This is a genomic window from Myroides gitamensis, assembly GCF_029894455.1.
GTDB lineage: Bacteria > Bacteroidota > Bacteroidia > Flavobacteriales > Flavobacteriaceae > Flavobacterium > Flavobacterium odoratum.
On sequence record NZ_JARYHN010000001.1, the window covers coordinates 2,536,757 to 2,594,427 of the forward strand.

At 35.8% G+C, this 57,671-nt stretch carries 54 protein-coding genes and 2 pseudogenes (2 of these 56 running past the window's edge); 19 read left to right on the forward strand and 37 right to left on the reverse strand.

Features of this window, described 5'->3' with window-relative positions:
• The 3 genes from M2306_RS11220 to M2306_RS11230 form a co-directional block, all read left to right on the forward strand.
• Positions 1-312 carry the final stretch of a YncE family protein gene (locus M2306_RS11220; RefSeq protein WP_236594065.1) on the forward strand. 717 nt of this gene lie to the left of the window's left edge, so only the last 312 of its 1,029 coding nucleotides appear in the window; its start codon lies off the left edge, out of view; it ends in the stop codon at positions 310-312.
• A 349-nt stretch (positions 313-661) separates the two neighbouring features.
• Complete coding sequence (locus tag M2306_RS11225) at positions 662-1,186, forward strand: GFO_1090 family protein (protein ID WP_259187822.1); 525 nt, start codon at positions 662-664, stop codon at positions 1,184-1,186.
• Between the two features lie 127 nt (positions 1,187-1,313).
• Complete coding sequence (locus M2306_RS11230) at positions 1,314-1,472, forward strand: hypothetical protein (protein WP_002990180.1); 159 nt, start codon at positions 1,314-1,316, stop codon at positions 1,470-1,472.
• Between the two features lie 104 nt (positions 1,473-1,576).
• Here the strand turns inward: M2306_RS11230 and M2306_RS11235 are convergent, their stop codons facing one another.
• The gene (locus M2306_RS11235) at positions 1,577-1,963 is read right to left on the reverse strand and encodes a VOC family protein (protein ID WP_259187821.1); all 387 of its coding nucleotides are present in this window, start codon (positions 1,961-1,963) and stop codon (positions 1,577-1,579) included.
• 164 nt (positions 1,964-2,127) lie between these two features.
• On the opposite strand from M2306_RS11235, the gene M2306_RS11240 reads away from it, so the two are divergent.
• From M2306_RS11240 to M2306_RS11255, 4 genes are all read left to right on the forward strand, one after another.
• The gene (locus M2306_RS11240) at positions 2,128-2,805 is read left to right on the forward strand and encodes a response regulator transcription factor (protein ID WP_002990177.1); all 678 of its coding nucleotides are present in this window, start codon (positions 2,128-2,130) and stop codon (positions 2,803-2,805) included.
• The gene (locus M2306_RS11245) at positions 2,802-4,172 is read left to right on the forward strand and encodes a sensor histidine kinase (protein WP_115092559.1); all 1,371 of its coding nucleotides are present in this window, start codon (positions 2,802-2,804) and stop codon (positions 4,170-4,172) included. The genes M2306_RS11240 and M2306_RS11245 overlap by 4 nt, the downstream gene beginning before the upstream one ends.
• Before the next feature lie 98 nt (positions 4,173-4,270).
• Positions 4,271-7,312: a SusC/RagA family TonB-linked outer membrane protein gene (locus tag M2306_RS11250; protein ID WP_259187820.1), complete on the forward strand. Its 3,042-nt coding sequence runs from the start codon at positions 4,271-4,273 to the stop codon at positions 7,310-7,312.
• A 12-nt stretch (positions 7,313-7,324) separates the two neighbouring features.
• Positions 7,325-8,695 carry a RagB/SusD family nutrient uptake outer membrane protein gene (locus M2306_RS11255; protein WP_259187819.1) on the forward strand — a complete coding sequence of 457 codons (1,371 nt, stop codon included), beginning with the start codon at positions 7,325-7,327 and terminating at the stop codon, positions 8,693-8,695.
• Positions 8,696-8,978: 283 nt separating this feature from the next.
• Here the strand turns inward: M2306_RS11255 and M2306_RS11260 are convergent, their stop codons facing one another.
• From M2306_RS11260 to M2306_RS11285, 6 genes and pseudogenes are all read right to left on the reverse strand, one after another.
• A complete protein-coding gene (locus M2306_RS11260; protein WP_115092556.1) occupies positions 8,979-9,518 on the reverse strand; it encodes a hypothetical protein in 540 nt (179 codons plus the stop codon).
• Between the two features lie 141 nt (positions 9,519-9,659).
• Complete coding sequence (locus M2306_RS11265) at positions 9,660-10,070, reverse strand: cytochrome c (protein WP_115092555.1); 411 nt, start codon at positions 10,068-10,070, stop codon at positions 9,660-9,662.
• A 44-nt stretch (positions 10,071-10,114) separates the two neighbouring features.
• Positions 10,115-10,951, reverse strand: a complete 837-nt coding sequence (locus tag M2306_RS11270; RefSeq protein WP_259187817.1) for a tetratricopeptide repeat protein — start codon at positions 10,949-10,951, stop codon at positions 10,115-10,117.
• 57 nt (positions 10,952-11,008) lie between these two features.
• Entirely contained in the window at positions 11,009-13,393 is a 2,385-nt protein-coding gene (locus M2306_RS11275) for a DUF3427 domain-containing protein (protein WP_498882860.1), read from the reverse strand.
• A gap of 42 nt (positions 13,394-13,435) precedes the next feature.
• Positions 13,436-13,801 (reverse strand): annotated as a pseudogene (locus M2306_RS11280) (phospholipase D-like domain-containing protein); the annotation flags it as partial.
• 95 nt (positions 13,802-13,896) lie between these two features.
• Entirely contained in the window at positions 13,897-14,292 is a 396-nt protein-coding gene (locus M2306_RS11285) for a (deoxy)nucleoside triphosphate pyrophosphohydrolase (protein WP_115092552.1), read from the reverse strand.
• 568 nt (positions 14,293-14,860) lie between these two features.
• Between M2306_RS11285 and M2306_RS11290 the strand changes: the two genes are divergently transcribed.
• Both M2306_RS11290 and M2306_RS11295 read left to right on the forward strand, forming a co-directional pair.
• Positions 14,861-15,301 (forward strand): DUF6266 family protein, encoded by a 441-nt coding sequence (locus M2306_RS11290; protein WP_498882861.1) that lies wholly within the window; start codon positions 14,861-14,863, stop codon positions 15,299-15,301.
• Positions 15,282-15,512, forward strand: a complete 231-nt coding sequence (locus M2306_RS11295; RefSeq protein WP_498882862.1) for a hypothetical protein — start codon at positions 15,282-15,284, stop codon at positions 15,510-15,512. The genes M2306_RS11290 and M2306_RS11295 overlap by 20 nt, the downstream gene beginning before the upstream one ends.
• A gap of 10 nt (positions 15,513-15,522) precedes the next feature.
• Here M2306_RS11295 and M2306_RS11300 read toward each other — a convergent pair whose 3' ends face one another.
• Entirely contained in the window at positions 15,523-15,990 is a 468-nt protein-coding gene (locus M2306_RS11300) for a hypothetical protein (protein WP_236594066.1), read from the reverse strand.
• A gap of 32 nt (positions 15,991-16,022) precedes the next feature.
• Between M2306_RS11300 and M2306_RS11305 the strand changes: the two genes are divergently transcribed.
• The 3 genes from M2306_RS11305 to M2306_RS11315 all read left to right on the forward strand — a co-directional run bounded on the left by M2306_RS11305 (position 16,023) and on the right by M2306_RS11315 (position 18,539).
• Positions 16,023-16,739, forward strand: coding sequence for a DUF1963 domain-containing protein (locus M2306_RS11305; protein ID WP_115092550.1), 717 nt, complete (start codon positions 16,023-16,025; stop codon positions 16,737-16,739).
• Positions 16,740-16,961: 222 nt separating this feature from the next.
• On the forward strand, positions 16,962-17,843 hold the full coding sequence (locus M2306_RS11310) for an alpha/beta fold hydrolase (protein WP_115092549.1): 882 nt from the start codon (positions 16,962-16,964) through the stop codon (positions 17,841-17,843).
• 48 nt (positions 17,844-17,891) lie between these two features.
• Entirely contained in the window at positions 17,892-18,539 is a 648-nt protein-coding gene (locus tag M2306_RS11315) for a DUF4272 domain-containing protein (protein WP_115092548.1), read from the forward strand.
• Between the two features lie 62 nt (positions 18,540-18,601).
• Here the strand turns inward: M2306_RS11315 and M2306_RS11320 are convergent, their stop codons facing one another.
• The 4 genes and pseudogenes from M2306_RS11320 to M2306_RS11335 form a co-directional block, all read right to left on the reverse strand.
• The gene (locus M2306_RS11320) at positions 18,602-20,032 is read right to left on the reverse strand and encodes an RtcB family protein (protein WP_115092547.1); all 1,431 of its coding nucleotides are present in this window, start codon (positions 20,030-20,032) and stop codon (positions 18,602-18,604) included.
• Between the two features lie 129 nt (positions 20,033-20,161).
• Positions 20,162-21,221, reverse strand: a pseudogene (locus M2306_RS11325) (nucleotidyltransferase domain-containing protein).
• On the reverse strand, positions 21,218-21,970 hold the full coding sequence (locus tag M2306_RS11330) for a nucleotidyltransferase domain-containing protein (protein ID WP_115092545.1): 753 nt from the start codon (positions 21,968-21,970) through the stop codon (positions 21,218-21,220). The pseudogene M2306_RS11325 and the gene M2306_RS11330 overlap by 4 nt, the downstream one beginning before the upstream one ends.
• Positions 21,971-22,093: 123 nt before the next feature.
• Positions 22,094-23,188, reverse strand: coding sequence for a slipin family protein (locus M2306_RS11335; RefSeq protein WP_115092544.1), 1,095 nt, complete (start codon positions 23,186-23,188; stop codon positions 22,094-22,096).
• Between the two features lie 735 nt (positions 23,189-23,923).
• On the opposite strand from M2306_RS11335, the gene M2306_RS11340 reads away from it, so the two are divergent.
• Positions 23,924-24,943, forward strand: coding sequence for a helix-turn-helix transcriptional regulator (locus tag M2306_RS11340; protein WP_259187814.1), 1,020 nt, complete (start codon positions 23,924-23,926; stop codon positions 24,941-24,943).
• A 52-nt stretch (positions 24,944-24,995) separates the two neighbouring features.
• Here M2306_RS11340 and M2306_RS11345 read toward each other — a convergent pair whose 3' ends face one another.
• From M2306_RS11345 to M2306_RS11390, 10 genes are all read right to left on the reverse strand, one after another.
• Positions 24,996-25,553: a hypothetical protein gene (locus tag M2306_RS11345; protein WP_259187813.1), complete on the reverse strand. Its 558-nt coding sequence runs from the start codon at positions 25,551-25,553 to the stop codon at positions 24,996-24,998.
• 18 nt (positions 25,554-25,571) lie between these two features.
• Positions 25,572-25,871, reverse strand: coding sequence for a hypothetical protein (locus tag M2306_RS11350; protein WP_236594067.1), 300 nt, complete (start codon positions 25,869-25,871; stop codon positions 25,572-25,574).
• Positions 25,872-26,144: 273 nt separating this feature from the next.
• Positions 26,145-27,449 (reverse strand): dihydrolipoamide acetyltransferase family protein, encoded by a 1,305-nt coding sequence (locus tag M2306_RS11355; protein ID WP_002990119.1) that lies wholly within the window; start codon positions 27,447-27,449, stop codon positions 26,145-26,147.
• A gap of 83 nt (positions 27,450-27,532) precedes the next feature.
• Complete coding sequence (locus M2306_RS11360) at positions 27,533-28,702, reverse strand: glycosyltransferase family 2 protein (RefSeq protein WP_259187812.1); 1,170 nt, start codon at positions 28,700-28,702, stop codon at positions 27,533-27,535.
• 102 nt (positions 28,703-28,804) lie between these two features.
• Positions 28,805-30,487 (reverse strand): tetratricopeptide repeat protein, encoded by a 1,683-nt coding sequence (locus tag M2306_RS11365; RefSeq protein ID WP_115092538.1) that lies wholly within the window; start codon positions 30,485-30,487, stop codon positions 28,805-28,807.
• Between the two features lie 36 nt (positions 30,488-30,523).
• Complete coding sequence (locus M2306_RS11370; protein WP_259187811.1) at positions 30,524-31,477, reverse strand: PstS family phosphate ABC transporter substrate-binding protein; 954 nt, start codon at positions 31,475-31,477, stop codon at positions 30,524-30,526.
• 371 nt (positions 31,478-31,848) lie between these two features.
• A complete protein-coding gene (locus tag M2306_RS11375) occupies positions 31,849-32,700 on the reverse strand; it encodes an energy transducer TonB (protein WP_115092536.1) in 852 nt (283 codons plus the stop codon).
• A gap of 26 nt (positions 32,701-32,726) precedes the next feature.
• Positions 32,727-33,275: an ExbD/TolR family protein gene (locus M2306_RS11380; protein WP_115092535.1), complete on the reverse strand. Its 549-nt coding sequence runs from the start codon at positions 33,273-33,275 to the stop codon at positions 32,727-32,729.
• Between the two features lie 22 nt (positions 33,276-33,297).
• Positions 33,298-33,927 carry a biopolymer transporter ExbD gene (locus M2306_RS11385; protein ID WP_115092534.1) on the reverse strand — a complete coding sequence of 210 codons (630 nt, stop codon included), beginning with the start codon at positions 33,925-33,927 and terminating at the stop codon, positions 33,298-33,300.
• Positions 33,928-33,987: 60 nt separating this feature from the next.
• Positions 33,988-34,824, reverse strand: coding sequence for a MotA/TolQ/ExbB proton channel family protein (locus M2306_RS11390; RefSeq protein WP_002990105.1), 837 nt, complete (start codon positions 34,822-34,824; stop codon positions 33,988-33,990).
• 336 nt (positions 34,825-35,160) lie between these two features.
• Between M2306_RS11390 and M2306_RS11395 the strand changes: the two genes are divergently transcribed.
• On the forward strand, positions 35,161-36,720 hold the full coding sequence (locus tag M2306_RS11395) for a helicase HerA-like domain-containing protein (protein WP_259187810.1): 1,560 nt from the start codon (positions 35,161-35,163) through the stop codon (positions 36,718-36,720).
• Positions 36,721-36,724: 4 nt separating this feature from the next.
• Here the strand turns inward: M2306_RS11395 and M2306_RS11400 are convergent, their stop codons facing one another.
• Entirely contained in the window at positions 36,725-38,071 is a 1,347-nt protein-coding gene (locus M2306_RS11400; protein WP_259187809.1) for an FAD-dependent oxidoreductase, read from the reverse strand.
• A 108-nt stretch (positions 38,072-38,179) separates the two neighbouring features.
• On the opposite strand from M2306_RS11400, the gene M2306_RS11405 reads away from it, so the two are divergent.
• Entirely contained in the window at positions 38,180-38,341 is a 162-nt protein-coding gene (locus M2306_RS11405; protein WP_002990098.1) for a hypothetical protein, read from the forward strand.
• Between the two features lie 23 nt (positions 38,342-38,364).
• Here the strand turns inward: M2306_RS11405 and M2306_RS11410 are convergent, their stop codons facing one another.
• The 8 genes from M2306_RS11410 to M2306_RS11445 all read right to left on the reverse strand — a co-directional run bounded on the left by M2306_RS11410 (position 38,365) and on the right by M2306_RS11445 (position 46,378).
• Positions 38,365-39,447 carry an agmatinase family protein gene (locus tag M2306_RS11410; protein ID WP_259187808.1) on the reverse strand — a complete coding sequence of 361 codons (1,083 nt, stop codon included), beginning with the start codon at positions 39,445-39,447 and terminating at the stop codon, positions 38,365-38,367.
• Positions 39,448-39,508: 61 nt separating this feature from the next.
• Complete coding sequence (gene kynU, locus M2306_RS11415; RefSeq protein WP_498882917.1) at positions 39,509-40,783, reverse strand: kynureninase; 1,275 nt, start codon at positions 40,781-40,783, stop codon at positions 39,509-39,511.
• A 132-nt stretch (positions 40,784-40,915) separates the two neighbouring features.
• Positions 40,916-41,965, reverse strand: a complete 1,050-nt coding sequence (queA, locus tag M2306_RS11420; protein WP_002990093.1) for a tRNA preQ1(34) S-adenosylmethionine ribosyltransferase-isomerase QueA — start codon at positions 41,963-41,965, stop codon at positions 40,916-40,918.
• A 110-nt stretch (positions 41,966-42,075) separates the two neighbouring features.
• A complete protein-coding gene (locus tag M2306_RS11425) occupies positions 42,076-43,308 on the reverse strand; it encodes a 3-phosphoshikimate 1-carboxyvinyltransferase (RefSeq protein ID WP_259187804.1) in 1,233 nt (410 codons plus the stop codon).
• 12 nt (positions 43,309-43,320) lie between these two features.
• Positions 43,321-43,647 carry a nucleotide pyrophosphohydrolase gene (locus tag M2306_RS11430; protein WP_002990089.1) on the reverse strand — a complete coding sequence of 109 codons (327 nt, stop codon included), beginning with the start codon at positions 43,645-43,647 and terminating at the stop codon, positions 43,321-43,323.
• An 85-nt stretch (positions 43,648-43,732) separates the two neighbouring features.
• Positions 43,733-43,936 (reverse strand): hypothetical protein, encoded by a 204-nt coding sequence (locus tag M2306_RS11435; protein ID WP_115092528.1) that lies wholly within the window; start codon positions 43,934-43,936, stop codon positions 43,733-43,735.
• Positions 43,936-44,388, reverse strand: coding sequence for a D-aminoacyl-tRNA deacylase (dtd, locus tag M2306_RS11440; RefSeq protein ID WP_259187801.1), 453 nt, complete (start codon positions 44,386-44,388; stop codon positions 43,936-43,938). Before dtd ends, M2306_RS11435 begins: the two co-directional genes overlap by 1 nt.
• A 4-nt stretch (positions 44,389-44,392) precedes the next feature.
• Complete coding sequence (locus tag M2306_RS11445) at positions 44,393-46,378, reverse strand: DUF3858 domain-containing protein (RefSeq protein WP_259187800.1); 1,986 nt, start codon at positions 46,376-46,378, stop codon at positions 44,393-44,395.
• A 585-nt stretch (positions 46,379-46,963) separates the two neighbouring features.
• On the opposite strand from M2306_RS11445, the gene M2306_RS11450 reads away from it, so the two are divergent.
• Complete coding sequence (locus tag M2306_RS11450) at positions 46,964-47,848, forward strand: hypothetical protein (protein WP_259187799.1); 885 nt, start codon at positions 46,964-46,966, stop codon at positions 47,846-47,848.
• An 86-nt stretch (positions 47,849-47,934) separates the two neighbouring features.
• Here the strand turns inward: M2306_RS11450 and M2306_RS11455 are convergent, their stop codons facing one another.
• The 4 genes from M2306_RS11455 to M2306_RS11470 all read right to left on the reverse strand — a co-directional run bounded on the left by M2306_RS11455 (position 47,935) and on the right by M2306_RS11470 (position 54,112).
• Positions 47,935-49,911, reverse strand: coding sequence for a DUF3857 domain-containing protein (locus M2306_RS11455; protein WP_259187798.1), 1,977 nt, complete (start codon positions 49,909-49,911; stop codon positions 47,935-47,937).
• Between the two features lie 3 nt (positions 49,912-49,914).
• Positions 49,915-51,807 carry a transglutaminase family protein gene (locus M2306_RS11460; RefSeq protein WP_259187797.1) on the reverse strand — a complete coding sequence of 631 codons (1,893 nt, stop codon included), beginning with the start codon at positions 51,805-51,807 and terminating at the stop codon, positions 49,915-49,917.
• Positions 51,808-51,982: 175 nt separating this feature from the next.
• Positions 51,983-52,948, reverse strand: a complete 966-nt coding sequence (rsgA, locus tag M2306_RS11465) for a ribosome small subunit-dependent GTPase A (protein WP_115092522.1) — start codon at positions 52,946-52,948, stop codon at positions 51,983-51,985.
• 90 nt (positions 52,949-53,038) lie between these two features.
• The gene (locus tag M2306_RS11470; RefSeq protein ID WP_259187796.1) at positions 53,039-54,112 is read right to left on the reverse strand and encodes a chorismate mutase; all 1,074 of its coding nucleotides are present in this window, start codon (positions 54,110-54,112) and stop codon (positions 53,039-53,041) included.
• A 157-nt stretch (positions 54,113-54,269) separates the two neighbouring features.
• Here M2306_RS11470 and M2306_RS11475 point away from each other — a divergent pair, with 157 nt between their 5' ends.
• Genes M2306_RS11475 through gldA form a run of 3 tightly spaced genes read left to right on the forward strand, consistent with a single transcriptional unit; the run spans position 54,270 to position 56,452 of the window.
• Positions 54,270-55,112, forward strand: coding sequence for a sulfite exporter TauE/SafE family protein (locus tag M2306_RS11475; RefSeq protein WP_259187795.1), 843 nt, complete (start codon positions 54,270-54,272; stop codon positions 55,110-55,112).
• A 10-nt stretch (positions 55,113-55,122) separates the two neighbouring features.
• Positions 55,123-55,512: a DUF1634 domain-containing protein gene (locus M2306_RS11480; RefSeq protein WP_115092519.1), complete on the forward strand. Its 390-nt coding sequence runs from the start codon at positions 55,123-55,125 to the stop codon at positions 55,510-55,512.
• 37 nt (positions 55,513-55,549) lie between these two features.
• The gene (gldA, locus tag M2306_RS11485) at positions 55,550-56,452 is read left to right on the forward strand and encodes a gliding motility-associated ABC transporter ATP-binding subunit GldA (RefSeq protein WP_002990066.1); all 903 of its coding nucleotides are present in this window, start codon (positions 55,550-55,552) and stop codon (positions 56,450-56,452) included.
• Positions 56,453-56,496: 44 nt separating this feature from the next.
• On the opposite strand, the gene M2306_RS11490 is transcribed toward gldA, so the two are convergent.
• Both M2306_RS11490 and M2306_RS11495 read right to left on the reverse strand, forming a co-directional pair.
• Positions 56,497-57,111, reverse strand: coding sequence for a deoxynucleoside kinase (locus tag M2306_RS11490; RefSeq protein ID WP_002990065.1), 615 nt, complete (start codon positions 57,109-57,111; stop codon positions 56,497-56,499).
• Positions 57,111-57,671, reverse strand: the 3' portion of a protein-coding gene (locus M2306_RS11495) for a hypothetical protein (protein ID WP_259187794.1). Its footprint extends 234 nt past the window's final position; the window shows 561 of its 795 coding nt (coding positions 235-795); the start codon falls outside the window, past its right edge; it ends in the stop codon at positions 57,111-57,113. Before M2306_RS11495 ends, M2306_RS11490 begins: the two co-directional genes overlap by 1 nt.

Consider the following 57,671-nt stretch of genomic DNA (forward strand, 5'->3'; position numbering starts at 1 on the left):
ACGAGAAATTCAGCAGCAAAGAACTTGCGTTTAGACAATAATGATTTGTACTACACTAGTAATAACTCCGTTTACAAATGGAATCCACATGATACAAATGTACAAGTTGCGGCTGTCTTAACCATTCCGGAAAAAGATTATAATGCGGCTTCTACCTTCTATGGTTTCAACGTAATTAAAAATACGATTTACATTGGCGATGCTGGAGATATGATGGATCCAAGTAAAGTTTCCATCTACCAAAATGGTAAAATGGTACAAAGTTTTACAGCGGGAATCTTAACAAGTAATTTCTACGCCAACTACAAATAATAGCAAAGAGTCCTTCGGGACTCTTTTTTATTTCCCCCTATTTCCATTATATTTCAAAAAAGCTATAATTGTTCCATTATATTTTCTATTTTTACTATAATATTAATTTAGTTCGCAAGAAATAATGAAGAACAAAAAAAATTTCACTTACTTCATTGGCGGTATATTGATTGTTAGCTTACTTGTATTGGTCATACAATCCCAGTATCTCAAAACAACACAAGCACCACCTTCAGAAACCAATCTCGGCACTTTTTCTAATCCAGAAGTTGCTTACCAGGAATGTAAAACTATTTTATCTGAAGTTTCGAGAGCCTTAAATACTAGCGATACAACTAATTAGAATACCATGAAACGAATCGTACCTTATTTGATCTGTTGTTTGATGTTGTTTTCAGCACAACTAACATTAGGTCAGGACAGCTTTTCAAAGTTTGAAAAAAACAAAAACATCAACAATGTTGTAGTCAATAAGAAGATGTTTGAAATGATGGCTAACGTAAAAGTAGAAGCAACGAACACCGAAGAAAAGCTCTATTTTGATTTAATCAAGAAACTAACCAGCTTACGCGTTTTTAATACCAAGACGCAAGAAGTAAAAAAAGAGATGACGTCAACTATTAATGAGTATGTGAAAGACAAAAATCTCAAAGAATTAGTAAACAAAAAAGACAGTGATTCTAAAATTATCATTTACATTGACCAAACAGGGACGAACCAAAATATTTCAGAACTGGTGATGTACAATGACAGTGTGGATCCAACTAAAGAAACCGTTTTAGTTCTCATCACAGGAAATTTCAGCTTAAAAGAACTTTCCTCCTTAACGAAGAAAATGAATTTACCACTAGGAAATACCCTAGACAAGCTATAAAAACAGACGCTCCTTTTAAACAAAGGGGCGTTTTTTTATTATTTACAACAAACAACTGATATTTATCAGACTATATTAATATTATTTTTCATAAATTAGTACAGAATAACATAAATAAACACGTATTATGAACTTAATGAATTTACCTCTGTACAATTTTGCTAATGGCACATTTATGATCATTATCTTTGGATTAGTATGTGTGGGACTTGTCGTAGCAATCTTCATGTTTATGGGAGGAAGCCCAAAAAAGGAAGATGAAGAAGAAGAAAACAAACTAGACTAAGAAAAAGACGATATACCATTCACGTGAAAAAAAAATTGTGATGTGCGACCATCACAATTTCTTTTTCAGCACATAGCAAGCTAAATTGCTTTGTCTTTTTATGTTTACATTGCGGTACACAGTTCGATTAAGAAACCGTTGCAATCTGTGAAATAGGCCACTGTTTGCCCCCATGGTTTCACCTTTACTGGCTCATATAATGAAGCTCCAGCTGCTACTGCTCGCTGTACTGCTTGCTCAACATCTTCTACTACAAACCCCAACTCGATTCCCATTACACGGTCTTTACTCACAGCTGTAAATCCTTTGGATAAATTAGTCTGTGCCAATTCCACTGCTGCAAAGGCCAAAGTGGTATCTCCTGAAATTAATTCGGCATAATCTCCTTCTGGGGTAATGAACTTGCGTTCAAATCCAAAAGCACTTTCGTAAAATGCAACGGTTACTTCAACCTGTTTTACATACATAATGGTATAGCTGTACTTGATCATTTTTGGTCTTTTTCTACTCAAAGATACAACTAGATTCTAGCATTAAAATCACAAAAAAGCCGATTTTTTCTCATTCTTATCGTTTTCTAACCTAGCATTAAATTTCTTTAATGTTAATTTTCAAACACTTATAAGTTTTACTTTTGTTGTAAAATGCACAAGTTATGAACATATTATTGGTTGAAGATGAGGCAAATGTGTCTAATTTTATTCGCAAAGGATTAGAAGAAAGTCAACATAAAGTAACCTTGGCTTATGAGGGTTTCATGGGGTTAAAATTAGCGATGGAACACGAATTTGACCTCATTATTTTAGATGTGATTCTCCCAAACATCAATGGGTTTGATCTCTGTCAGGAAATCAAAAAACACAAATCAGATACACCTGTATTAATGCTGACAGCCCTTTCTACTCTACATGATAAAATCAAGGGTTTCAATATGGGAGCGGATGATTACTTGACAAAACCTTTTCATTATGAAGAGCTTTTACTGCGTATCAATGCCTTGACTCGTCGCATGAAGATGGCTGTTCCCAGTTTAGAATATACCGTTGATAATTTAGTTATGAATTGCTTTCAGAAAAAAGTGTACCGCGATCAGGTTGAGATCAACTTAACCCAAAAAGAATATCATTTATTGGAATACTTTCTCCTCAACAAAAACCGCGTCTTGAGTCGCGCGCAAATTGCAGAGGCTGTATGGGGTATTGATTTTGACCGAGGAACCAACCTCATCGATGTATACATCAATTACCTGAGAAGAAAGCTAAACAAAAACCAAGAGACGACGCTGATTCAAACCGTCATTGGTATGGGGTACATTTTAAAAGACGAACAATGAAAATAAGAACCCGACTTTCCTTACAATTTATCGGTTTATTTGCCATCTTACTTTTAGGGGTACTGACCTCTATTTATTTTGTTGTTGCCACCCAATGGAAAAAGAATTTCTTTCGCCAATTAGAAGATCGCGCTATTACTGTAGGGCATAATTATTTAGCGGAAGACAATTTCACTAAGGCTGAATACGATGAAGTACTACGCAAATTTCCACGTACCTTACCCAAAGAGCAAATTCGCATTTATACCTCTTCTTTTGAACCCACCTATATTGCTGAACAAGAATTGCGCTGGGACAAAGTGCTCCTGCAACAAATTTACACCCATAAAAAAGTACAATTTCAACAAGAGGGTGATTTCATTGTAGGGATTTTCTATGAGGATAATTCTGGAAATTATATTATTGTGGCCAAAGCAACCAATGACAATGGAGAAAAAGCGCTACAACAATTGCGCAGTATCATGCTTTTTAGTCTTTTGATTGCTTTAATCATTACGTTTATATTGTCGCGCATTTTCTCGAATTCCCTATTAAACCCCATCAAGAGCATCATCAATCACGTTCAGGATAAAGACGTAGAAAATTTAGTTCAACCCATTCCCGTTGACCATATGTCCAAGGATGAAATTAAAACCTTAAGCGATACCATCAATATGTTGTTTTTGCGTTTGCATACTTCTTTTGACAACCAGCAATCTTTTGTTTCTCATGCCTCTCATGAGCTCAAAACGCCAATTGCTTCTATGATGGGCAATGCGGAAATTGCGTTGCGCAGTCCGCGTACAGACGTCGAATACCAAGAAGTATTGGCAGGTATAGTTAAAGATGCCAGTCACATCAATCGCATCATCAATAATTTATTGACCTTATCCCAATTAAACAACGCGCGTTATTCGCTGCAAGAAACGTCTTTTGAAACTTTTTGGTGGACCTTAATCGATCATTTGGTTGCTACCCAAAAAGATGTAAACCTCAACCTAGCCATAGAAACACAAGAAGAATTATATGCACTGTATTTTAATGGAAATTCTCATTTGCTTGAGCTCGCACTTTCCAATATCATCCTCAATGCCCATAAATTTTCTCATCAAGCTCCCATCCAATTGACCTTGCGCACAACAGCAAACGATATTCTGATCCTTATTGAAGATCAAGGAATTGGCATCATCAAAGAGGATCTGGATAAGTTATTCCTTCCTTTTTTCCGTTCTCCTAATGCTTTGGGGATTAAAGGAACTGGATTAGGGTTGTCTTTGGCTTATAAAATTATTGAATTACACCAGGGGAGTTTAACGGTTCACTCGATTCTTCATCAAGGAACAACCGTGACCATCCGCCTGCCCAAACGAATGAAAACAGCAGATTAATTTTTTTTAATCTCATTTTAATCTCTCCTTTATCTCGGTTTAAAGTCCTTTTAATCTCGTCCTACTAGGTTTGTCTTCTAATTTAATTGCAAACCACAATGCGTAAAACAAAAAGACTCTTAGCCACCTTACTCTTTTGTTTCAGCTTATTGAGTGCACAAGCACATGATAAAAAAACGCCGATTTTAGTGCGAGATGCTGAAACATTACTCCCTTTACCTGGAGTGACGATTGAGAATATGAGCAAAAAAGAATATAGTTTCACTTTAGAGGATGGTTCCTTTGACCTACAAGTAGAAGAAAAAGAAACCATCCAATTGCGATTGTCTTACTTAGGATATCAAGAGCAATTCATCACCATTGACGGTACTAGCCTACCGGAAACTATTGATTTACTTATTGAAGAAAACGTCTTAGACGGCATTATCATAACGGGATATACCAAACAATCAAAAGGAAGAACAACAGGTGCTGTAGGAAAAATTGAAGCAAAAGCACTCAATCAATTACAGGTTAGCTCAATGGATCAAGCCCTACAGGGACAAGTTCCAGGTTTGTATGTTGCTTCACCATCTGGACAACCAGGCACACCAGGCCGTGTTACCATCCGCGGAATTGGTTCCTTACAAGATGAAAATACCAATCCGCTTTACATCTTAAATGGCATGCCTATTTCGCCAGAGACCTTTACCTCTCTTCCTCCCGAAGACTTTGAGGATATTACGGTTTTAAAGGATGCAGCTGCGACTGCTCAATACGGTTCTAGAGGAGCCAATGGTGTTATTGTGATTACTTCGAAAAAAGGGATGGCCAATACCCCTTTACAAGTAACTTATCAAACCCAATATGGTTTTGCACAAGCCAACAACAGCAAATGGGATATGATGAATACCAACCAACGCTTGGAATTTGAAGAATTATTACAAGATCCTGATTTACCAGGATGGGCGTATTCTCAAAAAAATCCATACAAAATAGTGAATGGCACAACCGTTGCCAAAACGGATGAAGATTATATAAATGATGTACAACGGTTGAATCAAATCAGACAAACCAATATCGATTGGCGTAAAAAGATTTTGCGCAAAGGGATTATTCAATCCCACGCCTTGAGTTTAACCAGTGGAAATGAAAAAACACAACACTATACTGCTTTCAATTATTACAAGCAAGAAGGTGTTTTGTATAATTCAGGCTTAGAACGATTTAATATTAACTCCAATATTCACCACCAAAGTAAACGATTTAAAGCTGATTTTTTCATCAACTTGGCACAAAGCAACAGTAAAGAGTCGGAATCAGATTTTGACGTCAGCGAAACCAACCCTGTAGCCTCTCTTTACTTTGCTTTGCCTTATGAAAATCCCTATGATGAAAATGGGCAATTGCAACCAGGTGCTAATCGCTTCGGAACAAATGCATTGGCCATGTATCAAGATGTGAATCGAAAAACGATTGGTTTAAAAGGAGTGCTCTCTGGGAATTTCTCTTATGCCTTAACGGATGAATTGAAATTAACCTCAACGCTTGGGGTGGATTATAGTAAATACTCCAATACCCACATCATCAAACCCGATACCTATTTTGGTGAATTAGTTGAAGAAGGTGGACAAGGGATGTACAGCCAAGGCGATCAAAATAAAATCAGTACGATGAGTAATTTTGGTTTCAACTATAGAACCCAATGGGACAACCATGAAGTAGAAGCCATTGGATTAGTAGAAATGAATCGCTATAAATACGATTACCACGGATTTACTGGATTTGGACTAATTAACGGATTGGATCAAACGCCTTCAGGTATCACACCTGGAACACCAGAAAACGATTTTATTCCCAAAGTAGAAGGTGGTGCATCAGAAAACCTATTGGTTTCTCAAATCGCCTTATTGCGTTATTCGTATGAAAATAAATACACCCTGAGTGGTAGTGTAAGACGCGATGGTTCTTCTCGTGTTCCTTCAGCGAATCGCTACAAGTATTTCTATGCATTAGGCGGAAACTGGAACATGAAATACGAAGATTTCCTTATTGACAACGAAGTAATCTCTACTGCAAGAATGCGTATTAGTTACGGATTAACTGGAAATGCCAATGGGTTCGCTAGTGATTTTGGTTACCGTCGTTTATATGGCCCTGGACAATACAATGGGCAAACGGGATTGGTGCCAACAACACCAGGGAATGCCAACTACAACTGGGAGATGAATCGAATTTTCGATCTGGGTCTTGAAGTGGGATTCTTTAAAAATCGCCTCGTTGCAGAAATTGATTTCTACAACCGAATTACGAGTGATTTATTTATTGACCGCACCTTATCTATGACTTCTGGCTTTGAATCCCTTCCTTCTAATCTAGGAAAAATTCGCAACCGAGGCATAGAGTTCAAAATCGCTGGAGATATTATTAGACAGGGAGATTTCACTTGGAATATGGGGCTTAACCTGGCTTTCAACAAGAATAAAATCCTCAGCTTAGGAGAGGAAGACGATATCGTCACTGAAGATTACTCCATCCATCAGGTAGGAAAATCATTGGGACACTTTTATATGGTGCGTTGGGCAGGCGTGAACTCCCAAACAGGAGCACCTCAATATTTAGACAAAGAAGGCAATATTACGGATGTTTATGATCCAGAAAATGCCGTTTTAGTGAAAGGGAGCTTTGATCCCTCTTGGAAAGGTGGAATCACGACGAGTTTCCGATACAAGAACGTAGAAGTAAGTGCGTTATTTTCGTTCATCAAAGGAATGTATCGTTTGAATACGGGAGAGTTCTATCGTACCTCAGCGGATCCGAATTACCGCATTTACAACCAATCGACTAGCATGTTAGATTTCTGGCAAAAACCAGGAGATGAAAGCAGTAATCCACATCCAAGCCACACCAGATACTTAACTGATCGTGAGCTACAACGTGCAGATTATCTGAAACTGAGAAATTTAAACGTCAACTACAAATTCACTGATTTGGGTAGAGCAGGTAAATTCATCAAAGAAGTAAATGTCTTTGCACAAGGGTCGAATTTAATTACCTGGACCAAATGGAAAGGACAAGATCCTGAAGATGACAACAATTGGTACCAATATGAATACCCTCTTCCTCGCACTATCACAGCAGGTTTAAAAGTAATTTTCTAAAAGATAATACAGATGCATACAACAACATATACCCTAAGAAACAGCTTCCTTCTTCTACTCACTCTTGTCTTTTTGGCGAGTTGTGATCGCATGTTAGATCTTGATCCGAAGGAAAATGTGGATTCCGATCAGATTTACAAATCCGTACGCTACTTTGAATATGGTGTAGTCGGAGTTTACAACAACTTACACTTGGAAAACTCTACCTTATTGGGATCCATTATGGCGGATGAATGTAAATTGAGTAGTGAGAATACAGGAGTAGACGGTTATGCCGTTCACCTGAACCGATGGACCTATAGCTCAGATGATGAAATCCTTCATGAAACGTGGAAAGATTACTATCATGCCCTTTATAAAATCAATACACTATTGGAAAATAAAGATCGCGTACCACAAGAATCTGCGGAAGATAAGGAAGCTATGGCGATATTGGAAGGAGAATTAAAAGGATTGCGTGCTATGGTTCACTTTGAACTGCATCGCATCTTTGGTGATTCTGATGCAAAAAAGGGACACACTTTGACTATTCCTTATGTTACGAGTACCGATTTATTTCAAAAACCAGGAAAAACGCCCCTAGCTGACTTTTATACTCTTGTATGGAAAGACTTGCAAGCTGCAGAAGAACACTTGACGAATACGCATGCGCCGACTCGATTTTCACTAGATGCTACTTATGCTTTAGCTGCACGAGTAGCCCTTTACCAAAAAGAGTATCCTCGAGCCATTACCTATGCAACAAAAGTCATGACGCAATATGCCTTAGCTACAAAGGAGCAATACACTGCCTTATGGAGAGCCAATCAAACGGCAGAAGTGATTTTCAAATTGGCAAGAAACAATGAAGATGACCTACGTCCCAATACCCTATGGTACAACTTCAATACGGGAAAGAGTTTGTTTTATGGTTCAACGAAACTAATCCAATCCTATGAGGAAGAAGACGTGCGTTTCTCGCTTTTCTTTGGAGAAGAGCAGGCGAATCAAATTGCCAAATACTCCGGAGAAGGAAATGAGAATCGCATCAGTGATTTACCCGTATTTCGCCTAGCAGAAGTATATTTGATTCGCGCAGAAGCCTATTTCCGAACAGGTGCTACTGCGTTGGGAATACGCGATATGCAAGCGCTAATAGAGGCACGAATGGGAGAAGAAATCACGATAACGGAATTGGATGAATCTGTTATTTTAACAGAGCGATTCAAGGAATTAGCCTTCGAAGGACATCGTTACTTTGACTTAAAGCGATTAGGGCAACCCCTGGAACGAAATACAGAAGATTTAGCCGCCGCTACGGATAGTAAACAACTGCTTTTTGGTAGCCCATTATATCAATTGCCTATTCCGTTGAAAGAAGTACAGAGTAATCCTAATTTGTGAGGTTTGTTTTTCGTGAGGTTTGTTTTTTGTGAGATCGTGAAATCGTAAGATTTATCGATTAAAGAAGTAACGCTGTTTTAATCGAAAATTTACTTCTCTCGCTTTCCTACTTTCTCCTCTCCAATTGATTTGGGAGGGTTATGGTTATGGTTATGAGTGATGGGTTATGGGTTAAGAGCATTCTTTCTTTAATCGACAATTCTTCAAAAAAGCAAAAAAACAAAAAAGCAAAATATAAAAAGCCCTTAGTGTTTACTAAGGGCTTTTTATATTTTATAATTCTTTATCCTTCAAAATCTCCACAATCGTGTACTTCAAATGTTTCTAACAAACTGCGCAACGTATAAAAAGAAGCTTCTCTAAACATCGATTCATCAATTTCTTCACCAATGACCTTCAAACTATATACTGGATATTCATCTACTTGTTCAAATACAAAGGTATGAGATTGGGTGCGAATGCTAATTTGCTTGCCTTTTTCTTCCACTGATTCTATGGTATATGAAACCTGACTGTGTAAATCACATGCATTCATCAAATTAATCATCTCTCCATCAATTAAGATGTTCACCACATCACATGCATAACAGTTTCCTCCAAATTCTAATCCGTATTTGGTTGTTACGTCTTTAGAAGCGGGTTCAACAATCTCCATGGGAACAAGCAATTCACTGCTTATCTTTTTCAATGCAGCCGTACTTTCAAAAGCTTTAGCAACTTCTTCTTTGGTTGTTGCTTGATGGGCAGGTGCTTCTTGTTGTGTATTTTGTTTACACGCTAGGGTAAACAGGCATACGATGGCTAATGTCAATAGTTTTTTCATGTGAGTCGGTTTACTACAAAGGTAGTATTTCTGGCGTGAAAGTTAATACAGTTCTTGTAATTTACGTGCTGTTTTGGCAACTAATCGAAATCACGTTTATCAATAGTTTCCTTTTCTTCAGAGTCCCTCTTTTTCATCTTATTAGTTTGTCTGATTCAAATAGGAACTAATCGCTAAACTTTCTGCTTCTGATATTTGGTCTTTAAATGTTTGAACATGAAACATCCATCCATATTCTACTTGATCCTTTTTATTTGGTTCACCGAACAACCACGTATGTACAACCAAATGGTCTGTATTTTTTAGTGCAGGTCCAAGTACATTAATCTCTAGTTTATGACACGCAAAGCAATTTTGATCAAATAATTCTTTTCCTCTTTGCATGTCTTCAGGTAGATTAGGGACTCCGCAAAAGCCACTTTCATTTATCACTACAGGTGTTCTCTGCTGTTCCCCAAAATAAAAAAGTCCGCCAAATAAAATCAAAGCCATAATCAGGATGCCAGAAACACCCCAAACAAATTGTACAATATACTTCCGATTCGTCTTCATATACAGCTATTGCGTCCCACTAAGATACGTTAAACTTTTTGTTTTTAATCCGAAATAGGTTGTTGTTTAGGTATCTGATACGGATATCGTTCATAAATAGCATTGGCTTCATTAATTGAAAAACCCTGTTGGTTATAGGTAAAAAACAAATCTGAAGTTGCTTTGATTTTTTCCTCTGATTCTTTCATTTTCCATTGACTCAATCCCTTATAATAATAAGCATCTGAAAATTCTTTGTAGTTAACTACAGCTTGTTCAAAATAAGCGATAGCTTCTGTAAAGCGCTCTTGTTCATAACAAACAATACCCAAATAGAAGAGTTCCAAGTGATGTACATCAGGGAATACTTCTTTCTGCTTGGCTACCGCTCGTTTAAAATAGGTCTCGGCTTTATCAAATTCATTCAGTTGTAAATACGATAAGCCAATGTAAAAGGTATAGGTGTGATCCATTTCATAGCGATCGCCCCAATTGGCCATACAAGTTTCGAAATCAGCAATGGCATCGCGATAGTTTTTTGAAAATACACATTTGATAAAAGCGCGGTAGCCCAAATAACGCTCTGGGTCATACTGTACGGCTTTATCTATATATTCCACTCCCACTTCATATTTTCTACTTTTAAAATAAGGCATGGCTTTCTGCTGCCACAAATAGGCAATGGTCGAATCTTGAGCGAGCCCTTCATCCAAAGCGTCTTGCCATTCTTTCAGATTAAAGCTATAGTTATAGCGGTGGGCTTTATTCGTCGCATAAGTCTCAATAATGCTGTCTTGCTTGGCCTTTTGCTCTGGAGTAAGCGGAGGTTGTTTCAAGTCTTGCTGTCCTTGAATCTGTTGACAACTGATGAAAAGCAATAAAATCAATGGGAGGTATTTCATGTTTTTATTAAATGTAAGGGTAATATCGAATGAAAAACTTATATCAATCTTCGTTACTTATTTTTTCTTTACTGATCCAGATGTGATATAATCATACAACTCCTCAATTACTGGTTGCTCTAACTGAAAATTAAAATGAACAACTGGTAATTCTGAATCTGACATATAACTTTGTTTTACGGAACCTTCAATTATTCTTACATCTCCCATATAATAAAAATCTGTTCCTTCACCGTCTTCCTTCTTTACAAATAATAGAATTCTCTTAGAATCTAGAATCTTTTTTATTTCAATACTTTCTAATTTCAGTCTAGATCTTGATTCCCATGCAAAAACTGAAGGATTAATAAAATGATCATTATACTTAATTGTTTCCTCAATATCATTTGATTTATGATACGTTACAAAACAAGGAGTAATTTCATTTACTGTTCTATAGCCATATAAAGTACTACTGATATCTTTAGTCCAATTAAGAATACGACAAACATCTTTTCGACTATACTTATTGTACAAAATTAGTCCATCTCTAAAATTCTCTCTTTTATAATTTTCTTTAAAGACTTGTATCGAATAGTTAATAGAATCTAATAGAAAATCTTTAAAACATACATCGTTCAACATCTCCTTAAACATATTGCTAAATCTAAATGATCCATTATGCTTCAATAAGATATTACAAGGAGTTGGAATGATTAATGAACTTTTAGGTCTAAGATAAAACTCAAAATTAATATTTCGAATACATGATTCTATAGTTTCATTTGATACTAAGTATTGAAATTCTTTTTGAATTAATTCTTTAAATGTTGTTATTTCTATTTCACCCTGTTCAATTATTTTTAGTAGCAGAAAGCTTTCCTCAACTCTTTTTGCATTATTAATTTCTTTTGAAAACAAAGCGAGTAAATCAGATTTAGCCTTATCTAATACATTATCAAAACTATCATCAACCTTAAAAACAAAATCATAATATGACCTTTTAGAATAAATGACAAACTGATAAGGATCTCGAGATTCATATTTTAGAAAATCGACCATCCAAGGTATTCTTCCCAATCTAAATTTTAATAATTGATAATCTTTCTTTAAATCAGCTAACGTAGTCATATTTACCGTAGCAATCGATTCATAAATTTTTTCTTTTGTTATCTCATCAAAATTAATTGTAGAGGCTCCTGGCAACTGTTTACTACCTTCAGAAATAAGTTTTCTCAAGGTATCCTTATTAAAAGAAGTATCCCCATATAATGCAATAGGAATTAAATAATTATTTTTATAATTCCCTATGAAATCAACGATAGTTAGAAATTCTTTATTTTCTGCTTTCCTCAACCCACGACCTAATTGCTGTACAAAAACAATTGCAGACTCAGTAGGTCTAATCATCAGTATTTGATTTATCTTGGGTATATCTATTCCTTCATTAAAAATATCTACAGTAAAAATATAATCTAATTTTTCAATACTGTCCTCAGATTCCAATCTAGCAATAGCTTGCACGCGTTCTAACTCAGTACTTTTACCTGATAATGCAAGGGTTTTAAATCCATTTTCATTAAATCTTAATGATAAAAATGCGGCTTCAACATTACTTGAACAAAACACTAAACCTCTAATGATACCACTGTCACTTCCAAAACGTTTAGCGTTAAATATAATTTTATTTACTCTTTCACTATCCGATAACAAATTAAAATCTCTAGTATCTTCTCTATACTTATCATCGACTAACAAATCAGAAATTCCATAGTAATGAAAATCACTCAACATCTTTTCTTGCATTGCTGTATGTAGCCTTATCTCGTAAGCAATATTATGATCAAAAAGACCAAAAATATCAAACCCATCAGTACGTTCAGGCGTTGCAGTCATTCCTAATAAAAACTTAGGGCTAAAATAATCCAATAGTCGTAAATATGAATCTCCTCCTGAACGATGAGATTCATCAATTATAATGTAATCAAAATGCGTCTTTTTAAACTTCAACAGATTTTCCTCTTTACATATTGTCTGGATTGTTGAAAAAATAAAATCTGCATCTAAAGCACGTTGATCACCAGAAAAAAGTCCATACGTTCTAGTATCACCTAATAATGTTCTAAATGTATTCAGAGCATCATTTGCAATATTTAAACGATGTACTACAAATAGCATCTTTTTAGGGTTAAAATTTTTCACATCAAATGCAGATAGATATGTTTTTCCTGTCCCAGTGGCGGAAATTATCAATCCTTTATTTTTGTTTGCTAACCTTAATTTATTCAAATTTTCTAAAGCAGCCTGTTGCATTTTATTCGGCTTAATAACTACTTCACTTTTAGCCTCATTTATCTCTAATCGATTAATAACTCTTTGTTTAATATATAGTTCCTCATAAGAAGCAATATATTTCTCTGTTACCACTAAAGCCTCTTCAAAATTACGATGAAACTCATCCAAAACATCATTTACAATACCACTCGCATGTAAACCCGATATTTTAAGATTCCATTCCTTATTTACAGTTAGGGCATTAGCTGTTAAATTACTACTACCTATAATAATAGTATGATGATCTTCTTTTCGGAAAATATACCCTTTTGTATGTGTATTATTCTCCGTAGAAATTTTAAGTTCTATATTTCTAAAAGCTTTTAGCTTTTTAAGTGCCTCAGGTTGAGTGAAATTTAAATATTGAGATACTAAGACTTTCCCCTTTATATTTCTTTTTTCTAATGCAATAAGCGTATTAAATAATACAGCAATACCACTTGTTGTAACAAAGGCAACAGAAATAAAAAATTCTTTACAAGTATCTAATTCTTGTAATAATGTAGATAATACTTTTTTCTTTAGGAATCTCTTTATTCGTTAAAAGCCTAGGAATATTCGTAGAATTAGACACGATATTTTTATCCAAAAACCCTTTATGAATCCCTTCAATAAAATCAAGGCGTAGATTTTCATTCATCTTGCATCATTTTATACACAATAGGTAAATCCGCAGCAGCCCAATCTAATTCTAAGAAATCTTCTTTCTTTAACCATACATATGAAATATGTTCTTTTAAAGTGATTTTTCTATTAGGCATTTTACATACAAAACTATGCATTGTCAATTCAAAATCTGGATACTGATGGACTACGGTAAGATAAAGCTCATTGATTTCAGGATTTATATCTAGTTCTTCTTGTAATTCTCTTTTTAAAGCTTCTTGATGAGTTTCTCCTGCTTCAATTTTCCCCCCAGGAAATTCAAACTTTTTTGAAATATACTCTAACTTGTTTTCAGCTCTTTGTGCACAAAGTATTTCATCATTATGCATTAATATAGCTGCAACCACTTCTACTTTTTTCATACTATTTAACTTATCTCTTTTGATTACTTAATTCAGAAGACTACGCATAAAATTAAGTAATCGAAAAATATTATGACCTTTCTTTCAGATATTAATTTGAATTCTATAAATCAAATTTAGGCATATTTAATTAACATACCATTTTATCCTCACTAATAAAAACATCATACTCTTCTTTCTAACATAGAAAAATATTGGATTAATTCGTTTTATCATTAGTAATCGACTTACATCTTTCTCTTTTTCCTTATTCTCCTCCCTCCTTCTCCTATACTTCCTTCGACTTTCCTTGGACATTCCTAGGAGAATACTAGGCAAAACACCCTTTTTGTCGAAGGATACTCCAAGGAATGTCCTCCCATACTCCAAGAAAGCCTAACGATGTTACTTTGATGAGGTTGTCTTCTTTCTCATCTGGATACACTTCTACTTTAAAATTACAACTATTTTCATTTTAAACCCAAGTTAACCATCTACAAATAAACCTGTTATTTTTTTTCATCCCCTTTGATACATGAACTTTTTTTATCGTGCTTCTCCCTATCTTGTCAAGCTAAAAAAACAAGCTATGGCAGAATTAAAAGAAGGAATATTAGGCGGAGTATCTGGAAAAATTGGCAATCTTGTAGGCGTGAAATGGAGAGGAAGGGATTTATTACGCATAAAATCGAATCGTCTCCCTCGCAAAGCTTCTCCCCTTCAGCAACTCCAACAAGATAAGCTTCGCTTGGTTTCTAGTTTTGTCAGTAAAATTCGTGAGGTGGTCAACCTTTACTATCCTGAAGCGATCGTAAACAACAAAAAAATAACGGGTAGAGAACAGTTGATTTCCCTGTTGATGAAACAGGGGCTTGAGGTCATTGATCAAGTTCCTCATCTTGTTATTGAACGGGTGTTATTAGCCATCGGAACACTACCCGCGGCAACGGTTGAGGTTTTTCAACAACAAGATAACAATAGCTTACTCATAACTTGGGACACCGCATTGGGTGAATATACTCGCCCATAATGAAGATGAGCTAACCCTTGTTCTCTATGATGATGTGTGTGATGCAAGTACTATTTATCTTAACATCGGCAAGCGTCAAGAGGGACAATGTCAAATTCAGCTCCCTAGTACTTGGGAAAATAAACGCATTCACCTTTGGAGTATTTGGGTATCTACAGCGAACAAAAGAAACAGTTCCAGTCAATATCGTTTGCTAATGCGGGAAGCATAAGTTGTTTCACTTATAGGGAAATTTTGTTTTTTAAGGCTTGCTGAATCCTCCAACTCCCCAACAAAAACAAACCACAACCGCCCAGCACCCACCAAAGGCTATACCCTGCTGTTGCATATAGGGATTCTTTGGTGGTATACGTACTCCAGCCCGCTTCTCGATCTTCAAAAATTCCCCAATCGATCCAAAACCACAAGAGAGCAACGAGTAAACCGTGGAGGATAAATTGGATTAATTGTTGATGAATACGCTGTATCAGAAGTAGCAAAAGCAGATACAGTATACTAGTAATACCAACGGCCCAGAACACATCCGTATAAAAGTCAAAGGAAAGGTTGCTCGATGGTTGTTCCTTGAATGGAGCCATCGCTAGAATCGCTTGGAGATACCCCAACAGTACAAAGGGCATCCAATGTAAAAAGTAGGTAGTCCAGCGTGTTTTTTTTACCGTTTGATTCTTCATCTTTACTTGAAACAAATTATCTTTAATTTTATTTTAATTGTAAACGAATGTACGATAAAACCTTTGATATCATCCGCTTTGAAGCGGCTAAACAACAATACTTTCCTGTTTTTTTAGGTCGCCAAAACTGGATGAAAGAACGAGATGTTCCTCATACTGAAATCACTATTCCGCTCGGGCATTCGCGTTATGGAGGCCCCGTTATTGATTTACCTCCAGGGATAGATCATCCCGAAGGATTGCGTTTTGCAGGACAATTGGACTTGACACAATTTGCTCCTTATGACAAAACAGGGCTTCTTCCAAAAACAGGACAACTCCTCTTCTTTGTCAATATTATGACAGAGGAAGGAAAAGTAATCTATGCAGATATTCCAAATGAAACGTTGATTCGCACCATTGTAGAGCATGAGGACAACTTTTTCTATGGTGTTTTAATTGATCGCATTTATACTGATACAGATCAATGGAGTGATCGTTACTATCTACCGGAAGAAGATTATGAGGAAGATGACGCCGATGAAGATGGGTATTATTGGGATTATTTTGGCGGTACGCTTCGTTCAAAAATCTTTGGACTATTTACCCATTGCCAGTTGGGCAAAGAAGAAATTGAAGAAGTGATGGAATCCGATAAAATCGTACTCTTTCAAGTGGGAGAAAATGAATTCAATGATGACGGTGTGTTTTCTGTTTTAATTCCCAAAGCCGATTTACAACAATTGAATTTTGATCATTGCGAGTTTTATTGGGCACAATCGTAGTTTATTCCTTTTTTTATGAAGTTGTGAAGGGTCTACTGGCGTAACAAGTAGATTTTTTTAATCTGTATGCCTTAACTTTACAGCACAACCAACCAATGCTATTAAAAAAGAAAAACGATTAACCTATTGTCAAAGTACTGAATGTAATCCTTTCTATTTCAAAGTAACATACTACTAGAGATTGATTACACGTATTACTTTAACCTCACAAAAAATAAAACAATGCCTTATATACAAACTCCACAATTAACCCTTTGCTACCAAGATTTTGGATCTCCAAAAGATCCTTGTGTGCTCTTAATTGGTGGTTTAGGAACCTCGATGACCCGATGGACCGTTCCTTTTTGTCAGCAACTTGCTCAACGTGGGTTTTACGTGATTCGATATGATCATCGTGATACGGGTTGTTCTACTTTTACCACTCCAGCGATTACGAATCCTGGTGAACTCATGGCTGCTTTACAAAAGGGAAAAATGGAACCTCCTTTTTATTCGCTGTATGATTTAGCGCAAGATGCGATTCAACTCCTCGACCAGTTGCACATTGAAAAGGCACACATCATGGGACGCTCTATGGGTGGAATTGTCGCACAAATTTTAGGAAGTCAACATAAAGAACGCGTGTTGTCTTTGGTGATTATCATGTCAACATCGCTTAACCCAACTTTACCACAAACGGAGGCAACAGTGATGCAACAAATGATGAGCCCACTGCCTTCTTATTCTACTGCTAAAGCGGATCATCTCGCAGCAAGACTGGCGTTTATTCAACGTATTTCAAGTACGGATGTATCCTTCAACGCAGAAGAAGAAAAGGAATTAATTGAAGAGGATTACAATCGAAATCCAACATCCAACCAAACTTTACTGCATGTAGCAGCTGTTGGTTTTACCCCGTATAATCCTGCTATTACAGCGGGTATTCAATGCCCCGTATTAGTGATGCATGGAACAATTGACCCTATTTTTCCTCCGCCACATGGTTTGGATTTACACGCGGCTATCCCTCATTCAAAATTGATGTTGATTGAAAATATGGGGCACGATTTACACGCTGATCGATATGCACTCCTGTTGGATGCTTTTAGCCAAAATCAGGGATAATAAAGTTTCTTATTTCTTTTATCTTTATCACAAACAAAAACAACTGCTATGAATCTTACGGAAGAACAGCGTATCGCAATCAAAGAAGCTAATATTGCGCGTATTGCAAAAAAGAACTACCGCTACATTGATTGGTTACCTATTTTAGAAAACCCCAATTTGCGCAGCCAAGACGAATTAATTGGTCGCATGTCAGTGATGAATGCCTTGATTAATATTTCATTTGAAGCTCCGGTAGAAATAATTAAACAATGGATCGAAGATCAACAGTTATCGCATCATTTATCTACGTGGGAAAAAGAAATTTTGACCAAAACACAGGAGGATTTAGATCAATATGAGATTAATACCCTTCGTTGGTATTTGGAAGCGTTATGGGCTTTGATGTGGGCAACGAAAATGATTCCTCATCTGGATGAAACCCAATGGAATGAAGAATCAATGGCCTCAATGTTACCTAATTTAGAAGAAGGAGAAGACAATCATCGATTACAAGAAGTAACGACGATGCACACCACTGAAGATATTTATTCGATGCTCGATTTCTACTATCGCTTACATTGGTATTGTGTGGATGAACGCCTAAAAGGACAAGAAGCAGTCATCAATGAAGGTCTTGTTTATGAACGTCGTCGTGCTTTAGAATGGTTAATAAACAAAGAGACGGATTGGGATGAAATCGAAATGGGAACATAATAAGTTGACGGTTTACAGTTAGCTACAAACCGTAAACTGTAAACCGCAAACCATTAACCAACTCAATCTTCTCTACTTCCATCATCAGCCATACGGACAATTTTAGGTGTAAACATGGCAACCACATCTACTAAATCACCTTGAGCGGCCATCACTTGATGAATATCCTTATACGCCATCGGTGCTTCATCTTTTCCTGCTCCGATAAGTTCTACACCATGATCGGATAAAACGGCTTTAATATCGCTTGATTTTAGCGTTTTAATCGCTTGTGTTCGACTCATTTGTCGTCCTGCTCCATGTGATGCTGAGTTTAAAGCCTCTTCTTCTCCTTTTCCGCGAACTAAAAATCCGGGTGCAGTCATCGATCCTGGAATAATTCCCATCACACCTTTACTCGCAGGTGTAGCTCCTTTACGGTGTACAATCACCTCTTTTCCTTGGTACATTTCTTTCCACGCAAAATTATGGTGGTTTTCAACTTTAGCTAATACTTCAGCCCCAATGGCTTGGGTTAATTTAGCGTGAATCACCTCATGACAAGCCGATGCATAATCTCCTGCGAGATTCATCAAAGCCCAATATTCTTGTCCGGCTTCAGAGTTCATATCCAAATAAGCCAAGTTCTTTGCTTCATACGGCAATTTGCATTGTTCCTTGGCAATCTGTGTATAACGTCCTGCAATCGTTGCTCCCATTCCTCGAGATCCTGAGTGTGTTAACAGCGCTAAATAGGTTCCTTTTTCGATATTCAACACCTCATCACGTTCCATGAACTCCATCAATCCCCATTCAACAAAGTGATTTCCTCCACCAGAAGATCCCAACTGTTCCCATGCTTTATCTTGTAAGTTCTTAATGAAGGGATTCAAATTGAATTCCCCACGATCCAGAATATCATGTTCCGCCTTGTATTGTCCGTGGAATCCATGTCCTGCACCAAACTTCGTGTGTTTCACCAATTGTTCTTTTAATAAGGCTTCCATTCCGTAGAATTCAATTCCCTTGATATCAAAAATAGACAACGCCATTCGACATCCAATATCAACGCCCACACCATAAGGGATAACGGCATTTTCTGTTGCTAATACCCCTCCAATAGGCAATCCATATCCTTGGTGCGCATCGGGCATCAACGCTCCAGCAACTGCCACAGGTAATTTCACTGCTGTTTCCATTTGTCGAATAGCCCCTTCTTCAATATAATCTGATCCATAGACACTATATCCAACAGCCTCTTCTCTTAACGGGATTACCTCTTCCTCTACGTGTTGTCCAACCCCTTCGATAATGGCAGTAGCTAGCTTTCCAAACACGTTGTGATTGATATAATCCTCAGCCTGAGTTAAAACCATTTTGTAATGGGCCAACATCTCCACTTTTGTTAATCCTGTTCGCTTTTTATTTATTTTTAATGCAATACCCAACAAAGCTGTTTCTGGATATCCTAATGCGATTAAATCGTTTCCGTTTATTTGTGTATTTTGTTTCATTTTTTTGTTTTTTTTGGTTATGGGTGGTGGGTTATGGGCTATGGGTGGTGAGTGGTTATGAGTTATGAGATTATGAGATTATGAGTGTAAACCATTAACAGTTCCTCCTTAACTCTTAACCCTTAACTCTTAACCATAAAGCTCTTCTCTTAGCTCAACAACTATTCTCTCTGCTAGTGCTACACTAGGTTTACTCAACAAAGTTGAATCCGCGTAATACTGTTCTATTTCCTCGTTTAACTGAGTCACTTTATCCAATAGCTCGTCATAACTGTAATGTCCTGCTTTAATCTTGAGTAGTTCCTCTCGGTATGGTGTAAAGATTTGTAGTGTATTATTCTTCAATATATCACGTGCAGTAAGCATTAATCGAATCGTATGCATCATGTTCTTACTGTCATATCCACCTCCGTGATTTACTGTCGTTTGATAGCGTGTTTCATTTCGCTTCTCCATCCAATCCCAGTATTCTTTATACTGTTTGCAATAACTGGAGTATTCATCCATTTTACACAACAAATACGCTTGTATTTGCTCATCTTTAGGAATACTACTCAGGCATACTTGATTAGATTCATCCAAACGCACAATCCCCTTATAGCCTTTATCACCTTGCTCATCGTAAAACAAGGCATATAGATCTTTCATGTGATTGACTTTGACCAATCCGCATTGTGCTTGATGTTTATTATTCACTTGCAACCATTTTCTTAGCTCTACAGTTTTCTCTCCATCGAGAACATAACAAAAAATCCAAAAGCTCTTTGCGTTGTTTATCCATAGGATGAAAAACTTTTTTATTCAATCCTTTGGCTTTTTTTACCTGACTCATAGCATAACCTGCAAAGGCTTCTTTAGTCAATTTAGATAAAAAATCCTCTAATCGAATCTTATCGAATATGGGATGCTTAAATAATACAAATTCCTCCGGAGTAGCTAAAAGTTCTAATATATTTGGATTATTCTTACGCAGCAATTCGATAAACCGGCCTAGCTCATAATATACAATATCATTCGTTTCATTGCTAATTTGAGGGATATAGTTCAATCCATAAAATTGTTCTTTCGGCAGATAGAATACTCCGCGGATATCTGTATCCGAATCTTTTGTAGCCAAACCATAGGCTCGACTTCCGCTTATACACTCAAAAAGCACCAATTCTTGGGCTTTCATTTCATCAATTGTCATTTTATAATCTCCTTTCTAAAAAACAGATTCACTTGTTCTACATCGAAATGTCCTTTACTTTTTGTTACTGTTGATCGAGATAGTTTCTCATATAAATCATACACATAAGTTTTCAATGTAGAATCCCAAACATACCAATCTTGTTCTGTTCCACTTTCTTTTATTCTGATCAACCTAAGAATATATTCTTTTAGTTCCTTGTCCTCAACTAGGACGAGTAAAGGTTGAAATTCCATGGGAGCAATGCGATTCATTTGAACATTCCAGTGGGCTGACAATAAAGCTCTCAAGATATAGAATAAGGTTTTATACTTTATTTGTTCCCCTGTTATACTACTCATCTTCTTCTTTGCTAATCCCAAATAGTGATGTGCATGCGTTTGTTGGCAATAATACAATTGACATAATTCCCATAATTCTTTTTGGAAACCTTCCTTTTCTTTATACACAATAGGTGATTGTATCCATTCAAAGATTGTTGTATTTGACTTAAACAATAATCCCAGTACCTTCTTGATATCCCAAGCATTAAAATCCCAAGTTTCATCAATAGGCAGGTTTAAAAAATCTTGTACATCTACAACACTTAAATACGTTTTGTGTTCTCTTTTGTAAATTAAGCGAACATCGTAATCGCTATCTAATGAAGCAAATCCCCAAGCTCTACTTCCTGATTCACAGGCATACAATACTTGTATTGCATAAGTAACTTCTATTTCTTTTATCTTTTGTACTATTATCTTTTTCATTTTTTTTATGAATTATGGGTGGTGGGTGGTTATGAGTTGTGATTGGTTATGTTATGGGTTATGGGGTATGGGTTATGGTTATGAGGTATGGGTTATGTTACCCCTTAACCCTTAACCCTCCCCCTATTTTCCAAACATTTCTTTCAATTGCTTCAATACATTACCACCACCAGACAAACTAATTTCACCAACCTTCTCTGCAATTTTCTCAATGTACTCCATTTCTTTCAATCGCATCAACATATCATTTTCTTCCATCAATTTAGCGGTATTCAACAAGCTACGGGTAGCTGCTGTTTCTTCTCTTCTGGTAATCATATTCGCTTGTGCTTTTTTCTCGGCAATTAAAACCTGATTCATGATTTCTCGAATATCTCCTGGTAGGATAATATCTTTGATTCCGCACGTTTTTAGGGTAATTCCCAAAGCAGCAACTTCTTCCTGTACTCCTTCCAATATTGCTTGAGAAACATTTTCTTTGTTTTCCATCAACTCATCAAAAGACATACGTCCAACCTTTTCTCTTAAGATCAATTGAATCGCGTTGTACATTTGTTTTTCTACTTCTTTATTTTCTACATACGCTAGTAGTAAATCACGTACTTGATACACGATATTAAAATTGATACGCAACTGCACTTTGTCTTTGGTCAAGATCTCTTGTCCATTCATATCCATCGTTTGTTGACGTACATCAACAAAGATGATCTGTACTTTGATTTCATTTCTCCAAAAGCAATAATCTCCCGCATCCAAGATGCCTTGAAATTGCTCATCGATAAACAACAATCCTTTTTCATTTGCCCCAACCGTATACATTCTCAAGAAATTAGGCAAGTTACCTTTCCCTCTAATCGTACGCGAAATAGCCGCAGGAACTTCCAATTCTGTAGTTGTAAAGCGTTCGAAAGCATACATTTGTGCCTCTTTCCAGTAGATGTAACGTCCTGCACTTAATGCAGTATGAAACACTTGATTTTTATACACCAAGACGATTTCGTTATCCAATACATCGATTACTTCCAACATCGCCAATAACTCTTCATTTTTCAACAAAGCATCCATATCCCTACGCATAGGAAATAGTTCTGCTTTATTGTACTCCACTACTTCTTTATTTCCCCACAACCAATACTGACCTGTGGTATATACTTTTTGTAACTCTCCTTGGTTAAAAACTAGAGCAACGTGATTTGTTTTTACTTGTAACTTTTTCATAACTATATTTTTTATTTTTTAAATCATTTTGAATAAGAACAGTCTAAATAGGTTTCCCTTCACTAGGCGGAAAAAGAAGTACGCTTTGAAGTTGAATCATTTGTGTATAACCTAGGATCACTCAGCAAGCAAGTGATTCTTTCTATATCATCCCTGATTCTTCTTTCGCACCGTGACTTGTTTTCACAAGCGTTGATCGGGTGTTTTTATGCGGGTTGTCCGGAGACTTCCAACCTAAATACTGAAACACTATTTAACTGAACTTTTTATAGAGGAGATTTTTTATTGAAGTCCTCCTTCTTCACCTAAAGATTGCTTTTAAGGCAATTGGTATCTTGCTCTAACCAGCTAAGCTATATTGCTACTGCAATAGTAGGATTCGAACCTACGACACAAATACATACTAAACCACTAGTCATCCATCTAAAGGAAGTGAGGAGTCGAACCTCAATATTCTACTTGACCAAACAGGATATGGTAAACGATTGTCCCTTACTTCCGCGCTATACTGAAACGCTTCCAAGGTTTGTATCTTTCGAACAGTACAAAGATGCATACCTAACTACGCAAACAATTTGCGCAGTTTAAAATATATTTTTAAATATTTTTATAAATCACTAAATATCAGATATTTAAAAATAAAATTATTTTATACTTTTCACAACTACGCATGTATACTGCGTAGTTAAAGAGAAAAAAGGTTATATTTGAAAAATAATCCAACTGGAAAATCTTATGGCAACAAACAAACTGGCATTATTGCGTTACCGTATTCTTGATGAATGTTTGCAAAATCGATTCAGAAAGTGGACGTTAGAGGACTTAATTGAAAAAGTTGCTGATGGATTATACGATTACGAAGGAATTGATACAGGAATCAGCAAGCGCACCATTCAAATGGACATACAAACCATGCGTAGCGATAGCTTGGGGTATAACGCTCCTATTGTGGTTGTGGACCGCAAATATTACACCTATGAAGATCCGCAATACAGCATCAAAAACTCTCCGATCAACGATGCTGATATGGAAAAGCTAAAAGAAGTTGTAGCTATCTTAAAGCATTTGAACGGATTTAGTCAGGTAGATGAAATGAGCGAAGTGATTGCAAAACTAGACAATAGTTTACTGACACGCAGTACACAAGCTCCGAATTACATTCAGATGGAAGGCAATCCTTTATTGAAGGGAATTAAGTTTATTAGCCCTTTATATGAAGCCATAAAGAACAAACAAACGTTGCTGATTGAATACAAGTCTTTTAAATCGAAAGAAGCGTCTAAGAATTTCTACTACCCCTATTTACTGAAAGAATACCGCAATCGTTGGTTCTTGATCACACGTAGCAGCAAAGGAAAGCATTTACTTACTTTGGCCCTAGATCGAATTACCAATGTATATGCGCTTGCCAACGAACCTTACAAAGAATACCAAGGCGTTAATTTTGATCGATATTTCGAAGATACCTTAGGTGTAACAAAAACAGAGCAAGACCGAGCACAGAAAGTTATTCTATGGGTAAATCAATACCATGCGCCTTATGTCAAAACAAAACCGCTACACAGTTCACAACAACTGCTAGAGGAAAATGAAAAAGGAATCAAGATTCGTTTGGATGTGGTGTTGAATTTCGAATTAGAACGTGAAATCTTAGGTTTTGGTGAAGCGATAATCGTACTCTCTCCTCGTCATTTACAACGACAGATTGCTAAACGCGTAGAGAAAATGCATCAACAGTATTTGAAAGAGGAGTAAAATAAGATATTTATAAATAAAAAAGGCCTGTCTTTCGACAAACCTTTTTACTTTATTTTTTATCCCAAACTAAACCTTCTGTATCATATTCAAATACAACTAGCCCTTCATTATAAGCTTCAATCTCAATCATTACTTTTTTCGCCTTTAAAAGTTTCTTTATTACTTCATTTTTCTTATCAATGAACACATAATTATTCGCTGCACCTGAAGCAGTCGTATACGCGTAATTAACTGTACTCTCATCATCAAACTTAAACTTCATTGTCTTTTCTCCCCTAAGACTTGGCATGATTTGTCCTTTATCTAAATAAAGAAAAACTTCATTTCCTGCCCCTTTATTGCGTAAATTTATCGCTAGTCTTGATCCGCCCTTATAAGGGAACTGAAAATTAATCTTATTTGTAGAAGTTAATTCTGCAAAGTAGGTTGTGGTACCTTCCATTTTATCAACCTCCTCTGAATATTTCCATTTTGATTTAACTGTAGTACCATCTTCCATTATTTGATCTGTAGTGGTATCAGCTTTATACGATTTATCGCCACCAGAAGCAAGGGCAATTACCAGCATAAAAGCGACTGCAAGAGCCGAAAATAAATTCTTTTTCATATATCTAAATATTAATTTCTATTTCTTTCTTCTGAAAATCCAATAAGCACCTCCTATTCCAACCAAAATAAACACAAGGTCATACCAATCGAATGTGCCATAAAAAACCTCTAGACCAATCGATACAGCCACCAGTACCCCCAACCAAACATAATATCCCGTTGAGCGAACATCTTCCCATACAAGCGCTACAAGCGAAGAAAAGGCAAAAGCCCATAAACCATCTGGTAGATGATACTGCACCCAATAGGGCAATTCAATTTTATTCCACTTGATTGGAAGGAACTGTAAAAAATAAATCGATGAATCTCTAGCCATAACATAAATCAAACTCCCCAACAACAAGGGCAAAAAAACAAACCAGAAGCCTGTCTTACTGATTGACTTTATCTTATCTAAATTCACTTATTTTATATCAATTAAAATCAAAAATAAAGATTATTATAATCTTAAAAAAACTAATTTTAACATTTATTAAGCAATACATCACTTCGCAAGATATTTCTCACCTCATACTTCTGCCCCCTCAAGGTTTATTCCATAAAAAAAGGCTTGTCTTTCGACAAGCCTTTTGACTTTATATAGGATAGATTATATTTCTCTATTGATATCCCAAGCTTCTAAAATGTCAGCTACACGCTTAACAAAAGAACCTCCTAATGCTCCATCTACTACACGGTGATCATAACTGTGTGATAAGAACATTTTTTGACGAATACCGATGAAGTCTCCTTCTGGTGTTTCAATAACCGCTGGTACTTTACGAATAGCTCCTAAAGCTAAAATACCTACTTGTGGTTGATTGATGATTGGCGTACCAAATACACTACCAAAAGTACCCACGTTTGTAACTGTATATGTACCTCCTTGTGTATCGTCTGGTTTTAATTTTCCAGCTTTTGCACGGTTTCCTAAGTCATTAACCGCTTTAGCCATACCAACTAAATTCAATTGATCTGCATTTTTAATTACAGGTACAATTAAGTTTCCGTTTGGTAATGCAGCAGCCATTCCTAAGTTGATATTCTTTTTCTTGATGATAAAATCACCATCAACAGAAATATTCATCCCTGGGAAATCTTTTAATGCTTTAGCAACAGCTTCCATGAAGATTGGTGTGAATGTTAATTTTTCACCTTCTCTCTTTTCGAAAGCTCCTTTTACTTTATCTCTCCATTTTACAATATTCGTAACGTCTACTTCGATAAATGATTGTACGTGAGCAGAAGTCTGAACCGATTGTACCATGTAACCTGAAATCAGTTTACGCATACGATCCATTTCAACAATTTCGTCTCCTCCATTTACAGAAACAGGTACTGCTTTAGCTGCAGCCGCTGGTGCAGCTGTAGGTTTTGCAACCTCTGCTTTAGCTACTGGAGCTGCTGCTTGTGGTTGAGAACCTCTTTGTTCAACATAAGCTAAAATATCATTTTTCGTTACTCTTCCTTCTTTTCCTGTTCCTTGGATAGCTTCCAACTCACTTAAAGAGATTCCCTCTTCTTTTGCGATGTTTTTAACTAAAGGTGAAAAGAATTTCTCAGAAGCTGAAAAATCTACTGGTGCAGCAGCTTCTTGTGCTACATTTACTGTTTGTTCTACGGCTGCCACTGTTGGAGTTGATGTAGCAGCTGGAGTTGAAGCAACTTCTCCTCCTTCAGTTTCAATGATAGCGATAGTTTGTCCTACTTGAACAACATCGTCTACTTGAAATAATATTTCAACCAAAGTTCCCTCTACTTCTGATGGAACTTCACTGTCAACTTTATCCGTTGCGATTTCTAATACTGTCTCATCAGCCTCAATGCGATCCCCTACATTCTTCAACCAGTTTGTAATGGTTGCTTCCGCAACACTTTCTCCCATTTTGGGTAATTTCAATTCGAACTTTGCCATATTTATAACCTAAGGTTGTGTTTCTTAATTCAGATTACAAATTTAATAATATTTCGGACTTTTTCCACGTAAAGATAAAATTATCATTCTTCTAAAATTATCACGGATCCTTTACTATTACTATCATTACTACCAATCAAAAACAAAGAATTTACAGGTTTAATTTTATAAATTATTTCTGATCTATAATTTTCACGCATAAAGGTAATGATCTCTTTATTAGTTAAATAATCCCCATCAAAGATAATTTCTATTAAATCTCCATTCCTTTCACCTATTTGATTCACCTTTTCTTGCAGTTGATCTAGGTTTTCGATTTGATGAATGCTGTTTTGTAACGCTGTTTCAATTTGCTGTTTCAACGTTTTACTTTGGCTGATTACCCAAGTTGCTGCAACAACATCTAATACGGGACTTTTCTTTTTTTGTTTGGCAAACAAAAATGTCAAGGTAACCATGCGCATCATTACTTCAAAAACATAAGATTTTCGAAAGTGCTTTTCATAAAAAATCTGTGTTCCGTGATGAAATCGCTTGACGTATTCAATATCTTTATTGGTGCTTTCTCCTTTGTAGTGAATAACTGCCGTATCCGCTAAATAATAGTTTTCATACCCCAATTTTAAACTAGAATAGGATAAATCGGTATCTTCTACATACATAAAAAATCGTTCGTCAAAACCGCCTAATTCTTCGTATAAAGCACGAGTCATAAACATAAACGCGCCAACTAATATCTCTACCGTTCCATTTTGATGTTGAAGTAAATGAGAGGCATAATAACCATTTGCAAAAGATCGAGACGGAAATAGTTTATAAAATCCTGTAACCTTCATCAAAGAACGCCAATAGGTCGGAATTCCTCTTTTAGATTCGGGTAGAAATTTTCCTCTACCATCAATCAATCGACACCCCACAATACCTAACTTTTCTTTATGCTCAAAAAGAGCAATCAATTGATGAAAGGTATCTTCTGCTACAACAGTATCAGGATTGAGTATACAAATGTATTTTCCCTTTGCATGTTTTACTCCAATATTATTGCCTTTGGGAAAACCGAGATTCTCCTTATTCGCTAAATAGAGCATCCCTGGAAACAAGGCTTGCATCATCTCCGCACTATCGTCTTGCGAATTATTATCAACTACTATAATTTCCGCTTCAATCCCTTCAATTGCGGATTGCACGGATTTAATACATTGCTCTAAAAAGTAACGAACATTATAGTTTAAAATAATTATAGATAGTTGCATCCGGCAAATATAGTAGGATTAAGAAAATTACAATAGAAATAACACAAAAAAAAGGCTGAATACCTATAGATATTCAGCCTTTTACTTCTTTATTATAATTCCTTATCCTTTATTGATTGCTTCTATTGTTTTTTTAGCAAAACTATTCGTAGGATCTAAATTTAATACTTTTTTGAATTCTTCTACTGCTTCCGCATTTTTGTTTTTATTCGCATAATACGTCGCAATTGAAGTATGTGCCTCAATTACTTGTTCTTTGTTTGCAGCATCTTTCAATTCATTCTTCTCCCCTAATACTTTCAAGAACCCTTGGTATGATTCAAACATTCTATCATACGCATCTACGTGATCGATATAGCGATTCGCACGAGCTCTATAGAAATAAGCCTCTTGTGTTAAAGGAGAAGCTTCGATTGTTTTAGCTAAATACTCATCTGCTTTTTTCAATAAGTCTTCACTATCTGGACGATCTGTTGATCCCAATAAATAGTAAGAATATCCAACATAATAGTTATCATAGATATACCCAGATGACTCTTTTACGTCAGCAGAAATACTCAAAACATCAATTACATTTTGGTATTTTTTAGCTCTGAATAAATCTAAACCATAACGATTAAATTCACCTGCAATTGCAATTTCAACATTGATTGCATCTTTCAAATGGTTCAATCCTTTGTTGTATAATTCTTTGTTCTCTCCATCGTTTGACAATCCGATTTCAGACAAACCTAAATACATATAATCTCTACCAATTGCATTTAAGCTTTTTGACTCTTTCAAGTATACTTTTAAGAACTTATCTAAAGCATCAACACTTACTTGGTAGTTTTTGTTTTCATAAGCTGCATATCCTAAATATCTGTGGATACGTGGATTTACACCTTTAATGTCTTTCATTTGAGTTGCTACTCTTTCTAGTTCAGGATAGTTCTCTGTCTTCACTAAGAAATCAGCATATCTCATTTGAGAATCAATTGAATTATCTGTTGCTTTGATGAACTTTTTATAGTTTTCTCCTGCTTGAGCAATTAATTCTTTCTCTCTTGGTGCATTTGCTTTTGACCACATATATGAAATTTCAGCAATTTCTCTATATGCAGGTGCATAACCTGGCGTTGTAGCTAAGATTTCTTCACAAGCTTTGATTGCATCCGCATACGCTCTTGCGCGCTTTGTAATCATCGCCATTTGCAATTTAGCTTCTACTAAAGTATTGTCTAAATCATAAGCATTTCTGAAAGATGCGAAAGCGTCATTTAAATTCTTTTGCTCTAAGAACGCACGACCTAAAAGCAAGTGCCCCATTGGGTTGCTATAGTCTTTTGCTACTACATCAGCAGCAATTGTCTGTGCTTCTTTTGCATTTGGCATTTTAGAATTCAAATAAGCTGCTGCAACTAACAATTGCTCGTTGTAATCTTTCTTCTTGATATCTTTTTCTGCTTTTTTGAAATTAGCTACTGCTTCAGCAGAACGATTATTGTCTAACTCAATTTGACCTAAACCAATATAGTTTAATGAACCTTTCGTTTTTGCTAAAAGTCCTTGATCAAAATAATAACGCGCTGAATCTGATTGATCTTCTTTTAAAAATACATCTCCTAAATAGAAATAATTAACCCCATCAGCTGGTTTCTTCCCAATTAAATCTTTTAAAATCTCTTTCGCTTTATCGAACTGTTCTGCATTGATAGCCGTTTTTGCTTCATTAATACTTTGAGCAAAAGCAAAAGAACTACTTAAAGCTAAAGCTAACAATGAAATAGAATACTTTTTATTCATAATATATCGTTATTGTTTTATAAGTATGTGGTTTTATTATTTAATTTCCTTGGTCACTACAATTTCTCTTGGAGGGGTATTAAAAGGAAATAATCCCGATTTTAATACAATGCGCTGTCCTTTATATCCAGCAATATACGAAGCAAATCCGGTACCAAGACCATTTTTACCTTGCATATCCCATACATATAGTTTGCGGATTAAAGGATACGTACCTTCCGCAATGTTATTTTGACTTGGTTTGTAGTATTGTTTATCTGCATCATTCTTTACTGCTAATACTTTAACAGCATCAATATGCTTTTGAATCACTTCATTAGGTTGTGTTAACCAATTTAAGCCAATTACCCCAATTGCTTTAGGATTCTTAACCACATAGTCAATCACTTCTTCTGTTGTATTCAAGAAATAAGCGTAATCTTTAGGAAAGGAATCAAATCCTGTCGCTTTTCTAAATGCGGCAGAAACGCTTGAATTGTAATTATCAAATACCAAGAATGAATCGCCTTCTTTCACGCGACCTTGTTCCAATTGCTTTAAGATAGCAGTATAATCAACGATAGAGTCTGTAGCTGTTTTACTTGTTACAAAAACAATTGCGTCACTAGCAAAATGGGTTTGCTTTGGTGCAACTACTCCTTTATAATGTTCCATCTCTTGCTCCGTCATCAAACGCGGCAAAACAGCCACGCGAATAGAATCAGAGAACAACAAGTTCAATACCTCGCGTTCCGATTTAGGCAGTAGATTTAATTTGGCCTTTTTATACTCATTTTCAAAAAGAATAGCCACATCTTCAACGATTGGAAAAACAGATTCGTCTACTCCCATGGTTAGTGTGCCGCTTAATAAAGTTTCTTCTTGAGAAACTACTTCTGTATCTGTATCAGCAGTCGTTGTGTTCTTATCTTTACATTGAAAGAATAAACTCGTTGTTGCTAAAACACCAACTAAAATTCCAATTCTAGCAGCGCTTCTTCTTTGAATCATATAAAACAAATTTAGAGCAAAACTTAGTTTGCTCATTTTCTTTCGTCTAAGATAGATATTCTTTGTAAGAAGGAAAAAATAAAAGTTGTTTTTAACATAAAAACTAGGAATAAAAAAAGCTCCGAATACCTCGGAGCTTCTTTAATCTTTTCCCATATTAGTATTCCACAAACGGTAGAATCTAAAAAACCCATAGACTATTAATACTACACCGAATAAGATTCGGTGATTGTCTTCCATTTGAAAGGGCAATGACTTACTAACGATAAGTGCAATTCCACAAAACAAATAAAGAAGAAAAAACAATAGTCCAAAAAAGAACAAAAATCGCTGTATTAGCGATTTTTGTTTGAATTTATTGTTAAACATTACTATTGAACTTGAATTGTAATAGGTAATGTAAACTGTGATCGAACTGTTTTTCCATTTTGTACTGCTGGTTTCCACTTCGGCATGTTAGATAACACACGTACTGCTTCTTTTCCAGCTCCGTAACCTGGGTCACGTACAACTTTGATATCAGTTAAAGAACCGTCTTTCTCAACGATAAACATAACGATAACACGGATAGATTTCACACCTGAATCGATGTCTGGAGTTCTAAAACGTTGAATAAATTGTTTATTAAACGCTTGCATACCTCCAGGGTATTCAGCTGGTACTTGTACAGCAATGAAAACTTCGTTTCCATCTCCGTCTCCACCTGAACCTGTTCCTTTGTCCGCTTCTCCTGTTTTCTCAGTGATTTTGATCTCTCCTTTATCCTTATCACCTTTAAGGTCTTTTTTACCTACCTCTGCATCTTTGAAATCATCCTGTTTAGCGATTTCTTCTTTCACTTCCTCTTTTTTAGCAATTTCGGGTTCAGTAAACTTTTTCGTATCGTTTATTGATTTAACCTCATCTGCTGGTGGAGGTGGTGGTGGAGGTGGTACATCCTCTGGTGGTGGTGGTGGTGGTGGGATATCCTCTGGTAAATTTAAATTTTCCATTTCGATAACCTTATCCAATTTCTCCACCTTATTATTTCCAAAAGTACCCTTTGCCATTTCGATTAACATTGGCGAAACCAATACTAAACCGAACAAAGCAATCCCTGAGAACAATGCTACAGTCGTTACTTTTGGGTTTTCAGATCTCAATTGATATGCTCCGTAAGACTTGTTACGTCCTTCGAAGATAATATCAACCCAATCCTTTTTAAAGATATTTAATTTTGACATAATTTCTTAATTTCTCAGAACGTTAACTACTTCTCACCTAATATTTCAAGATCCTCAGGCGTGATATCTACTAATGCATATGATTTAATACCTGAGATAGCCATCTCATCTAAAATATCAACTAAGTTGCGATATGTAGCTTTTTCACTTGCTCTAATGATCACAATCAAACCTTGATCTGGTTTTCCAGAATAGGCTAAAGCTGCTTTGTCTTTCTCTAACAATACTTGACGAATACCTGCCTTACCATATGTTTGATCTGTTGGTCCTTCTAATGGGCTGTTTACCATACCCATATACCATTTTACTTTATTGTCTCCGCCAATTAGTATAGTCATTGTGCGGTTCTCATCTACCTTAGTTCTATCCTCTTCTATTTCTTTCTCGACGTCTTTATCCGGCATCGCAAGATTCATAGACTGAGGCTTATTCATAGATGTGGTCAACATAAAGAACGTAATCAATAAGAACGCTAAATCCACCATTGCAGTTAAATCTACTCCGGCATTTTGCTTCTTACTTCTTACTTTTTTGTCTTTACTGCCACCGCCACCGCCTGTATTTAATTCAGCCATTTACAGTTTAATTTTTTAATGATTAAAAATCTTCGTTTCTAAGTCCTGTAACTAAGAAGAATTTATTTACACGTTGTGCTTGTAAGATATCAATCACGTTTTTCACTGCAGGGTAGTTTGCCTCAGCATCTCCCTTAATTGCAACGTCTAACACTTTGTTATTTCTTTCTTTAGCAACTGTACGTGCCATCTCTACCCAATCTTTTAATTGATTGTTCACAGAGTCAGTTGGAATACCAGGTTGGTCAGCTCCAATTTTATTTCTAACGTCTGCAGGTAGATTTAAAAACTTCTTCAATTCGTTAATAGGAGTTCCGATACCTTCAGTATAAGCAAATACCTCTTTTTCTTGATCATTAAACTCAATCTGATAACGACTACCCATTTTTTCAAGCGTAGCAATACGATCTTCTTTACCTAAAACTCCGAAGAAAACCTTTTCTTCACCTGGTTCTCCTCCAATTGTAACTGTTGCTAAGTTACTTTCTGGCAATTTCGTTTGAACGGTTGAATTGGGTGTATCTACTGGTAATGGCTCCGGAAGCTTTGCTGTCGATGTTAATACGAAGAATGTTAAGAGTAAGAATGACACGTCGCACATCGCGGTCATATCTACGCTCATACTCTTCTTTTTCATTTTACCTTTAGCCATTGATAAATCTTTTTAACTCCTATATTTTTTAATATAAGATAATTAATACTTATTCTAAAATTATTTTACTAATCCTTTGAATCTTCTGTATGCTTGAGTAATAGCAAATCCAGCTTCATCAATTGAATAAGTTAATCTATCAATTTTTGTAGTAAATGAGTTATACATTACAATCGCTAATGTTGAAGTACCAATACCTGTAGCAGTACAAACTAATGCTTCAGAAATACCAGTTGCTAATGCAGCAGAGTCAGGAGTACCAGAAGTTGCTAAAGCTGAGAACGCTTTAATCATCCCTGTTACTGTTCCTAATAATCCACATAATGTACCAATTGATACTAATGTAGCCAATACAATCATGTTTTTCTCTAACATTGGCATCTCAAGCGTTGTAGCCTCTTCGATTTCTTTTTGGATAGCTTCAGTAGCTTCTTCGCTATTGTATCCTTCTTTTTTCATTTGTTGATACTTCACTAAACCAGCTCTAACAACGTTAGCAACTGACCCTTTTTGAGCATCACAAGCTTCCATAGCTTCTTCGATTCTTCCTTCATTGATAGAAACTTGGATTTCTTTAACGAATTTCCCAACATCTCCTTTTCCAGAAGCTTTAGAGATTACTAAAAATCTCTCGATTGAGAAAACAATTGTCATAGTTAATAATCCAATTAACACAGCAACAACAGGTCCCCCTTTATAAACCATTCCCATAAAGTTACCTGGTAGTGGATGTCCTGCTGGATCACCATTCTCAAAGTTCGCTGGGTTACCCATTACGAATTGCCAAATAAGGTATCCAAAAACAATACATAATACTACAGCTAACGATGCAAATAATCTACTTGCTCCTGAGCTTGACCCTACTTTTTCAACTGATTCGTTTGATACGTTTGTCATCTTTTTAAAATTTAATTCTTTTTTTTCAATTATTACTTATTACTTTTTTACTTTTTTAAAGTCATCAGTGTCGCAAATTTATGTTTTTAGATGAAATAAAAAAATTAAAATTCATTTTTTTAAAATAAGCTAACCTTGACTTAACATAAGACTTTTTTATACTTACCTTAACTTTTAAAAAATAGTAAGCAGTGGTAAAGATAATAAGTCTAAATGAATTTTACTATCTTTATTTCATCAAGCCAGATACATTTAACATTTGATATTTATAGCATTTCTTCATGTTTACTTGTGTATTTGATTCAAAATCACCTTTAATTATATAAAATATATAAAATGAGCCTAGAGATTTTTAAAACTGACATCATTAATGGTTATAGTCATAAAAGTGATTTTATTACCATTGGCTGTGCAAATCTGGATCAAAAAATTGTTCCAGACACTTTTGTAAATCTACCCTTAAAAACATTAAATCGCCATGGTTTAATTGCTGGTGCAACGGGTACGGGAAAGACAAAAACAATACAAGTTTTATCGGAACAGCTCTCTGCCAAAGGGATTCCCGTGCTCATGATGGATATTAAAGGGGATTTTAGTGGTATTGCCGAACCAGGAACCTTGAATGATTTTATCAAAAATCGCCACGAACAAATGAATATTCCTTTTGAGCCCAGTGGGTTTCCTGTTGAGTTACTCACACTTTCAGAACAAAATGGTGTGCGTTTACGTGCAACTATCTCCGAATTTGGCCCTATATTACTGAGTCGAATACTCGAACTCAACGATACACAAAGCGGAATTGTTGCGATGTTATTCAAATATGCTGCGGACGAAAACCTGGAATTGTTCAATTTAAAAGACTTTAAACGAACTCTTCAATACCTAACAAACGAAGGCAAAAAAGAAATTGAAAGCGAATATGGTCAAATTTCTCCTGCTTCTATGAATGCTATTTTGAGAAAAGTCATTGAATTAGAGCAACAAGGAGCTGATTTATTCTTTGGAGAACCTTCATTTGATATTAGTGATTTGATGCGTTATGACGAGAATGGAAAGGGGTATGTCAATATTTTGCGCTTGACTGATATTCAGGACAAGCCTAAATTATTCTCTACTTTTATGTTGAATCTCTTGACTCAAGTTTACAATAAAATGCCAGAACAAGGGGATAGTGGTCAACCCGAATTAGTGATTTTCATTGACGAAGCGCATTTGATTTTCAATGAGGCAAGCAAAGCTTTATTAAGCCAAATTGAAACTATTGTTAAGTTAATTCGCTCGAAAGGAGTGGGAATTTACTTTATTACACAAAACCCAACGGATATTCCCAATGGTGTTTTGGCGCAATTAGGGCTAAAAATCCAGCATGCGCTACGTGCATTCACTGAAAAGGACAGAAAAGCAATTAAAGCGGCTTCGGAAAACTTCCCTTCTACCTCCTATTATACCACCAACGAAATTATCACACAGCTTGGAACAGGAGAAGCATTAGTCACAGCATTAAATGAAAAAGGAACGCCAACTCCTTTAGTTGTTTGCACCATGCGAGCACCGATGAGTAGAATGGATGTGCTTTCTGAAGGGGAAATTGTTGCTATTTTATCTCGTTCAAAATTAGTATCCAAATACAATCAAACGATAGATTCAGCCAGTGCTTTTGAAAAAATAGAAGAACGAGTTTCTGCCCAAAAAGACAAAGAGCAAGAAGAAACTCCAACGCCGAGATCTAGTTCCTCTTCTAAAAAAGAAGATAATACGGTTACGAAAAGTATCTTAAAGGTGGTAACAAGTGCTACTTTTATCAAAGGAGCCTTTAGTTTACTCAGTAAAGTAATGAATGGATCTAGTAGTTCTTCCAAATCAACACGAAATACTTCAACGAAAAAACGAAAATAGAGGATTAAAATCCTCTATTTTCGTTTATCAATTGTTTTAATTTCTCTTCTATTTCAGGGCTATCCCAAATAACTTCTATCTGTTCAGTTTCCATAATTACATCCATAATAGCGGCTTGTTCATCGCCAATTGCCAGAGCTTCTTGGTAACTTCCTTTACTAAACGTTACTCGATCATATAAAGGCAACCATAAATCCGGGTATTTTTTAGCGAACTTACTTTCTATTTTTTTGCGCAACAAAAACAAGGGATTTGCTGTTAGCTCACTCATTTCTCTAAAGTTGCGGTACGATAATTCGGCAATTGCATCAGTATTAACCTTACGAGAGTATTGATATTGATCTAATGCTTCCATCCAATTTTCTGGATTTTGCTGTAAACAATCCAATAAAACATCGACATCCTCTAACCCTGCATTAAGTCCTTGTCCATAAAAAGGTACAACGGCATGCGCAGCATCTCCAATCAACGCTACCTTATCTTTATATACCCAAGGGAAACAAGTGGTTGTAACAAGTGAATTTACTGGATTTGCAGTATACAATTCAACTAAATCCGGCATCAATTGCAATGCATCGGGAAAATAGGTTTGAAAAAAGGCTATCACTTGCTCTTGGGTTTTGATGGCCTCAAAAGACACTTCCCCTTGATAAGGCATAAATAATGTACAGGTAAACGAACCATCCATATTAGGTAAGGCGATTAACATGAAATCTTTTCTTGGCCAAATGTGGAAAGAATGCTCATCCATAGCAAAAACACCCGCTGCTTTTGCAGGAATCACCAATTCTTTATACCCAATAGGTAGATAGGATTGTTGGTATTCAAATCTACTGCGTCTTTGTAAGCAACTTCTCACTTTAGAATAGGCACCATCAGCTCCAAAAACCACATCGTGTTGAATCTCTTTCCATTCTTGATATTCAGATTCACTCGTATACAGCACACCTCTTTTGGTATCAACACTCCAAATCGGCGTATTGAATACAAACTGAACCCCTACTTCTTCTGCCCATTCTACTAATTTCTTATTTAATCCACCACGAGAAACAGCCCAAATAGCTTCACCGTGAATTCCATAGGGTTGGTGTTCTTCTCGATTAACATGGTGAATTGCGCGTTGGTGCATTGGGATTCCAAACTGACGAACCTTCTCTTCCAGTCCGACGCGCTTCAACATTTTCCATCCGCGCTCAGAAAGAGCTAAATTAATTGAACGTCCTGAAAAATCTATGGTGCGAATATCATCTCCTTTTTCATACACAAACACTTGATGTCCTTCTTGTTTTAGCGCAATCGCCAACACAGTTCCTACCAAACCACTCCCTACAATTGCAATACTTTTCCCCATATCCCCTTTCAATATTTGAATCTTTAATATAATTACCTAATTAATATTTGAATAGTGTTTTTAGCTCTCCGTATTATCGACTACTTTTAAACTACACTCTTAACAGTAATGAAAAATTTAATTTGGATTATCGTTATTCTCCTGACAGGTTGTTGGTATATCTGTCAGTTTGTTTTTGATTTCGGTGGTTTGTACGTCTATAGCTTACTTACATTAGCCATCATTTTAACCTTAATCAACTTCTTTGTAAAAGAAAATCAAAAAAAATAATCCCTTTAAAAGGGATTATTTTTTTATTTCTCAAATGTTAATTCCTTTCCTACTGCCAATCCTTGTGATTTTGCGAATGCTCCACACATATGGAACAAGAGTCTTGCTCCAACGTTTCCATCCCAATCATCTTCTCCTGGCGCAACTTCTACTAAATCCATTCCAATAATTTCTTTATTGGTTTCCGAAAGTCTAGTAATTAAATACGTCGCTTGCTCAAACGTCAATCCTCCTGGTACTGGTGTACCGGTGTTAGGACAATACCAAGGCAACAACGCATCAATATCAAAACTAATCACTACTTTTTGTGGTAGAGAAGCTATAATTTGATCACATTTTACTTTCCAGCTCATGCCTTCAAACTCATCTTTTTTCAAATCTGCATCCGTATGAACTAAAACGCGTCCTGAAGCTTTTACTACATCCACTTCTTGCTCACAGAAATCGCGAATCCCTACTTGAACAATTTTTTCAACTTGAGGTAATTTCAATGTATTGAACATAATAGAGGCATGCGAATACGTAAATCCTTCATAAGCATCTCTCAAATCCATATGCGCATCGAAATGTAAGATTCCGAAAGAATCGTGCTGTTTAGCCACAGCCTTATAATACCCTAATGGCGTACTATGATCTCCTCCTAACAATACAACGCGTTTTCCTTTGCTCATCCAGTCAGCCACTTTTGCTTCTACTTCTTTATGTAAAGTATCACATACTTGGTTAATGGTATTCAGGCTTTCTTGTAAAGTCGGGTGATCAGCTAAATCCTCTCCATTTTCTAAAGCTTCAATAATAGGTTGAGCTAACGTTTTGTATTGGGCACTTTGTTCTTGCCAATGTGCTGGTGCTTCATCAAAATAGATTCCCAACTTCCACAATTCAGGGTAGTTTTGGTGTAACAAGTCTACTTGGTAAGAAGCTTCCAAAATTGCTTCTGGTCCTTCTGATGCTCCTGCTCCATAACTTACTGTTACTTCCCAAGGCACAGGAACTACAATTATTTCACTTTCTTCTGCTGTAAAAGGCAAACCATAGATTGTTGCATCTGCTAACCCTGGTTGAGACGGATCAAAAGTCTCTATTTTTTGTTGCTTTGTTGACATATATTAAGCTGTTATTTTTCGCTGCAAATTTAAGAATTAAATCACAGTCGTACTATCAAAATTATTTTTGACTTAGAATCCCTTCTTTTAAGATTTGTCCAAACTGATACATATCTTCAAAACTAGTGTACAAAGGCACTGGCGCTAAGCGAATCACGTTTGGTTCTCTCCAGTCTACGATTACACCAGCCTCCATTAAATAGGTAAACATAGCGCGTCCTTCTCCATGTAATAAGATAGACAATTGGCTTGCGCGTTCACTTTGTTCTATTGGGGTGATAATTTCAAAATTCCCACCTACTTCAGCACCAATGGTATTGATGATAAATTCTAAATAAGCCGTAATTAAATTTCTCTTTTCAATTAACTTCGGCATACCAATTTCTGCAAACAGCTCTACTGAGGCTAAATATGGAGCCAAAGTCAAGATTGGTAAATTACTAATTTGCCATCCATGTGCCCCTTCAATAGGATCGTAATTTGGTTCCATCAAAAAGCGTCTTTCTTTGTTGTGTCCCCACCATCCACCAAGGCGAACTAATTCTTTATTGGTATGATGTTTTTCATGGATAAAACAACCCGAAGCATTTCCAGGTCCTGAATTCATGTATTTATAACTACACCAAGCAGCGAAATCCGCATCCCAATCGTGTAATTCTAAGTTGATATTTCCAGCAGCATGAGCCAAATCCCATCCTACATAAGCGCCTTGTTGGTGTGCTTTTGCTGTGATGGTTTTCATATCTAATACTTGACCTGTATAATAATTTAAACCGCCCATTAGCACCAAAGCCAACTCATCTCCTACTTCTTCAATCTTCGCTAAAATATCTTCTAATCTAAAATTGTGTTCTCCAGGTCTGCGTTTTACCTCAACGATTACATCTTTAGGATCTAATCCGTGCCATTTCACTTGGGTTTGGATTAAATACTGATCGCTAGGAAATGCTTTTTCTTCACATAAAATCTTTACGCGCTTTCCTGAAGGTTTGTAAAACGTAGCCATCAACAAATGAAGGTTTACGGTTAACGTATTCATTACCGTAACTTCTGAAGGTTTTGCTCCTACAATTTTACTTAAAGGCTCACTAAATCTTTCGTGGTAATCCCACCAAGGTTTATTTGCATAAAAGTGTCCTTCTACTGCTAACTCCGCCCAATCCGTCATCACTTCATTTACATATTCTACCGCTCGTTTAGGCTGAAGTCCTAGTGAATTACCTGTAAAATAAATCACTTGTTTTCCTTTAACTTTAGGAAAGTTAAATTCACTTCTATAGTTTGATAAGGTATCTTTAGCATCAAGACTTTGAGCAAAAGCTAACGTATTCTCAATATTTCATGGTTTATAATTTTGGTTTTTGTAAATGTAGAATTTTTATCAATATTTCCACTATTTTCTACTTATAAAAAATCCCTTGCTGGAATAGCAAGGGATTTTTTATAGATATCTTAGTTTTTGTTGATTTTATAAGATCAACATTGCATCTCCGTAAGAATAGAATTTGTATCCTTCTTCTACCGCTTCTTTGTACGCTTTCATCATTAAATCATGACCACAGAAAGCAGAAATCATCATTAATAAAGTAGATTTTGGCATGTGGAAGTTTGTAATCATACAATCAGCAATACTAAAATCATAAGGAGGGAAGATAAATTTATTTGTCCATCCTCTATATGGATTTAGGGTTTGGCTTGATGAAACAGAACTTTCTAAAGCTCTCATACAAGTAGTACCAACAGCACATACTCTATGTTTTTCTTCTTTTGCATTATTTACAATATCACAAGCTTCTTGAGACACCACAAATTCTTCTGAATCCATTTTGTGTTTTGACAAGTCTTCTACTTCAACCGGATTGAATGTACCTAAACCAATATGTAGGGTGATTTCAGCAAATTTAATTCCGTTGATTTCTAAGCGTTTCATCAAGTGTTTAGAAAAGTGTAATCCTGCAGTTGGAGCAGCTACTGCACCTTCTTCTTTTGCATAAATCGTTTGGTAACGTTCTGCATCTTCTGGAACTACTTCTCTGTTGATGTATTTCGGGATTGGTGTTTCTCCTAATTCTTGTAGTTTCGTTCTGAACTCCTCGTATGAGCCATCATATAAAAAGCGCAACGTTCTACCTCTAGAAGTTGTATTATCGATAACTTCAGCAACTAATGAATCGTCTTCTCCAAAGTACAATTTATTTCCAATTCGAATCTTACGCGCAGGATCTACTAATACATCCCATAAACGTTGTTCTTCATTCAATTCGCGCAATAAGAAAACTTCGATTCTAGCACCCGTTTTTTCTTTATTCCCATAAAGACGTGCAGGAAATACTTTCGTATTGTTTAAAACCATTACATCACCTTCTCCAAAATAATCCACAACATCTTTGAATAATTTATGCTCGATCGTTCCCGTTTTACGGTCAATAACCATTAAACGAGCCTCATCTCTATTCTCAGCTGGAAACTCTGCCAATAATTCTTCTGGCAAATCAAAATTAAAGTTTGATAACTTCATGAAAACAATTTTAATTAGTTCAATAAAAAGAAGTCAGTTCTTTTTAAGTTTTACAAATATACGACCTTGAGATAGGGGTTGTCAAGTTTTTAGCCGTATTTTTTTCTATCTCACTTAGATTCAATAGCCTGAACACCAATTTTTCGGAGGTCATTCCAAAAGGCAGGATACGATTTACTGACAACTTCCGCTTCATTAATAAGTAAATCCATTTGCATCACAAGTGGTGCAAATGCCATAGCCATCCGATGATCTTGATAAGTATCGATAGCTGGTACTGTCGTGACTGTACTTCTATGCGCAGCCAATGTTAAACTATCTGCTGTAACTACCAGCTGCCCTCCTAGTTTAGCCAATTCGTTTTGCAAAGCCTCTAAACGGTCGGTTTCTTTGATTTTCAATGTATGTAAACCTTGTATATGACAAGCGATTCCCAAACCAAAACAACTGACCACTACTGTTTGAGCTAAATCAGGCGTGTCGTTAAAATCAGCTTCAAAAGTAGGTTGAACTTCTGCTCTTTTCGTTAATCGAATGTAATCATCAGTTTCAAAAACCGTTTCTACGCCAAGTTTTGCATAAATCGCAGGTAAGATAGAATCCCCTTGTAAGCTCACCTTTTTGTATTTCCCTAAGCGCAGTGTCGTACCTAGAGGAGACAAGGCAAGGAGAGAATAATAATAGGAAGCGGAAGACCAATCTGCTTCTACTGTAAAATGAGTTTGTTCGAGTTGAAGCGGAGGAAAAACAGTAACGGTTTGTCCTTCAAAAGAAGTTTGGGCTCCCAACTCTCTGAGCATGGCCAAGGTCATCTCAATATAGGGCCTTGAAGTTATCTCCCCTAAGAGCTGTAGGGTAATTCCTTTTTTTAAGCGCGTTCCAACAAGTAGTAATGCGGAAATATATTGGCTACTGATGGCAGCGGATATCTCCACAGTTCCACCCTCTGCTTCTATGCCATCAATACGCAAGGGTGGAAATCCTTCTTTGGCAGTATAGGTAATTTGAGCACCTAATGCACGTAATGCATCGACCAAAGGAGCGATAGGGCGATTGTGCATGCGTTCACTCCCTTCTAAAACCACCGTTTGCTTTTGGCATAAAGCAAAATAGGCGGTTAAAAAGCGCATAGCTGTTCCCGCATGATGCACGTCAACCACTGCTGTTTTATGTGCTAGCCCTTCTTGCATAGCCACCACATCATCCGAATCGGCTACATTCTCAACAACCAATTGAGGAAATAACTTTTGCAACAGCAACAAGCGATTACTTTCCGATTTACTTCCTGAAATGACAATGGTTTGTCCCGATATTATGGATGATTTTTGTAGGTGAACCTGCATAATGGTACGCTTTTATTTCAATTTTTCGTTGTTGTGATGACGATCATGATCTCTTTTTGTTTTTAGATCCATCTTCTTATCAAACGCTTCTTGTAAATTAACACCTGTTTGATTCGCTAAACACATCACCACAAAAATCACATCAGCTAATTCTTCTCCTAAATCTTTATTCTTATCGCTTTCTTTTTCAGATTGTTCGCCATAACGACGAGCGATAATTCGGGCTACTTCTCCTACTTCTTCCGTTAATTGGGCCATATTCGTCAATTCATTAAAGTAGCGAACTCCGTGTTCTTTGATCCAAGTATCAACGGCTAATTGTGCGTCTTGTATATTCATCTTTTGTGTGTTTTATAATTTTAATACGTTCTTTTCTTGTGATTGTATCGTTTGGTCAGCAAGCTATCTCAACCCAATACCTGCTCTACTTCTGCTTTTTAAATAATTTGTTTTTTACCCATTTTTCATAGACAACCATAAGGATGATGAAAATCACATAGCGAATTGCTACATTCTGCATACACAGGGGGTCTCCTTTTAAAGCACAAACAAAATCAGTGGCAATAAACCACGAAAATAAAATATAGATAACCGTGAATAGGCTAAATTTAATCAGTGTTGTTTTCATTATTCCTTATTTTGAGAATCGATGCAAATGGTTACAGGTCCATCGTTGAGCAAAGCTACTTTCATATCTGCACCAAATTTACCTGTTTGAACTTTTTTATTTAAATCACGAGAGACTTGAGCGACAAAATCTTCATACATCGGAATGGCGAAATCTGGTTTTGCGGCTTTAATATAAGAAGGTCGGTTTCCTTTTTTCGTCGAGGCATGTAAGGTAAACTGGCTTACAATAAGCACCTCTCCTTCGATATCAAGAACCGATTTATTCATTACCCCTTGTTCATCTTCAAAGATGCGCAAGTTCACCAATTTGCCCGAAAGCCATTCGATATCTTGTTTTGTATCTACCTCTTCTATTCCTACTAGCACCAGTAAACCTGTACCAATATTACTGATGATTGTTCCTTCTACAGTAACAGAAGCTTCTGTTACGCGTTGTATTACTATTCTCAATGTATTATTTTTTTACTGCTTCGTTTATTTTTTCCAATACAATGGATTGGTTCATTTTACTATTCATTTCTAAATAGAACGCACGCAATTCATTGTAATATTCTTTTGGAACAACCGTATTGGTCACGCGTAAAGTATAAGCAATTTGCAATTGGTTTGCATCTAGTTCCTTCACTTCATACGTCATGTTCATCCCTATTGTTTTATTTGTCAATATACCACTGTTAGCTAACTGCTTTACTTTATATCCTGCAGGCAGTTGGATTGTAACTTTATACATATCCATAAACGGATACATAAAGTAAACATCCGATTGTCTAGTTGCGCTAACAAATGGATTCTCTTTATCTCGATACAAGGCTAAAGGATTAAACCTCATCGTTTTTCCCTCTTCCTCAATCGTGGCAAAGTTAAACTTTCGCACTTGAAATGCCAGCTCAACCTCTCCTTGTTTTGGGGTTATTTTTCCATCATTTAAGAACAACTGTGGGCTACGAGCTTCAATATCACCACGGCTTCTATTGAGTGGACTCTCGCCATATCTCGTTTGAAAAGCCAAAGCTTCATAACGCGTTAAGGTACTATTCAATTGCCCAGCCACATGCCCTGACTCATCCAATTGTAAGGAAAATTCCTCTTGCTTGAATGAAAGCTGTTTAGGGGTTAAATCTATTTTAGTCACTGTAAATTCTTCTGTAATCATCCATCCAGTTCCATTTAAATCTTCAAATGGAAGTACGTTCAATTCAGCATTTGGCAGTATGCCATCTACCATATACAATTGATTCTCTATTTTAAATCCTACAATAACGTGATTCATAAAACGAGAAAACAACAAAGGTGCTTTACCATTTGATTGCGTACTTAAAACAATTGGTTCTGCATAAATTCCAACTGCACGCAAAGCGCCAATTAAAGCTAAATTAATATCTGCTCCATTTCCTACGCCTTGATTCATGGCTTTCTTTACTCCTTTTTCTGCCCAATAACCATACTGTTGATTCCACTTGATTTTACTTTGAACAAATGCAATCATTTGCGCCGCTTTTTCTAGCTCGCTTCCATCTACAATAGGAAAATCTTTCAATTGTTTAATCCAATACGAATCCAAACGCAGCTCACTGCCAAAATTTCTTCCTTTGTAAATTTCTTTAGCAACGGCAGCAGGTTCATGAGGAATCACCACAGAGGAACTCATGGGATATTGAAACTGAATTAAATCAAATCGAATGCTACTGACATTGTTTTGACTACTGTCCATGAAAGGTTCGTATTGAAAAGCAGGAATATTCACAGCGCTGTATTGCAAAATTGCTTCTTTGAATCGATACGAGGTTCCCCATCTTGATGAAGATAAGTTACGCGCATCTTGGGTAACTTCTTTTTTCTCATTTAAAGATAGATTCCCTGTAGTCGTTATCAAATAAGTCAGGTTATCTGGAATCTTAACGGTATAACTGCTTTTTAGTTTGGGAATATTTTCTTGAAAATACCAAACAGGGATAGTATCAATATTATCGATGACTTTGGTATAGGTATACTCAATGCGATCGCCTACTTGAATATCGTCCACTTTAATTTCTTTTAGATAGAAATCTTCTTCAACCTTTGTATTGGTTGCCTTGTCAATTACTACTACTTCTTCTTTCCCATTGACTATACGATATATTTTATAGGACTCAATAACGACTTCTTCTTTCGCAAATCGACCAAAATAAAAGGGAATTTGTAAACTAGCATGGCTAATTCCATCTTTTGTTTGGATCAAAACACTGCGTTTTACCGTTTGTTTAAGTTTGAATCCACTTTCTTCATGAAATTCATACTCTACTATGCCATCTTCATTCAACACAACAGCATCAGCCTGAGTTTTAAATATAGCATCAGGTGATTGTATGATATTGATTTCATTCAGCAATTGATTAGAGGTTTGTTGTGCTAACGCAGTACAACTTAAAATTCCAAAGGCAAATAGTACAACCTTATTCATCTCTTATACAGCTTTTATATTATCCTTTTTCAAAAATACAAAACTCCTTCTGTTTCTCTTGTGATTTTGGGGAGGATTTATCATAGAAGCCAAAATCTCATTTACTTCTTTTCGATTTTCATTTCTTATGTTATGAGATAGGCACTTTATTATCCAATTATACTCAAAAAACAAGTTCATCCTATTTCATATACTATTCCAATATCACCACTTTTTTTAACTATTCATTAACTTATCCCAATCCACTTTTACTCTAGTTTTACTCTATCACCTGAATAAAAAAGGGCGTTTTTTACGTCTCTACAATAAAAGAAAGTAGCCTCTCTTGTTCAGCTACTCTATTTCATTGAAATGTGTATATAGGTACTATTCAGGTGTGTTTTTTAGATTAATCGGCCGACTTTAATCCTCAGATCCATTAAATAAAGATAGCGCAGCTATTTCCTTATTTCTTCCGCAATGCATGTCCTAATAAATCAACTCTTTTGAGTGATTTGTTATTGCTTATGCATAACGATACTATTTATCATACCGTGTATCAACTCGCTCAATTCAAAACGAATTAGCTCAACAAAACAGACAAACATGAAACAGTTATATTTAATCGTCTTGGGGGTAATCGCTTTATGCACCGCTTGCCACTCAGATCAAGCAACTACAGACAGCGCCAATCCAGCGCAAACCGAGCCTACTATTTATGAGCACATCAGTGCTACCTATGAACAAAAACAACACGAACTCCCACATAAAGCAACGGCTGGTTTTTGGGATTGGTTAAAAAGAGTAGCTTCGGCTGATGCAAAAGCTGCTGCTGCTTATGCAGTTAAAAAAGGAATGAAAAGCGATTGGAAAGAAGCTTTGCTTATTGGTGCAGCAGCTTCTGTAGGAGAAGCAGTTACCATCAAAAAATCCATCCATGGAATTCAAAACACTGCTGAAGTAAAATCGTATCACGCCCTAGTCTTACCTAATATTCAGCAAATTAAAACGGCTGATTTTAGCGCTAACACAATGGATGATGCTGGATATTATCACTATGTATTAGTGAACGAAGTACTCAAAGATTCCACGCTTTCGGCAATTCCTTCCAATGAGTTATTCACTATGTTATATGATAAGATTTACCAGCAAGCTGAGCAATTAGGATTACAGGCATCCTATGAAAAAGAAGCGGCTGTTGCCTTACTAGAAAAAATAAATCAATTAGATGACAATGAAAATGATACGTATTATGCCACCCTTTATCCGTTTGAAAATAAAGAAGACTTAGCCCATTTTAAACCAATTGCTAAAATCTATACCACTACTTTTTTCCGACTCAATAATACCGCTCTTTTTACCGCTTATTCTAAAGAAATGGAGACTGCTGTACTAGCAGACGCAACCTTATCTCAACACGTAAAGGACGTTTTATTGCTGGAAATGGCCACCTATCGCTTTGGTAATACCTACTATTTTTCTGAATTTTAAATATTTTTTTTGTTATTAAAAAAAAGGAGCCGTTTCAAGATTTTGAAGCGGCTCCTTTGTTATTTTTATTCTATAAAGAATATTACTTATATCTTTTTAAAGATGATTTGATCTTCCAATTTATTCACCAGTTTCTCATAAAAATCTTTGACTTTATTATAGTTCGATGGTTCTATCGTGAGAAGTGATCTAGAGAACTCTAAACTACAATGTAGCGTATTGTCTTCCCTTTCTACTTTATAAACTGCTTTTAATCCTACAGTAGCATCTACTAATTCTAACGTCTTAGGTAAATATTCTACTTCATACCCCATAGGAACCTTCACTGTCACTTTGTACAAATCAATTTTTGGAAATGTAAACGATATTGGCATTGTACGTACCTCCGATTTAAAAGGATTGGATTTTAAATCATAAAACTGCATGGGATTCAAGTACAACTCATTACCTATTTTTGAAGCAAACTTTGGTTTTTCAAAGGAAAAACGAAGATTGAGGTCTTTACTTACGTCTTCTCTATTGTATACTTTTATGTTTTTAATATTCATATTCTCATAGGATTGTTCAAATTCACTGATAATTTGTTCATCGCTCTGATCTTGAACATTAATTCTTCCTAAATAAGCCATATAATCTTTGTACGAAAAAAGTGCCTGCCCTAATCCTAACTCCACATCATCATTATTCCAATTTAGTACAAAGTTTTCTGATGAAATGGAATGAAAATTAGGTTTCATATCTACTTTACCGTACCCTCCATTTTTATTAATTATAACTCCTATCCAGTTTAAGTTTCGAATGGGTATAATATTAGTACTCGTATATTTACTTGTACCATCTAGTAAGTAAACAACTTTATTTAGCTCAACACTACTCACTACACCATTAAATGAAGTTTTTTGAAGAGATAAGTCTGTTCCGTTGTTTATTGTACTGACCAAAATTGGATTAGCTGTTAAACCAACATATCGCAACATACTAGTTAGCATTAAATTGATTTCCGCAACATTCCCTGTTTTATTTTCAAATGCTTTCTTTACTCCATCATTCGTATAATACCCTTGTTTCTCATTCCATGAGATGTTCTCCTTAACAAAAGTCAATACTTTATTTAACTTCTCTTCATCTGTCAACCCTTTATAGCTAGCTAAGTCAATGGCCTTTTCGAAGTATTTTGTCTGTTCCAATTGATTCTTAAAACTGCCATTCTCATAGATGCTTTTAATTAAATCATCCTCACTTAAAGAAATAACTTTCGGGCTTTGATTTGGATAATTAATCATACTTAAATCGAACTGTATACTTCCTCGATAATTTTCCATATTGTCGATATAAGGCTCACTTTTTATAGGTGGAACATTAGTAACAGTATAGTTCTGTACCGTTTCTTGTAAACTAACTTCTTGGAACGGATGTGTATTGGTGACACGAATCTTTTTTGTTTCCGTTTTATTACTCCTTACTATATTAACATCTCCCCTTAATCGATTAGTATATACCAAATATTCAGGTATTCTTACTTCATAACTTGATTTGCGAATTGGAATGTTTCTTTGAAAGTACCAAGCTGGAATTATATTAAAATAATCACTTGTAATGGTGTATTTATATTCCACAATACTGCCTTCTTTAACATCGGGAATTATGACTTGTTTCTTCTTCCAATTTTCATTCGTTTTATCATCGAAAATCGCATTGGATTTTAATTTACTTTTTTCGATTTTTCCATCTTTCTCATTATACGTAAATACTTGATCTATTTTCACTTGTTCAATCACTCCCTTACCAGTATAATAAGGTACACTTAAATCAACATAAGATATTCCTTCTTTTGTATATACTTTTATTTTTCGGCTTACCACTTGATTCATTTTAAACCCAACACTAGGAATGTAATCAAAATACACTTTTCCTTCCTCATTTAAAATGGTGGCATCTGCTTCTGGATTGACTAAATCTTTTTCTTCTCTAAGTTCCTCTAACGTTACTTTTCCTAAGAAATCTTGACCGAATACAAGAATAGGACTTCCTAAAACTAGTAACAATAAAATTATTTTTTTCATCTCTTATTTCTGTTGTTTCAAAACTATTTTAAGCTGATCCGCTTGATTTACCTTTTCTCTAAATTCTTTATACGCCCCATATTCCTCCTTGGTGTAGATTCCTCCTATATTATGTAAGCTTCTTTGGTATTTCAATTGGTTATTTTCATAGTTAAATTGTACGATATAGTCTCCAAATTTGCTTTTAATCTCAATATCTTCAGGTACAACATCCAATATATAACCTTCTGGAATTATTATTTCAACTTGATCCAAGTCTTGCCAATCTGTTTTCAAGTAAAACGGAGTAACTCTATTTCTTGCATTGGTCAACGTGGATGAAACTGTATTCCAATTTCCTAAAGCTAGCACTAGTCGATTTCCTAATTTCTGAGCATATTTATCCGTTTTAAACGTAAAAAACTCTTTGTATAACGTATTCTCACTATCTAACGCTACATTCAGTGTAGAAAATTGAATGTTTTTAAAATCTGAAAACAAACGCTTGTATAGTTTTTCTTTTTCTTTTGAATCTAATGTATACGTAAAAAATCTGTTGTCGAATTGTACGCCAGATGATTCAATTTTAATATCTACAAGTGCATTACCTTCTTGATCTAATGTCAATACTGTATTACTTTTTTGAAGACTTTCTGCATAGCTATATTTCTTCGTCTGAACTAGCTCACTCCCTTTTTCCTTTACAACTAATACATTTCGATTATCTGTAAATCCCCCAATAAAACCAAAAGGAGCTTTTTGACTCGTACATTCAATCCATTGATACCCATTTTCCACAGGCAAAGCCAAAATCATGTGATTTCCTTGTAAACAAACGGACTCACTTTCTATATCTATAGGTGTAGAAGATCCATAAAGAAGAACAGGATACGTTTCTACTCCAACCTCTTTTAACATTGCTCGCAAATAATTCGTCAAACCTTTGCAATCACCATATCCTAAAGCATCGACCTCTTTTGCATGCATAGGTTGCCACCCTCCAATTCCCAATTGAATACTAATGTATCGAGTTTTACTCTGCATGTATGCATATAAAATCTTCGCTTTTTCAATTGGATCATCCACCCCTTTAACTAGCTCTTGAACTTTTGCTTTTGTTGCTGGAGATAACGTTTCTGTTCCTTTGACTAAATTGGCATAATACCAATTTCCTAATTCTTCCCAGTTTGAGAATGAACCCGCTACCTGTTCAAGATTAACCTGATCTAAAGAAAAAATTCCCTTTGGAATAAATCGCTGGAAATTAGGAGATAGACTTTCATCTAATAAAGCAGGAAAATTTTGTAAAGTATACTGAACAGCAGTAGTTTCCCTCTTTTCTTCTATGGGATAGAAACCTTCGTTGTATATTTTGGAATTGAGCTTTAATGTAGCTGGTACTTCAATCGAAAACTTAGATACTAAAACAGATTGCCCGTACGTTTGAATCGGGTACCACTTGGGAAGAAATGCAGTATTTTTAGATTCTACTTCACTTTCAAACACAAAGATAACGGGATATTTTGACGGTTTAAAATCAAGGCTTAACAAACGACTGTCTGAAATACTCACCCCTTGATTAAGTGAATAATCTTTAAAATCACTTTTTTTGAATGTACGTTGAAGATTTCCACCATCATCATACATTGACACTCGGATATTTTTGATTTTCCTACTTTTACTGGTATAGTATTCATCAAAATTAAGATCACCCAATCCTTTTTCATTGAGGACCGTGATTGTTTTTTTTGTGTTCACAGTAAACCGATCATAAGACAACACTTTCACTGCTACCAATTCTTCATTAATCACGGAGAAGGCATGTTGTTTTAATTTTTCTGGTATTTCATTTACTGGAATATTCTTTTGTGCAAATAGACAAGACGGCATTAATAAAAGCCAAAGAAAGAGACGCATAATAACATTTACATTTAAGCCGCAAATATAACTGTTAATTTTTACTTTATATTAACTAAAACTATCTAAAAAAACACAAAACAAAGATAGATTTCTTTTAAAAGAAGTTATATACCCTTTACTTCTACTCTTTTTCATCTTATTAATTAAAAATGAAACAAAAAAAAAACCAAGATTATTCTTCTTGGTTTCTTCCGTCTTTATAAATATCTGTACGATAATGTTCTTCTTCTCCATCTAAAATTTGGATGTAGGATTTGTAACGCGACCAAGCCAATTCATCTCGATCTAAAGCGTCTTTTACTGCACAATGTGGCTCTTCTCGATGCAAACAGTTATTGAATTTACACTGATCTTTTAAGGCAAAAAATTCAGGGAAATAATCTCCTACTTCTTGAGGTGCCATATCAACAACACCAAATCCACGAATTCCAGGCGTATCTATAATCGCCGCATCGAACGTTAAGTCAAACATCTCAGCAAACGTAGTAGTATGTTGCCCTTGTTGATGTTGTTCCGAGATTTGTGCCGTTTTCAGGTTTAATCCAGGTTCAATCGCATTAATCAACGTTGATTTTCCAACCCCTGAATGCCCAGAGAACATCGATACCTTGCCAATCATGCGTTCTTTAATCGCATCTATTCCTTTTGATTCTAATGCAGATACACGCAAACACTCATATCCAATTTGAGAATAGATGTATTGCAAATACAATTGTTCATCTAATGCATCTTCTGAATAGGTATCAATCTTATTGAAAACTAAAACAGTTTTAATTCCATACGCTTCTGCCGTAACCAAAAAACGGTCAATAAAACTCGTTGTAGTCACGGGATTATCAATCGTAACAATTAAGAACATCGTATCGATATTCGAAGCGATGATATGTACTTGTTTAGATAAGTTTACCGATTTACGCACAATATAATTCATACGAGGCGCAATCTCGTGAATCACCCCAGTAGTTGCATCATTGGTTGTTTCTAATTCAAAAATAACATGATCACCTACTGCAAGGGGATTCGTACTTTTGATTCCCTTAATACGAAACTTTCCCTTGATGCGGCAATTGTAAAATTGCCCATCTTCACCTTTTACAAGATACCAGCTACCTGTTGATTTATAAACTGTTCCTTTCATAGGGCAAATATATTTTAAAATCCAGCTAAAAAAAAGAGACTAGGTAGAAAAATACCTAGTCTAATTCTGCTGTATTATTCACTTTCTTTTTTACTCTTCTTTTCTATTAATTACCTGATCCTGACGGTAAATACTCTCTTGGTGGATGGCATTGTAAATGGTGCGAATAAACTCATCCGTAAATCCGAGGTGTTCTCCCTCTTTCATCATTTTTTCCACAATACTATTCCATCGTTCTTGTTGAAAAACAGCAACATTTTTGTCGCGTTTCAGCGAACCGATTGCATCGGAAATCATCATTCTCTTTTTCAACAGATCTAATATTTTACTATCCATATCGTCAATCTGAATGCGATAGGTTTGTAATTTCTGTAGGTATTCCTCCGTATCATCTGTGATATTGCGCAGTTTCAAGGCTTGCACAATGGTTTTCAGCTGTTCCGGGGTCACTTGTTGAGCGGCATCACTCCACGCTTTATCAGGATTGCAATGCGTTTCAATCATCAATCCATCGAAATTCAAATCCAACGCCAACTGAGAAACCGCTAAAATGCGACCGCGTCGTCCTGTAATATGGGAAGGATCACAGAAAATAGGAATATGAGGCAATTCTGATTTAATATCTAAAGGAATCTGCCATTCCGGTATATTTCTATATTTTGTTTTTTCATAAGTACTGAATCCACGGTGAATCAGACCTAGCTTCTTGATATTTGCTTTTTCCAATCGTTCTAATCCGCCCATCCATAAAGATAAGTCTGGATTAATCGGATTCTTCAGCATGACGATTTTGTCCGTTCCCCTTAAGGCATCTGCTATTTCTTGTACAGAAAAAGGATTCACAGCAGTACGAGCACCAATCCACAAGATATCGATATCGTTTTGCAAACACAAATCGACATGTTCTGCTGTTGCTACTTCTGTTGCTAACAACAATCCTGTTTCTTCTTTTACCTGTCGCATCCAGTCTAAACCAATTGCTCCTACTCCTTCAAATCCACCTGGCTTCGTTCTTGGTTTCCAAATTCCCGCACGAAATACTTTAACCTCTTGAGGCAAAGAGTGAGCGATTTGCAACAATTGTTCCGGTGTTTCAGCACTACAGGGACCTGCTATAATTGCAGGGGCTTGACCTTGAAAAGCAGTTAACCAATCTTTACTCATTTCTTACAATTTCATTTGATGCAAATTTACGAGTTATATTCTATAAAATGGGATTTAATCCAAAATGATAAAAGGTAAAAACCAGATAAAGCTCTTTTTGTTCTTTGTTTTTTATAATAATTAATACATTTACTTTTCATCAAAAAATTCAACCTTAATGTCATTATTAACTTTTATCTTAATTATGTTTCTAGGTGCCTTTGCAGCTGGTTTTATCGGCTCATTATCAGGACTTGGAGGCGGTATTATTATAATCCCTTTACTTTCTGTTTTCCTCGGTGTTGACATGCATTACGCCATCGGAACAGCTTTAGTAGCCGTAATTGCAACCTCATCAGGTTCTGCATCGGCCTATGTTAGAGAAGGGATTACCAACATGCGATTGGGGATGTTCCTCGAAATTGCCACAACCATTGGCGCTGTAGTAGGTGCACTTATCTCAACCAATGCCCCTACTTCTTTACTCGCTATTATTTTTGGAGCTACTTTAATTTTTTCTTCTCTTAATTCGATTCGCAAAAAAGAAGACCACCTTATTCTACCAGAACAAGGCAGTACTTTAGCGAAAAAACTCAAACTAGCAGGCAATTACCCTACAACTAGTGGTGAAAAAGTACACTATAGCATGACTAATATTCTTGGTGGATTTAGCATGATGGGCGTTGCAGGCATGATGTCAGGTTTATTAGGTATTGGATCTGGCGCCTTTAAAGTAATTGCAATGGATACCATCATGAAGGTTCCCTTCAAAGTATCTACCACAACGAGTAATTTTATGATGGGAGTTACAGCTATTTCTAGTTCGGTTATCTATATTCAAAAGGGGTATATTGAACCATCCATCTGTATGCCTGTTATTATAGGAGTATTAATTGGTTCTATGGTTGGAGCGAAAGTACTAATGAAAGCCAACACCAAAAAACTCAAATTGTTTTTTGCGGTACTTATTTTCATTATCGCCTTGAACATGATTTACAACGGAATTACAGGAAAAATTTAAAGCCAAAACTATGAGTACAACTAAATTTACAGATAATCAATTACAAAGTATCATCGGAAATGTGTTGCGTTATGGCGTATTAAGTGCTTTAACCGTAACACTGCTAGGTGGAATTATTCTGTTAGCAAAAGATTCCCAACAAGTCGTTTCTTTCTCAACGTTTGTTGAAAAAGATCAAAATCTATTTGTTGTTTTTAAAACCATCTTTCAAGGGGTCAAGGATTGGAACGGAGAGTCGATTATTTTCTTGGGCATTTTGCTCTTGTTTTTAACACCCGCTCTGCGTTTACTCTTATCGCTCTTTTCTTTTATCCTCGAAAAAGACGCGATGTATGTTGTGATTACCCTAATTGTAATTGCGGTTATCATTCTTAGCGTGTCCTTCGGATTTTCTCATTAATTTACCTACATTTGTTTTTACTAACCTTCCATTATATATGTCTATTAAAGTAGAAAATATTAGTAAATATTACGGCGAGCAACAAGCGTTAAGCGCCATCAGTTTCACGGTGCCTAAAGGGCAAATTGTAGGTTTCTTAGGTCCAAACGGAGCAGGAAAATCAACGCTGATGAAAATACTAACTACCTTTATTCACAGTGACGAAGGAGTTGCTTATGTCAACGAGTATAACGTAGCGACACAAGCAAAAAAAGTACAACAATCGATTGGTTATTTACCGGAACATAATCCACTGTATTTGGATATGTATGTCCGAGAATATTTACAGTTTAATGCCTCGATTTACAAAACAAAAAAAGAGCGCATTGAAGAAGTAATTACTTTGACAGGATTAACACCGGAGGCGCATAAAAAAATTGGGCAACTGTCCAAAGGATATCGTCAGCGTGTCGGAATTGCCACGGCTTTACTACATGACCCTGAAGTATTGATTTTAGATGAGCCAACCACAGGACTTGATCCCAATCAACTGGTCGAAATTAGAGAGCTAATTAAAACGGTAGGGAAAGACAAAACGGTATTCCTTTCTACGCATATTATGCAAGAAGTAGAAGCGATTTGTGAGCGTGTCATTATCATTAAGAAGGGGCATATTGTTGCGGATCAATTCTTACACGAATTATTAGACAACCAACATGAACAAATTATCGCCGTAGAGTTTGACTTTAAGATTGAAATTGAATTCGTTAATCGAATTCCACACCTCATCAAAGCCAATCACGTACACGATACGCAATGGGAGCTTGTTTTCCCAACAGATCAGGACTACCGTGCTACGGTTTATGATTTTGCGCAACAACAAGGGTTAAAAACGCTTTCTTTACAACCAAAGAACAAAAATTTAGAAAAACTTTTTCACGAATTTACAACTAGTGAATAATAGAAATAAAAAAAAGAGCCTAAGGCTCTTTTTTTGTCTTTTATCTAAAATAATCCATTGATTTCTGCATTGATTTTATCGATAATCAACCCTAAATCTTCAGGCTTATCTACAAAGTCCATGTGATCTACATCAATGACTAATAATTTTCCTTTGTCGTATCCTTTGATCCAATTCTCATAGCGATCATTCAACCCGCTCAAATACTCAATAGAGATTGAATTTTCATACTCTCTTCCTCTTTTGTGAATTTGTCCCACTAGATTAGGCACTGTGCTTCTCAAGTAAATTAATAAATCTGGTGCAGCTACTAAGTCTTGCATCAAGTCAAAAAGAGTAGCATAGTTTTTAAAATCTCGATTAGACATCAAGCCCATAGCATGCAAGTTCGGAGCGAAAATATGAGCATCCTCATATATCGTTCGATCTTGAATAATTGTTTTTCCACTTTGTCTGATTTGAAGTACTTGGCGAAAACGACTATTCAAGAAATAGACTTGTAAATTAAATGACCATCGATCCATTTGGTGGTAAAAGTCATCTAAATATGGATTATCTACCACATCTTCATAATGTGCTTCCCATCCATAATGTTTGGCTAATAAATCTGTTAGTGTTGTTTTTCCCGCTCCAATATTTCCAGCAATCGCTATATGCATTACGGTAATTTTATTTGATAATTATTTATTTTTTGCTCGGTAAAAATACTCAATTTTTGAGTGTTATAAAAGAAGCCTAAAATGCTTTTTACATCAACTGTAATTTCCCAAATCTTATTCTTCTCCATATCAACATAGTACAGCTTATTTAGATACGAATAAAATACTTGTTTATTATTTACAATCTGAATGTGTTCATAATCTGTAGGCAATGTATAGTCCAATACTTCATTACCATAGATGTCAATTCCTTTAATTTGATTCGTTGAAGTAATACGATATAAATAATTCAGGGTAGACTGATACGTCTTAATTTGATCCTCTTTAATCGTATAAATATTGCGTACTTCAAGCGTGCTTAAATTATAGCGCACCACACTTTGATTGGCTTGGTTTACAATCCACAAGTTCTTTTGTGTACTTGTAGCAATATAAGCAGGATCCATTGCTGAGAATCGCCCTGCTAGATCAATGGTATTTAATAAGGCTAATTCCTTACTCAATAAAACGATAGAATTAAAATCGCTATAAAACAAAACCGGAAACTGAGAATTGGTTAA

What these genes read in the sequence shown, in the direction of transcription:
- M2306_RS11225 (WP_259187822.1), top strand. Translation starts at nt 662, where the DNA reads ATGAAACGAATCGTACCTTATTTGATCTGTTGTTTGATGTTGTTTTCA.
- M2306_RS11230 (WP_002990180.1), top strand. Translation starts at nt 1,314, where the DNA reads ATGAACTTAATGAATTTACCTCTGTACAATTTTGCTAATGGCACATTT.
- M2306_RS11235 (WP_259187821.1), bottom strand. Translation starts at nt 1,963, where the DNA reads ATGATCAAGTACAGCTATACCATTATGTATGTAAAACAGGTTGAAGTA.
- M2306_RS11240 (WP_002990177.1), top strand. Translation starts at nt 2,128, where the DNA reads ATGAACATATTATTGGTTGAAGATGAGGCAAATGTGTCTAATTTTATT.
- M2306_RS11245 (WP_115092559.1), top strand. Translation starts at nt 2,802, where the DNA reads ATGAAAATAAGAACCCGACTTTCCTTACAATTTATCGGTTTATTTGCC.
- M2306_RS11250 (WP_259187820.1), top strand. Translation starts at nt 4,271, where the DNA reads ATGCGTAAAACAAAAAGACTCTTAGCCACCTTACTCTTTTGTTTCAGC.
- M2306_RS11255 (WP_259187819.1), top strand. Translation starts at nt 7,325, where the DNA reads ATGCATACAACAACATATACCCTAAGAAACAGCTTCCTTCTTCTACTC.
- M2306_RS11260 (WP_115092556.1), bottom strand. Translation starts at nt 9,518, where the DNA reads ATGAAAAAACTATTGACATTAGCCATCGTATGCCTGTTTACCCTAGCG.
- M2306_RS11265 (WP_115092555.1), bottom strand. Translation starts at nt 10,070, where the DNA reads ATGAAGACGAATCGGAAGTATATTGTACAATTTGTTTGGGGTGTTTCT.
- M2306_RS11270 (WP_259187817.1), bottom strand. Translation starts at nt 10,951, where the DNA reads ATGAAATACCTCCCATTGATTTTATTGCTTTTCATCAGTTGTCAACAG.
- M2306_RS11285 (WP_115092552.1), bottom strand. Translation starts at nt 14,292, where the DNA reads ATGAAAAAAGTAGAAGTGGTTGCAGCTATATTAATGCATAATGATGAA.
- M2306_RS11290 (WP_498882861.1), top strand. Translation starts at nt 14,861, where the DNA reads ATGGCAGAATTAAAAGAAGGAATATTAGGCGGAGTATCTGGAAAAATT.
- M2306_RS11305 (WP_115092550.1), top strand. Translation starts at nt 16,023, where the DNA reads ATGTACGATAAAACCTTTGATATCATCCGCTTTGAAGCGGCTAAACAA.
- M2306_RS11310 (WP_115092549.1), top strand. Translation starts at nt 16,962, where the DNA reads ATGCCTTATATACAAACTCCACAATTAACCCTTTGCTACCAAGATTTT.
- M2306_RS11315 (WP_115092548.1), top strand. Translation starts at nt 17,892, where the DNA reads ATGAATCTTACGGAAGAACAGCGTATCGCAATCAAAGAAGCTAATATT.
- M2306_RS11320 (WP_115092547.1), bottom strand. Translation starts at nt 20,032, where the DNA reads ATGAAACAAAATACACAAATAAACGGAAACGATTTAATCGCATTAGGA.
- M2306_RS11330 (WP_115092545.1), bottom strand. Translation starts at nt 21,970, where the DNA reads ATGAAAAAGATAATAGTACAAAAGATAAAAGAAATAGAAGTTACTTAT.
- M2306_RS11335 (WP_115092544.1), bottom strand. Translation starts at nt 23,188, where the DNA reads ATGAAAAAGTTACAAGTAAAAACAAATCACGTTGCTCTAGTTTTTAAC.
- M2306_RS11340 (WP_259187814.1), top strand. Translation starts at nt 23,924, where the DNA reads ATGGCAACAAACAAACTGGCATTATTGCGTTACCGTATTCTTGATGAA.
- M2306_RS11345 (WP_259187813.1), bottom strand. Translation starts at nt 25,553, where the DNA reads ATGAAAAAGAATTTATTTTCGGCTCTTGCAGTCGCTTTTATGCTGGTA.
- M2306_RS11350 (WP_236594067.1), bottom strand. Translation starts at nt 25,871, where the DNA reads ATGGCTAGAGATTCATCGATTTATTTTTTACAGTTCCTTCCAATCAAG.
- M2306_RS11355 (WP_002990119.1), bottom strand. Translation starts at nt 27,449, where the DNA reads ATGGCAAAGTTCGAATTGAAATTACCCAAAATGGGAGAAAGTGTTGCG.
- M2306_RS11360 (WP_259187812.1), bottom strand. Translation starts at nt 28,702, where the DNA reads ATGCAACTATCTATAATTATTTTAAACTATAATGTTCGTTACTTTTTA.
- M2306_RS11365 (WP_115092538.1), bottom strand. Translation starts at nt 30,487, where the DNA reads ATGAATAAAAAGTATTCTATTTCATTGTTAGCTTTAGCTTTAAGTAGT.
- M2306_RS11370 (WP_259187811.1), bottom strand. Translation starts at nt 31,477, where the DNA reads ATGATTCAAAGAAGAAGCGCTGCTAGAATTGGAATTTTAGTTGGTGTT.
- M2306_RS11375 (WP_115092536.1), bottom strand. Translation starts at nt 32,700, where the DNA reads ATGTCAAAATTAAATATCTTTAAAAAGGATTGGGTTGATATTATCTTC.
- M2306_RS11380 (WP_115092535.1), bottom strand. Translation starts at nt 33,275, where the DNA reads ATGGCTGAATTAAATACAGGCGGTGGCGGTGGCAGTAAAGACAAAAAA.
- M2306_RS11385 (WP_115092534.1), bottom strand. Translation starts at nt 33,927, where the DNA reads ATGGCTAAAGGTAAAATGAAAAAGAAGAGTATGAGCGTAGATATGACC.
- M2306_RS11390 (WP_002990105.1), bottom strand. Translation starts at nt 34,824, where the DNA reads ATGACAAACGTATCAAACGAATCAGTTGAAAAAGTAGGGTCAAGCTCA.
- M2306_RS11395 (WP_259187810.1), top strand. Translation starts at nt 35,161, where the DNA reads ATGAGCCTAGAGATTTTTAAAACTGACATCATTAATGGTTATAGTCAT.
- M2306_RS11400 (WP_259187809.1), bottom strand. Translation starts at nt 38,071, where the DNA reads ATGGGGAAAAGTATTGCAATTGTAGGGAGTGGTTTGGTAGGAACTGTG.
- M2306_RS11405 (WP_002990098.1), top strand. Translation starts at nt 38,180, where the DNA reads ATGAAAAATTTAATTTGGATTATCGTTATTCTCCTGACAGGTTGTTGG.
- M2306_RS11410 (WP_259187808.1), bottom strand. Translation starts at nt 39,447, where the DNA reads ATGTCAACAAAGCAACAAAAAATAGAGACTTTTGATCCGTCTCAACCA.
- queA (WP_002990093.1), bottom strand. Translation starts at nt 41,965, where the DNA reads ATGAAGTTATCAAACTTTAATTTTGATTTGCCAGAAGAATTATTGGCA.
- M2306_RS11425 (WP_259187804.1), bottom strand. Translation starts at nt 43,308, where the DNA reads ATGCAGGTTCACCTACAAAAATCATCCATAATATCGGGACAAACCATT.
- M2306_RS11430 (WP_002990089.1), bottom strand. Translation starts at nt 43,647, where the DNA reads ATGAATATACAAGACGCACAATTAGCCGTTGATACTTGGATCAAAGAA.
- M2306_RS11435 (WP_115092528.1), bottom strand. Translation starts at nt 43,936, where the DNA reads ATGAAAACAACACTGATTAAATTTAGCCTATTCACGGTTATCTATATT.
- M2306_RS11445 (WP_259187800.1), bottom strand. Translation starts at nt 46,378, where the DNA reads ATGAATAAGGTTGTACTATTTGCCTTTGGAATTTTAAGTTGTACTGCG.
- M2306_RS11450 (WP_259187799.1), top strand. Translation starts at nt 46,964, where the DNA reads ATGAAACAGTTATATTTAATCGTCTTGGGGGTAATCGCTTTATGCACC.
- M2306_RS11455 (WP_259187798.1), bottom strand. Translation starts at nt 49,911, where the DNA reads ATGAAAAAAATAATTTTATTGTTACTAGTTTTAGGAAGTCCTATTCTT.
- M2306_RS11460 (WP_259187797.1), bottom strand. Translation starts at nt 51,807, where the DNA reads ATGCGTCTCTTTCTTTGGCTTTTATTAATGCCGTCTTGTCTATTTGCA.
- rsgA (WP_115092522.1), bottom strand. Translation starts at nt 52,948, where the DNA reads ATGAAAGGAACAGTTTATAAATCAACAGGTAGCTGGTATCTTGTAAAA.
- M2306_RS11470 (WP_259187796.1), bottom strand. Translation starts at nt 54,112, where the DNA reads ATGAGTAAAGATTGGTTAACTGCTTTTCAAGGTCAAGCCCCTGCAATT.
- M2306_RS11475 (WP_259187795.1), top strand. Translation starts at nt 54,270, where the DNA reads ATGTCATTATTAACTTTTATCTTAATTATGTTTCTAGGTGCCTTTGCA.
- M2306_RS11480 (WP_115092519.1), top strand. Translation starts at nt 55,123, where the DNA reads ATGAGTACAACTAAATTTACAGATAATCAATTACAAAGTATCATCGGA.
- gldA (WP_002990066.1), top strand. Translation starts at nt 55,550, where the DNA reads ATGTCTATTAAAGTAGAAAATATTAGTAAATATTACGGCGAGCAACAA.
- M2306_RS11490 (WP_002990065.1), bottom strand. Translation starts at nt 57,111, where the DNA reads ATGCATATAGCGATTGCTGGAAATATTGGAGCGGGAAAAACAACACTA.